This is a genomic window from Pseudomonas sp. So3.2b, assembly GCF_019464415.1.
Lineage (GTDB): Bacteria > Pseudomonadota > Gammaproteobacteria > Pseudomonadales > Pseudomonadaceae > Aquipseudomonas > Aquipseudomonas shahriarae.
The window spans coordinates 340,548-398,218 of sequence record NZ_CP080494.1 but is presented as its reverse complement, the minus strand read 5'-3'; the positions used below and the strand labels follow the sequence as shown (position 1 = coordinate 398,218).

The window sequence follows — 57,671 nt, the reverse complement described above, 5'->3', positions numbered from 1 at the left end:
ATCGAACGATTCATCGCGTTGCAGCGTGAGGGAGCAAGCGTCGACAGCGCCTTGGCACAGATCACCATTGATCCTGCGGTAGAGCGCTTTGTGCGGCACACCCTGGACGTCGCCTTGAACGCACCGACCCATTGTGTCGCCGCGACCTTCCTGCATGGCCGCGAAAGTGTCATCCCGGCGATGTTCAAGCGCCTCCTGGAAGGCTGCGATGTCGCTCATCGGCAAGCCCCCAGCTTGTGCTATTACCTGCAGCGGCACATCGAGCTGGACGCCCAGGGTCATGAACCGGCCGCAGAACACCTGCTACAGCGGCTGATCCAGGCAGATCCCCTGCGCGAACAACAGGCCTGGAATGCTGCCATCAGCGCCGTAGAGAGCCGCATCGCCCTGTGGGACGGCCTGCGCCGGCACGCAGGATGCCAGGAGGTGAGCCTGTGACCGCTGCCGACTACCGCTCATTCGCGACCGACTGGGAGCAGCAGGCGACCATCCGTACTCGCCCGCGTCGCCTGCTGGAAGATGACGACAAGTTGATCTATCCCCTATGTCGTCAACCGTTGGTGCTCAGTGCAGGCTTTCTGGAGCATTGTCCGCAGTGGCGCGAGTTTGTCCTGGTGCAGACGTTCTACAAATTCATCAACGACGTGGTGATCTTTGAAACCGAGATCGTCGATAAAACCGCGAGGAGCATCGCCAAGAATCGCTTTTCAATCCCCTTCCCTGTGGCCTGCCGCTACGCCGCCATGACCGTGGTGGTCGATGAGGATTACCACGCCCTCGTTGCCCTGGACTTCATGCAGCAAACGCAGGAGAAGACGGGTATTGCGCCGCTGGCGCTACCTGCGGCCATCGAGTTGAGCCGTGCCATACCCAGCGCGCAGGCCCGCGTACCGGCACATCTGCGTGATGCCGTGGAGCTGATCGGCGTGGCGATTGCCGAGAACACAGTCACCCATGACGTGGCGGCGTTTGCCAAGGATGACAGCGTCAAACAGTCGGTAAGGGGGTTGATGGCCGACCATCTGGCTGATGAGGGCCGCCACGCCAGCTTCTGGACCGGCCTGGTGCGGCTCTACTGGCAAACGGCAAGCGAAGCAGACCGCCACTGTCTCGCCCAGATGCTGCCGATCTTCCTGCAGCACTATTTGACCAATGACCTGCAAAGGGACTTCGACCTGCTGTTGATCGACCATCTGGATATCAGTCCCTCCGTCCGCGAAGCTTTGCGGGTCGAGGTAAATGCCCTGGCCTTTCCCATCACCCGCCAGCACCCGCTGATCAGCAACATCATGGGTTTCCTGCGCCGCAGCGGTCTGCTGCAAACACCCTGCGTCGCCCAGGCGATGAGCGCGTATCTGCCCGTATCCGGGAGCCCGTCATGAGACGCCTAGGGATTAGGCCGGTCGGTACCAGTACGGCCTTGCACGAGCTGACGCAGGCACTGGAACCCTATGGTCATGACCTTGGTGCGCAGGAGCCGGCCATCGACTTGCTGATTGAAGACGGCACTCAGCCCGTCGCCCAGGATTCGCCCGGCATGGTCGTGATGAGCCTGCGCCTGGCCATCGGCCCCTTGAGCGAGTGCGGCCTGCCGGCCCTGCAAATACGCTGCTATGACCGCGTATCGCAACTGCTGGCCGTGCTGGATGTAGCACCGCCAGCCTGCGGCAACGGTCAACAACTGCGACGCCAGGCGGTGACACAGTTGGTCGAGTGGATTGTGCGGCAGGTCAGCGGCTTCGCGCGCAACCCCGGACATTTTGCCCAACGTGCGAGCGCCTCCCCCCTTCCAGAGCAAAGCCTGCAAGGCCTGGAGGGGCTGGCCTACCTGCATCGCCTTAACCGGACCGATGAGCCGGCGCTGCTGCAAAAAGCCCGGACGCCGCTGGTCAAACAGTTGGAGCACAGCTTGCGGGTCTTCGCCGATAGGCCGGCCCTGGAGATCGCCGGCCTCAGCCTGAGTTATCGACGCCTGTTGCGGCACAGCCTGGCGATCCAGCAGGTTTTGCGGCCGTTGCTCGGGCCTGGGCAGGTGCCCGTGGTCGGTATTTGCCTGGGCAAGTCGGTTGAGTTGTATGCCAGCATTCTGGCGATTCTTGGCTGCGGCGCAGTCTATCTGCCATTGGAGCCGGGCCATCCGCTGCCGCGCCAGCGGGCCATGCTGGAGAATGCAGGGGCCACGGTGTTGCTCGATGACGGCCAACATCCGTTGCGCGAGCATTTCACTGGGGTGGATGTCAGCGGCATAGACAGCCGGCACATGGACGAGCGCTGCCCCCTGGCCCTGACGTTACCCTCGATTGATAGCGCCAGCATGGTGCTCTACACCTCCGGCACCACCGGCCAGCCCAAGGGCGTTTTGCTCAGCCAGCAGAACCTGGCCCATTTCTCGGCGTGGTACAGCCAGTATGTCGAGCTCAGTGAGCACAGCCGCGTACTGCAATTTTCTTCCTTGAGTTTTGACTCTTCACTGATCGACCTTTTTCCGGCCCTGAGCCAGGGCGCGACCCTGATTGTTCCCAGCGAAGAACAGCGTCGCGACCCTCGCCAGTTGGTGGAACTGATCCGGCAACGGCGCATCACCCATGCCTTCCTGCCACCTGCGCTGTTGAGCCTGCTGCCGATGGATCGGCCGCTGGGCCTGGAGCACCTGCTGACCGGCGGTGATATCTGTGAGCCCCATGTCATTGAGCAAATGGCCGGGCAATGCGCCCTGCACAACCTGTATGGCCCGACAGAGGCCACGGTGCTGGTCAGCTGCCGGCGGATGCGGGCTGACGACAGCAATCTCAACCTCGGCATGCCCATCGCCAACAGTCAGGTGCTGATCCTCGACGAGCAGCGCCGACCGGTTGAGGATCAGGTGGTTGGCGAGCTGTACATCGCAGGCCCTGGAGTAAGCCTTGGGTATGTGAACCAGCCACGGCAGACCGCCGAGCACTTTGTGCACCTTGCGCTGCCTGATGGCCGAACCCTGCGCACCTATCGCACGGGAGACATGGCGAAATGGACTGCAGAGGGCATCGAACTGGTCGGGCGCCAGGACCAGCAGGTGAAGATCCGCGGTTTTCGGGTCGAACCCCAGGAGATTGAGCAGTGTTTGCGCGCCAGCCAGTTGTTTCGCCAGGTGGCGGTGGTGATTAACCGTGAGCGAAGAATTCTCGTGTTCGTGGCACACGCTGATCCCAGCTATTCGGGCGCGGCCCTGGCAGCGCTCAAGCAACACGCCAGGCAAACGCTGCCGGACTATATGCAGCCGACCGTATTCACTGAGTTGACGAGCCTGCCCTATGGCAGCAATGGCAAAGTTGATCGCCAGGCATTACAGGCACTGGTCGTGCAGGCCGTCTCGGATAACCCCCATTGCCTCCCCCAAACGCCGGTGGAAGCGCAATTGCTGGACCTGTGGAGTGAGCTGCTGGGGTTGCCGGTCAACGAGATCTCGACTGACGACAGTTTTTTCCATCTCGGCGGTCACTCCATTCTGCTTTCGACCATGCTCCTGCGGATTCGCGAGTTGTACGGACGCAGCCTGCCCCTCAACCGGTTTATCGAAGCGCCAACGGTGCAGACACTCGCGGCGTTGATGGGCGACAGCGCGCCGGGGACGGCGCCCACCGCCCGGGCGATAAGCGATGCACTACGCCCGCTGGATATCCCCGTGCTGCCAGGGGCGCGTGCCGGTGATCGCCACAAGGCTATCGTGACCGGCGCCAACAGCTTTTTGGGTATACATATCGTCGAAGCCTTGCTGGTGGCCGGAGCGACAGAAGTCGCCTGCCTGGTTCGCGAAAACCCAGGACAATCGGCCGCCATACGGTTTGCCGACGCCATGCGTGAATACCGCCTGGAACACCTGGACCTGAGCCGCGTACGGGTATACACCGCTGACCTGCGCCAACCTCGTTTAGGCCTGGAGGCACAGGTCTATGAACGCCTCGCCCGCCAGTTCGGGGTGCTGGTACACAGCGCGGCCCACGTCAATCACGTCATGGACTACGCATCGCTGGCCAAGGACAACGTGGAGCCGGTCATTGAATGCCTGCGCCTGTGCGAAACCCATTGCAAGAAAGTGCTCAATTTCGTCTCCACACTATCCGCGTCGAGTAGCGTTGGGGCCGACGGGCAAGTGCTTGAAGCGCCGGCGGCAAGCACCCCACCGCTGTACATCAAGAACGGCTACAACCTGTCCAAATGGGTGGCCGAACGTCTATTGGGGCGTGCCGCCGGACAAGGTGCCTGGATCAATATCTATCGACCCGGGAACATCAGTTTCAATAGCCACAACGGTGTCTGCCAACCCCACAAGAACCGCCTGCTGCTGATGCTCAAGGGATCGCTGCAGCTGGGCCGGGTGCCACGCCTGGGCTTGAACTTCGACCTGATGCCGGTGGATTTCCTGGCACGGTTCATTGCCTTCCACAGTGGCAACTACGTTGCCGAGCGTAGCGTCTTCAACCTGCACAATCCGCAGCCCCTGAGGTGGGAAACCTACGTGGAGTCGTTTCGCCAGGCAGGTCATGCGTTCGAGTTGGTGAGCGTCGCGGATTGGCAGCACCATCTGCGCGAAGTAGGTCGCGAGAATGCCCTTTTCGGTGTGCTCGGGTTCTACCTCAATGGGCTGGGAGAAGACATCGGCGATATTTCGATGATTCGCCATGAGAACGCACGCCATGGCGTCGAACAAATGGGTGTGCAGTATCCCGAAAAAGCACCCGAGTTATTACGCAGAGGATGCCAATACCTCAATGCCATCGGCTTTCTGTGACCCCCGCCTTCAGGAAATACTTATGAGACAGCTGCAACCCGATACGTTGATCAAAAACCCCCTGGGCAGGCCTGTGGTGTCATCTGTGGTGATTGCCTGCAGCGCCGATGAGCTATGGGCGGTCGTGGGGCGTTTCGAGGGATTTGACGCGTTCATTCCTGCCCTCGCCCGTATCAGCATGACGGGCAGCGGGGTGGGATCGCTACGCAAGAAATGGTTCCACGATGGCAATATCGTCGTGGAACAGCTCAACAGCCACGATGCGCGGACGATGCACATGACGTGGACGACGATCTATAACACCTTGGGCGTGGCCCGACTGTGGGCGGCAATGGCTGTTGAGTCGCTTGAGGGGCAACAAGCGCGGGCGACCTGGACCATCATCGCCGAGCCCGTTGATGCCCGCGATAAAAAGGGGTTTGAACAGTTTATTCAGGACTTCGCCGACAGTGCACTGGATAACGTACGCCGGTTGCTTGGCTGAAAAAAATGGCGCAGTGCACTGCTGCACTGCGCCATATTTACCCCGTGGTGATCAGATCTTGAAACTGTCGACCAACTGCTTCAAGCGATTGGCTTGTTGTGACAGCGCGTCACAGTCTTTCAAGGTCTCATTGAGGTTGGCCACACCTTGCTGGTTCAGCAGGTTGATCTGGTTGATATCAACATTGAGGGTTTCCACCACGGCAGTCTGTTCCTCAGTGGCTGCCGCCACCGATTGGTTCATGCCATCAATCTCGACGATTCGCTGGGTCACGCTGATCAAGCGCTCACCGGCCTGGTTGGCAACCTCGACACTTTCTTCGCTGGACACCTGACTGGCGTTCATTGTGGTGACCGCTTCGCGTGAACCGATCTGCAACGAGGTGATCATCTTGTGGATCTCCTCCGCCGATTCCTGGGTACGGTGAGCCAGGTTGCGCACCTCGTCGGCGACCACGGCAAAGCCACGGCCGGCTTCACCGGCACGGGCCGCTTCAATGGCGGCATTGAGGGCCAGCAGGTTGGTTTGCTGAGAGATGCCTTTGATCACATCAAGAATGTGGCCAATGTTGTCGGTACTGGCATTCAAGGTTTCGATCTGCGTGCAGGACAAGCTGATCTTCTGCGACAGCTCGGACATCGCCAGGATGGTTTTCTCTACCACCTGGCGACCGTCATCGGCTTGCTCGCTGGCGCCACTGGCGTGTTGCGAGGCGTCAGCGGCGTTACGGGCGATTTCCTGGGTGGCGGCACCCAGTTCGTTAATGGCCGCAGCAACGCTGTTGGTACGGGCGCTCTGTTCGTCGGAGCCGATGATCGAGGCGTTGGACGATGCCATCACGCGCTGGGAAAGATCGTGTACATGCCTGGTCGCCGAGGACACTTCGCTGATCGAGGCATGGATACGCTCGACAAACTGGTTGAACGCACTACCCAGCTCGCCGAATTCATCTTTGCTTTCCACGACCAGGCGGCGGGTCAGGTCACCCTCGCCTTGAGCAATGTCCTGCATCGCGCGGCCCATGGTGGTCAGTGGGCGCATCAGCACCTGGATCAACAGGCTCAGCAACACGGCAATCGCTGTGACGGCAATAAACATCGCGATCAAAGCGGAGGTGCGGAATTTACCCAGGGGGGCGTAGGCTTTGTCTTTGTCGATCGACAGGCCTATGTACCAATCTGCACCCGGCAAGCCGCTGATCGGGGTGAAGGACAGGATGCGGTCCTGACCATTGAGGACGACATCCTGATTAACCTTCTCAATCCGGACACCGCTGCCTGGATAGATATCCTTGAGGTTTTTCATTACCTGCTCTTGGTCAGGGCTGACGATTACCTGCCCATCGCCGCTGACCAGGAACGCGTGGCCAATCCCGCCGAAGTCCACCGAGTTGATGATTTTCACCAGGGTTTGCAGGCTCAAGTCACCACCCACTACACCCAGCAGCTCACCATTTTTCTTGACCGGCATCGCGATGGTGACGATCAAACCACCGACGGCGGCCATATAAGGCGGCGTCAGCATGGGTTTGTCGGCAGCGACCGCTTGCTTGTACCACGGGCGCTGACGCGGATCGTAGCCTTCAGGCATTTTCGCGTCAGGACGCTGAGTGAAGACACCGTTGGTTGAGCCAACGTAGGTGAACTGGAAGTTCGAGGTGAACGCCGGTTGATCAACCAGGCCGGGGAGGTCGGCGTTGGCGCCTTGATGAGCAACGTTCTGCGCGAGATTCTCCAGGACCAGTATCCGGCCACTGAGCCAGTTCTGCACACTGCTGGCAGTCAGGTCACCCGACTGCTCAATAGATGACTCCAGATTTTGCCTGATGGTGTTGCGCTGCAGGTAGTCGTTGTACAACGTAAACAGCGCGAAGGCCAAAACCACAACGCCTGACGCGGCCAACAGAATTTTATGACTGAACTTGAGATTCATTTCATCGACTTCTTTTTGCCAAAAGGGGGTGAGCGTGCCGAATGCAACGTTCCATGTACGGTATAGGCGGACTCTACGACCGCTCTATTTCGGTGCACGCATGGCTCATCAGGCTTTCGGCCAAGGTTGGATAAATCTTAGGAATTTGTGGGATACATCTTCTTTTTATGCAGGAAACTGACAGGCGGTCAGCAGAGGACACATAAGCCCCCAAAACGACAAAACCCCCGTCTGCGTTAACAGACGGGGGTTTCGGAATTTGATCTTGACGATGACCTACTCTCACATGGGGAAACCCCACACTACCATCGGCGATGCATCGTTTCACTGCTGAGTTCGGGATGGGATCAGGTGGTTCCAATGCTCTATGGTCGTCAAGAAATTCTGTGTACCAGAGCGTTGCACTAGCAACGGTCCGGTGAAATTCATGGACTTCTACATAAACAAAACCCCTGTTTGCGTTAGCAAACAGGGGTTTTGGAATTTAATCTTGACGATGACCTACTCTCACATGGGGAAACCCCACACTACCATCGGCGATGCATCGTTTCACTACTGAGTTCGGGATGGGATCAGGTGGTTCCAATGCTCTATGGTCGTCAAGAAATTCGGGTACTGAGTCGTGACCAAATGGTCTCGCTTCAGCAAATTGGGTATGTGATAGCTTTCGGTGTTTTGTGAGATTCGAACTTTCGGTTCATTTCGTCTTCACACACCGCAATCTGATGCTTTTGCTTGTTTCCAAGTCAAGAGTAGTCAAATTGCTTGGGTGTTATATGGTCAAGCCTCACGGGCAATTAGTATTGGTTAGCTCAACGCCTCACAGCGCTTACACACCCAACCTATCAACGTCGTAGTCTTCGACGGCCCTTCAGGGAACTCAAGGTTCCAGTGAGATCTCATCTTGAGGCTAGTTTCCCGCTTAGATGCTTTCAGCGGTTATCTATTCCGAACATAGCTACCCGGCAATGCCACTGGCGTGACAACCGGAACACCAGAGGTTCGTCCACTCCGGTCCTCTCGTACTAGGAGCAGCCCCTCTCAAATCTCAAACGTCCACGGCAGATAGGGACCGAACTGTCTCACGACGTTCTAAACCCAGCTCGCGTACCACTTTAAATGGCGAACAGCCATACCCTTGGGACCGGCTTCAGCCCCAGGATGTGATGAGCCGACATCGAGGTGCCAAACACCGCCGTCGATATGAACTCTTGGGCGGTATCAGCCTGTTATCCCCGGAGTACCTTTTATCCGTTGAGCGATGGCCCTTCCATACAGAACCACCGGATCACTAAGACCTACTTTCGTACCTGCTCGACGTGTCTGTCTCGCAGTCAAGCGCGCTTTTGCCTTTATACTCTACGACCGATTTCCGACCGGTCTGAGCGCACCTTCGTACTCCTCCGTTACTCTTTAGGAGGAGACCGCCCCAGTCAAACTACCCACCATACACTGTCCTCGATCCGGATAACGGACCTGAGTTAGAACCTCAAAGTTGCCAGGGTGGTATTTCAAGGTTGGCTCCACGCGAACTGGCGTCCACGCTTCAAAGCCTCCCACCTATCCTACACAAGCAAATTCAAAGTCCAGTGCAAAGCTATAGTAAAGGTTCACGGGGTCTTTCCGTCTAGCCGCGGATACACTGCATCTTCACAGCGATTTCAATTTCACTGAGTCTCGGGTGGAGACAGCGCCGCCATCGTTACGCCATTCGTGCAGGTCGGAACTTACCCGACAAGGAATTTCGCTACCTTAGGACCGTTATAGTTACGGCCGCCGTTTACCGGGGCTTCGATCAAGAGCTTCGCGTTAGCTAACCCCATCAATTAACCTTCCGGCACCGGGCAGGCGTCACACCCTATACGTCCACTTTCGTGTTTGCAGAGTGCTGTGTTTTTAATAAACAGTCGCAGCGGCCTGGTATCTTCGACCGGCATGAGCTTACGGAGCAAGTCCTTCACCCTCACCGGCGCACCTTCTCCCGAAGTTACGGTGCCATTTTGCCTAGTTCCTTCACCCGAGTTCTCTCAAGCGCCTTGGTATTCTCTACCCAACCACCTGTGTCGGTTTGGGGTACGGTTCCTGGTTACCTGAAGCTTAGAAGCTTTTCTTGGAAGCATGGCATCAACCACTTCGTCATCTAAAAGATGACTCGTCATCAGCTCTCGGCCTTAGAATCCCGGATTTACCTAAGATTCCAGCCTACCACCTTAAACTTGGACAACCAACGCCAAGCTGGCCTAGCCTTCTCCGTCCCTCCATCGCAATAACCAGAAGTACAGGAATATTAACCTGTTTTCCATCGACTACGCTTTTCAGCCTCGCCTTAGGGACCGACTAACCCTGCGTCGATTAACGTTGCGCAGGAAACCTTGGTCTTTCGGCGTGGGTGTTTTTCACACCCATTGTCGTTACTCATGTCAGCATTCGCACTTCTGATACCTCCAGCAAGCTTCTCAACTCACCTTCACAGGCTTACAGAACGCTCCTCTACCGCATCATCCGAAGATGATACCCGTAGCTTCGGTGTATGGTTTGAGCCCCGTTACATCTTCCGCGCAGGCCGACTCGACTAGTGAGCTATTACGCTTTCTTTAAAGGGTGGCTGCTTCTAAGCCAACCTCCTAGCTGTCTAAGCCTTCCCACATCGTTTCCCACTTAACCATAACTTTGGGACCTTAGCTGACGGTCTGGGTTGTTTCCCTTTTCACGACGGACGTTAGCACCCGCCGTGTGTCTCCCATGCTCGGCACTTGTAGGTATTCGGAGTTTGCATCGGTTTGGTAAGTCGGGATGACCCCCTAGCCGAAACAGTGCTCTACCCCCTACAGTGATACATGAGGCGCTACCTAAATAGCTTTCGAGGAGAACCAGCTATCTCCGAGCTTGATTAGCCTTTCACTCCGATCCACAGGTCATCCGCTAACTTTTCAACGGTAGTCGGTTCGGTCCTCCAGTTAGTGTTACCCAACCTTCAACCTGCCCATGGATAGATCGCCCGGTTTCGGGTCTATTCCCAGCGACTAGACGCCCTATTAAGACTCGCTTTCGCTACGCCTCCCCTATTCGGTTAAGCTCGCCACTGAAAATAAGTCGCTGACCCATTATACAAAAGGTACGCAGTCACCCAACAAAGTGGGCTCCCACTGCTTGTACGCATACGGTTTCAGGATCTATTTCACTCCCCTCTCCGGGGTTCTTTTCGCCTTTCCCTCACGGTACTAGTTCACTATCGGTCAGTCAGTAGTATTTAGCCTTGGAGGATGGTCCCCCCATATTCAGACAAAGTTTCTCGTGCTCCGTCCTACTCGATTTCATGACTAAGAGATTTTCGCGTACAGGGCTATCACCCACTATGGCCGCACTTTCCAGAGCGTTCCGCTAATCTCAAAGCCACTTAAGGGCTAGTCCCCGTTCGCTCGCCACTACTAAGGGAATCTCGGTTGATTTCTTTTCCTCAGGGTACTTAGATGTTTCAGTTCCCCTGGTTCGCCTCTTAAGCCTATGTATTCAGCTTAAGATAACCATCTTATGATGGCTGGGTTCCCCCATTCAGACATCTCCGGATCAAAGTCTGTTTGCCGACTCCCCGAAGCTTTTCGCAGGCTACCACGTCTTTCATCGCCTCTGACTGCCAAGGCATCCACCGTATGCGCTTCTTCACTTGACCATATAACCCCAAGCAATCTGGTTATACTGTGAAGACGACATTCGCCGAAAATTCGATAATACTCAATTTGAGTAACTCACAAATTTTACCTTAGCCTGATCCGTTACCAGTGAAAGTAACGTTCAGTCTATCTTTCTATCACATACCCAAATTTTTAAAGAACGAACTAGTCAAAGACTAGAAATCAACATTCACCATCGCATTGATGGAATGCTCATTTCTAAGCTTTATACAGACAGAAGCAGTAGTGGTGGAGCCAAACGGGATCGAACCGTTGACCTCCTGCGTGCAAGGCAGGCGCTCTCCCAGCTGAGCTATGGCCCCGTATTTCTACAGGCGTTTCCCACACAAAATTGGTGGGTCTGGGCAGATTCGAACTGCCGACCTCACCCTTATCAGGGGTGCGCTCTAACCAACTGAGCTACAGACCCAATTTCGGGCTGCTTCTTTCGTCTTCTTCAATGAATCAAGCAATTCGTGTGGGAACTTATGGAGCAGCTGATGTCGTCGATTAAGGAGGTGATCCAGCCGCAGGTTCCCCTACGGCTACCTTGTTACGACTTCACCCCAGTCATGAATCACACCGTGGTAACCGTCCTCCCGAAGGTTAGACTAGCTACTTCTGGTGCAACCCACTCCCATGGTGTGACGGGCGGTGTGTACAAGGCCCGGGAACGTATTCACCGCGACATTCTGATTCGCGATTACTAGCGATTCCGACTTCACGCAGTCGAGTTGCAGACTGCGATCCGGACTACGATCGGTTTTGTGGGATTAGCTCCACCTCGCGGCTTGGCAACCCTCTGTACCGACCATTGTAGCACGTGTGTAGCCCAGGCCGTAAGGGCCATGATGACTTGACGTCATCCCCACCTTCCTCCGGTTTGTCACCGGCAGTCTCCTTAGAGTGCCCACCATTACGTGCTGGTAACTAAGGACAAGGGTTGCGCTCGTTACGGGACTTAACCCAACATCTCACGACACGAGCTGACGACAGCCATGCAGCACCTGTCTCAATGTTCCCGAAGGCACCAATCTATCTCTAGAAAGTTCATTGGATGTCAAGGCCTGGTAAGGTTCTTCGCGTTGCTTCGAATTAAACCACATGCTCCACCGCTTGTGCGGGCCCCCGTCAATTCATTTGAGTTTTAACCTTGCGGCCGTACTCCCCAGGCGGTCAACTTAATGCGTTAGCTGCGCCACTAAGAGCTCAAGGCTCCCAACGGCTAGTTGACATCGTTTACGGCGTGGACTACCAGGGTATCTAATCCTGTTTGCTCCCCACGCTTTCGCACCTCAGTGTCAGTATCAGTCCAGGTGGTCGCCTTCGCCACTGGTGTTCCTTCCTATATCTACGCATTTCACCGCTACACAGGAAATTCCACCACCCTCTACCATACTCTAGTCAGTCAGTTTTGAATGCAGTTCCCAGGTTGAGCCCGGGGATTTCACATCCAACTTAACTAACCACCTACGCGCGCTTTACGCCCAGTAATTCCGATTAACGCTTGCACCCTCTGTATTACCGCGGCTGCTGGCACAGAGTTAGCCGGTGCTTATTCTGTCGGTAACGTCAAAATTGCAGAGTATTAATCTACAACCCTTCCTCCCAACTTAAAGTGCTTTACAATCCGAAGACCTTCTTCACACACGCGGCATGGCTGGATCAGGCTTTCGCCCATTGTCCAATATTCCCCACTGCTGCCTCCCGTAGGAGTCTGGACCGTGTCTCAGTTCCAGTGTGACTGATCATCCTCTCAGACCAGTTACGGATCGTCGCCTTGGTGAGCCATTACCCCACCAACTAGCTAATCCGACCTAGGCTCATCTGATAGCGCAAGGCCCGAAGGTCCCCTGCTTTCTCCCGTAGGACGTATGCGGTATTAGCGTCCGTTTCCGAACGTTATCCCCCACTACCAGGCAGATTCCTAGGCATTACTCACCCGTCCGCCGCTCTCAAGAGAAGCAAGCTTCTCTCTACCGCTCGACTTGCATGTGTTAGGCCTGCCGCCAGCGTTCAATCTGAGCCATGATCAAACTCTTCAGTTCAAACATCTTTGGGTTTTTAAGAAACCCTAAACTTGGCTCAGCAATCGTTGGTTACATCTTTGATTTCTCGCGGAGTAACTTGTGATGCTGATAATCTTGTTGACTATCAGTCTGACTCCACAAGCACCCACACGAATTGCTTGATTCAGTTGTTAAAGAGCGGTTGGTTAAGATCTTTCGTCTCAACCGAGGCGCGCATTCTACAGCAGCCTCATTTGCTGTCAAGTGATTATTTTCAGAAGTTTTCGAGGATTTCCTCAACAACTTCAACCACTTGCGCTTCCGATCTCTCGTTAGCGGGAGGCGAATTCTACAGCGTTACACGCTGCTGTCAACACCTCTTTTTCTCCGCTTTCGACCGAGAGGATCGAAACGTTAATAGAGCCAAACAACACTGCTCTACCAACTCCTTCTGGGCTTCGATGAACTGAAGCAACTCGCTGTCGAATTCTGCGTAACTCTTTGTTTACCAAGGAGTTTTCCGTTTCGACTGCGCCGGAAGTGGGGCGAATTATAGACTTCCAGAATCTGCCGTCAACCCTTAATTTTGCTTTTCTATCAATTAGTTACGATCGTTTAAAAAACAACCAGCCTTTCTATATAGAAACCCCCTCTATATAGAAGAAACACCTCAAATGACCCCCGCTTCCTTTAAAGCCGCCACATGGGCCGCCCCCAATCCCAGCACCTGGCTTAGCACCTGAGCCGTATGTTCGCCCAGCAGAGGCGGCGCACTGCGATACTCCACCGGCGTCTTGGACAGCCGCATAGGGCTCCCCACCTGCGGCACCTTGCCTGCCAGCGGATGCGGCAACTCGATAGCCAACCCGCGCGCCTGCACTTGAGGATCGGCAAACACCTGCGCCAGATCATTGATCGGCCCACAGGGCACACCGACCTGCTCCAGCTGGCTCACCCACTCGGCGGTGGTCTTGAACACTGTGGCCTGGCGAATCAATGGAATGAGCACCGCCCGATTGGCCACCCGCAGCTTATTAGTAGCAAACCGCGGATCATCAGCCCACTGTGGCTGCCCGGCAACCTGGGCAAACTTGCGAAACTGACTGTCGTTACCCACGGTCAGGATGAAATCGCCGTCAGCGGTGGGAAAGTCCTGATACGGCACGATATTCGGATGTGCATTGCCCAGCCGCTTGGGCGATACACCCGTCGTCAGGTAATTCATCGCCTGATTAGCCAGGCAAGCCACCTGGACATCCAGCAACGCCATATCAATATGCTGGCCGCCACCATCATGGTCGCGGTGCGCCAAAGCCGCCAGAATCGCCACCGTAGAGTAGAGCCCGGTCAAAATGTCAGTCAGTGCCACACCCACCTTGACCGGACCTTCGCCCTCATCACCCTCGGGACGCCCCGTCAGACTCATCAGCCCGCCCAACCCCTGGATCATAAAGTCATAGCCCGCGCGCGCCGCATACGGCCCGGTCTGGCCAAACCCTGTGATAGAGCAGTAGATCAGCTCCGGGTTGAGCTCCTTGAGCGACTCATAGTCCAGGCCATACGCCGCCAAACCGCCAACCTTGAAATTCTCGATCAAGATATCCGACTTCGCCGCGAGGTCCCGGACCAGCTTCTGCCCCTCCGGTCGGGTGAAGTCGATAGTCACCGACTCCTTATTACGGTTGGCCGATAAGTAGTAGGACGCCTCAGTGGTGTTCTCACCATAAGCGTCCTTAAGGAACGGCGGCCCCCAGGCGCGCGTATCGTCGCCACTGCCAGGTCGCTCGACCTTGATCACCTCGGCCCCGAGATCCGCAAGAATCTGCCCGGCCCAGGGCCCTGCCAGCACCCGTGACAAATCCAGTACCCGCAGATGCGATAGCGCGCCCATGGTCACACTCCTATTAATAGAACGCCTGGATACCAGTCTGTGCACGTCCGAGGATCAGCGCATGGACGTCATGCGTGCCTTCGTAGGTATTCACCACTTCCAGGTTGACCAGGTGCCGGGCGATCCCGAACTCATCGGAGATACCGTTGCCACCCAGCATGTCACGAGCCATACGGGCGATATCCAGGGATTTGCCGCAGGAGTTACGCTTCATGATCGAAGTGATCTCCACCGCCGCCGTTCCTTCATCCTTCATCCGCCCCAGACGCAGGCAACCCTGCAGGGCGAGAGTGATCTCGGTCTGCATATCAGCGAGCTTTTTCTGGATCAATTGTGTGGCAGCCAATGGACGCCCGAACTGCTGGCGATCAAGGGTGTACTGGCGCGCCGTGTGCCAGCAGAACTCCGCTGCCCCCAACGCGCCCCAGGAGATGCCGTAGCGCGCCGAGTTCAAGCAGGTGAACGGCCCTTTCAAGCCGCGCACATCGGGGAAGATGTTTTCTTCGGGAACGAACACGTTATCCATGACGATTTCGCCGGTGATCGAAGCGCGCAGGCCGACCTTGCCGTGAATCGCCGGGGCACTCAGGCCTTTCCAGCCCTTCTCCAGGACAAAACCACGGATATCGCCGGCGTCGTCCTTGCCCCAGACCACAAACACATCGGCAATCGGGCTGTTGGTGATCCACATCTTGCTGCCGGTAAGGCTGTAGCCGCCATCCACCTTGCGCGCACGGGTAATCATCGCGCCCGGGTCCGAACCGTGGTTGGGCTCGGTCAGGCCGAAACAACCAATCCACTCACCCGAGGCCAGCTTGGGCAGGTACTTCTGTTTTTGCGCCTCAGTACCGAACTCATTGATCGGCACCATGACGAGGGACGACTGCACGCTCATCATCGAGCGGTAGCCGGAGTCGACACGCTCCACTTCACGGGCAATCAAGCCGTAGCTGACGTAGTTCAAGCCACTGCCACCGTACTGCTCGGGGATCATCGCGCCGAGCAGGCCGGTCTCGCCCATTTCACGGAAAATTGCAGGATCGGTCTTTTCATGACGGAAGGCTTCCAGCACACGCGGTGCCAGCTTGTCCTGGGCAAATTGCTCAGCGCTGTCGCGCACCATGCGCTCTTCTTCTGTGAGCTGTTGATCCAGCAGCAGTGGATCGATCCAGTTGAAGCTTGCCTTACCGCCCATGAGTGAGTCCTCGCGAAGTAAATCAAAAGTCGTGCATGGAGCCTAGGCCGGACAGGCGAGGAGGGCAAACGAGGTTTTTGCATAGGCTTGTGCTAATTTCTCACTTCGTAATGATTGAAAAGGGCAAAACTGCTCTTTATTAGTGAGGCGACGGTACATGCGCAGGAAGATCCCCAGCACCACGGCCCTGGTCAGTTTTGAAGCGGCAGCCCGCCACGAGAGCTTTACCAAGGCCGCGCAGGAGCTATCCATTACCCAGGGCGCAATCTGCCGACAGATCGCCAGCCTCGAGGAGTTTTTGAGTGTCGAACTGTTTCGACGCTCGCGACGTGGTGTAAAGCTCACGGAAGCCGGGCTTTCCTATAGCCGGCGGGTCGCGACGCAACTAGATGCCGTGGAGCGCGACACTCTCTCAGTGATGGGCCAGCAGGGCGCCAATGTCATCGAGCTGGCAGTAGTGCCCACGTTCGGCACGCAGTGGCTGATCCCGCGCCTCAAGGACTTCCAGCAGCAACACCCCGAAGTCACGGTGAACCTGACCAACCGCACCCGCCCATTCCTGTTTGCCGATACGCAATTCGATGCCGCGGTCTATTTCGGCGATGCCGACTGGTCCGGGACCGAATCCCACCGACTGATGGGCGAAAACCCGGTTCCCGTTTGTAGCCCGCGATTGCTGGAGAACCGCTCGCACTTCAGCGCAGAGGAAATCGCCGAACTGCCGCTGCTACAGCAAACCACACGGCCCTACGCCTGGCGCCAGTGGTTCAACGCCCAGCAACTGAATATCCCCCGGGACATGACAGGCCCGCGTTACGAACTATTCTCCATGCTGTCCCAGGCGGCCATGCATGACATGGGCATTGCGCTGATCCCACCGTTCCTTATTCAACGCGAACTGGGCGAGAAGCAATTGGTGATCGCCAACCCGCAGGCGCTGACCAGCAGCAAGGCTTATTACTTGATGATTCCCGAGAGAAAGGTCGAATCCGCGTCGCTGCGCGCCTTTCGAGACTGGCTGGTTGATCAGGCACAACGCTACAGCCACCAGTTCTAGACGCCCGTGATATTTACTGACCTTGTAGTCAGATAATTTGTAGCACTACAGATATAAATATATGTCGCTTTTAGACAGACTGTACCGATCAATGCAAAAATGACCTGAAAGCCAATAGCTATCAGCGCTACAGGGGTTATTCACCCCCCATGACCCGCTATTCATGACGACAATTGCAAAAATTGTCTTTTTTCGCCCGAAGCCTTTAAACACCTGTATTCAAAGAGGTTATTTCGGCACGTTGCGACAATCAGTCACAGGGTGACTTGTAGTTAATTTTTCGTCACCCGTCATAATCCCTTGAAGGCCGTAAAGTTCGCCTGCAAAATGCCGCGCCCTGCTGTCATTTCAGCGGGGTCGTGCTGATCGGCCGCCCCAGTTGCGCCACTCGCGGTGCACTGGCCTTTTTACAAAAATCAAAAGCAAAAAGATCATGCAGGAGATTTGACGTGCACATTGGTGTTCCTCTCGAAACCCAGACCGGTGAAACGCGGGTTGCTGCAACCCCGGAAACCATCAAGAAGCTGATCGGCCAGGGCCATAAGGTCACTGTACAAAGCGGCGCAGGCATCAATGCCAGCGTCGTCGACAGTGCCTATGAAGCGGCAGGCGCAACCATTGGCAGTGCCAGCGACGCGTTTGGCGCCGAGCTGATTCTCAAGGTGGTCGCCCCCAGCGACAGCGAACTGACGCTGATTAAAAGCGGCACCGTGTTGGTGGGCATGCTCAATCCGTTCAGCAACGAAACCATCACCCGCCTGGCCGAACATGGCATCACTGCCTTCGCCCTGGAGGCCGCCCCGCGCACCTCCCGTGCGCAGAGCCTGGATGTGCTGTCGTCCCAGGCCAACATTGCCGGCTACAAGGCGGTGTTGCTCGCGGCCCATCACTACCCGCGCTTCATGCCGATGCTGATGACTGCCGCCGGTACGGTGAAAGCCGCCCGTGTGCTGATCCTCGGTGCTGGTGTGGCCGGCCTGCAGGCCATCGCTACGGCGAAACGCCTGGGTGCCGTCATCGAAGCGTCCGACGTCCGTCCGGCCGTGAAGGAACAGATCGAATCCCTCGGCGCCAAGTTCGTCGACGTGCCCTACGAGACCGATGAAGAGCGCGAATGCGCCGTCGGTGTCGGCGGCTACGCACGCCCCATGCCCACCAGTTGGATGCAGCGTCAGGCCCTGGCCGTGCATGAGCGCGCCAAGCAAGCCGACATCGTCATCACCACCGCCCTGATCCCGGGTCGCAAGGCCCCGACGTTGCTGAGCGCCGAAACCGTCGCCCAGATGAAGCCAGGCTCCGTGGTGATCGACCTGGCCGCCGCCCAAGGTGGCAACTGCCCACTGACCGTCGCCGACCAGGTGGTGGTGGAGAACGGCGTGACCATTTGCGGCCCGACCAACCTTGCCGGTGCCGTCGCTGCCGACGCTTCAGCCCTTTATGCGCGCAACCTGCTGGACTTCCTGAAGCTGGTCTTCACCAAGGAAGGGCAGTTTGAAATCAACCTCGAAGACGACATCGTCGCCGCGTGCCTGATGTGCCGCGACGGCCAAGTCATCCGCAAAAACGCCTAAGCAGGGATTCAGACGATGGAAGAGCTTATCTCCCCCGGTATCTACAACCTGATCATCTTCGTGCTGGCGATTTATGTCGGTTACCACGTGGTCTGGAACGTCACCCCCGCGCTGCATACGCCGTTGATGGCCGTGACCAATGCGATCTCGGCGATTGTGATCGTCGGCGCGATGCTCGCCGCCGCACTCACCGTCACGCCACTGGGCAAGACCATGGGCACCCTGGCCGTGGCCCTGGCTGCCGTTAACGTGTTCGGCGGTTTCCTGGTTACCCGTAGGATGCTTGAGATGTTCAAGAAGAAAGCGCCCAAGGCTAAAGAAGAGGTGCAGAAGTAATGAGCATGAACCTCGTCACGACGCTCTACCTGATCGCGTCGATCTGCTTCATCCAGGCCCTCAAAGGCCTGTCGCACCCAACCACGTCCCGACGCGGCAACCTGTTCGGCATGCTGGGCATGGCGCTGGCGGTACTCACCACCGTTGGCCTCATCTATAAGCTCGGTGCAGAACTTGCCACTGCCGGCATCGGCTACGTGATTGTCGGCCTGCTGGTCGGCGGTACCGCCGGCTCGATCATGGCCAAGCGCGTAGAAATGACCAAGATGCCGGAACTGGTCGCCTTCATGCACAGCATGATCGGCCTGGCAGCGGTGTTTATTGCGATCGCCGCAGTGGTCGAGCCGCAATCCCTGGGGATCGTCAAGCAACTGGGCGATGCGATTCCTGCGGGCAACCGCCTGGAGCTGTTCCTCGGTGCCGCTATCGGTGCCATTACCTTCTCCGGTTCGGTGATTGCCTTCGGCAAGCTGTCGGGCAAGTACAAGTTCCGTCTGTTCCAGGGCGCACCGGTACAGTTCGGTGGCCAGCATAAATTGAACCTGGTGTTGGGCCTGACCACCCTGGGTCTGGGCCTGGTGTTTATGTTCACCGGCAACCTCAGCGCCTTTGCCCTGATGCTGGCCCTGGCCTTCGTGCTGGGCGTGCTGATCATCATTCCGATTGGCGGCGCGGATATGCCGGTAGTCGTGTCGATGCTCAACAGCTACTCCGGCTGGGCTGCGGCGGGTATCGGCTTCTCGCTGAACAATTCGATGCTGATCATTGCCGGCTCCCTGGTAGGTTCGAGCGGCGCGATCCTCTCGTACATCATGTGCAAGGCGATGAACCGCTCGTTCTTCAACGTGCTGCTCGGCGGTTTCGGCAATACGCCGGATGCGGCAGGGCCGGCCGGTTCGAAAGAGGCGCGCCCGGTGAAGTCCGGTTCGGCTGACGACGCCACCTTCCTGCTGACCAACGCCGACACCGTGATCATCGTCCCAGGCTATGGCCTGGCGGTAGCGCGGGCGCAGCATGCACTTAAAGAACTGACCGAGAAGCTGACCCATCGCGGCGTCACCGTGAAATACGCGATCCACCCGGTCGCCGGGCGCATGCCTGGTCACATGAACGTGCTGCTGGCCGAGGCCGAAGTGCCGTATGACCAGGTGTTCGAGATGGAAGACATCAACTCCGAGTTCGGCCAGGCCGACGTGGTGCTGGTGCTCGGCGCCAACGACGTGGTCAACCCGGCCGCCAAGAACGATCCGAAATCGCCGATCGCCGGCATGCCGATTCTCGAAGCCTTCAAGGCCAAGACGATCATCGTCAACAAGCGCTCGATGGCCAGTGGTTATGCCGGCCTGGATAACGAACTGTTCTACCTGGACAAGACCATGATGGTCTTCGGCGACGCGAAGAAGGTCATTGAAGACATGGTCAAGGCTGTCGAATAAACACTGCTCCAGCGCAATACCCAAAACCCCGGCCTCCCGTAGGCTGGGGTTTTTTATTAACGGGAAAAACCCGACCAAAGGCTCTAAATCGCCACCTGGCATTCGACCATGGTAGCGGGACGAACGCCTTTGAAATCACTAGACTGCCCACCTTGCCTCCGTTGCCCGAGATAACAATCCATGTACCGTGATCGTATTCGCTTGCCTTCGCTGTTGAACAAGGTCATGAGCGCCGCCGATGCTGCCGCCCTGATCGAGGACGGTATGACCGTCGGCATGAGCGGCTTTACCCGCGCCGGTGAAGCCAAGGCTGTGCCCCACGCCCTGGCAGAACGCGCCAAGACCTCGCCCCTGAAAATCACCCTGATGACCGGCGCCAGCCTGGGCAACGACCTGGACAAGCAACTTACCGAAGCCGGCGTGCTGTCGCGCCGCATGCCGTTCCAGGTCGATAGCACGCTGCGCAAGGCGATCAATGCCGGCGAAGTAATGTTTATCGACCAGCATCTGTCGGAAACCGTCGAACAACTGCGTAACAACCAGCTCAAGCTGCCGGACATCGCAGTGATTGAAGCCGTGGCCATCACCGAGCAAGGCCATATCGTGCCCACCACCTCCGTGGGCAACTCGGCCAGTTTCGCGATTTTTGCCAAGCAGGTGATCATCGAGATCAACCTGGCGCACAATCCGAACCTCGAAGGCCTGCACGACATCTATATCCCGACCTACCGCCCGACCCGCACCCCGATCCCGCTGGTCAAGGTGGATGATCGCATCGGCAGCACCGCGATCCCGATCCCGCCAGAGAAGATCGTCGCCATCGTCATCACCAACCAGGCCGATTCCGCCTCCACGGTCACGCCGCCCGACAGCGACACCCAGTGGATCGCCAATCACCTGATCAACTTCCTCAAGCAGGAAGTGGACGCCGGGCGCATGACCAACAAGCTCGGCCCACTGCAGGCCGGTATCGGCAATATCGCCAACGCGGTGATGTGCGGCCTGATCGAATCGCCGTTCGAAGACCTGACTATGTACTCCGAAGTCCTCCAGGACTCGACCTTCGACCTGATTGACGCCGGCAAGCTGAGCTTTGCCTCCGGCAGTTCGATCACCTTGTCAGAGCGGCGCAATGCCGACGTGTTCGGCAACCTGGAGCGCTACAAAGACAAGCTGGTGCTGCGCCCGCAGGAAATCTCCAACCACCCGGAAGTGGTGCGGCGCCTGGGCATAATCGGCATCAACACGGCGCTGGAGTTCGACATCTACGGCAACGTCAACTCCACCCACATCTGCGGCACGCGGATGATGAACGGCATTGGCGGCTCGGGGGATTTCGCCCGCAACGCGCACCTGGCGATCTTTGTTACCAAATCCATTGCCAAGGGCGGGGCGATTTCCAGCGTGGTGCCGATGGTCAGCCATGTCGACCATACCGAGCATGACGTCGATATCCTCGTGACCGAGATCGGCCTGGCTGACCTGCGTGGCCTGGCGCCACGGGAGCGGGCACGGGTGATCATCGATAACTGCGTGCACCCGGACTACCGTGACGCCCTCAATAACTACTTCAACGCCGCCTGCGCCATCGGCGGGCATACCCCGCACATCCTGCGCGAAGCCTTGAGCTGGCACATCAACCTGGAAGAAACCGGGCACATGCTCAAAGGTTGATCAATACAGATCCGGGCGGATGCAAACACAGTTGCATTCGCTCGGAACTGAGCGCGGCATCTTTTAAAAAACTGTACTACTGTACCGGTCATTTCCTACCGAAAAACCCTACGCCCTCTCTCCAAAATGCCTAAAACGCACCAAATAAGTGCCGACAGGTACAGTTGCCCCATTTCCGTACAGTACAGCCGCTATAAACAGTTAACTGGCCCCTCACAATACAGGTGAACTGTATCTAGAGAGTCTTGCGCCGGAGGAGGATCATTGGCATCAGTTAAACCACTACCTAATCCCGCCACAAGCGGAAGGATGTCATCATGGAACGTACACTCAGTTCCGAACTGTTCTTCGAAGATAAAGCTGTAAACACCCAGGCTTCCCTGCCTCTGCGCGTTATCGCCAACCTGATGTTGTGGCAGCGCCGCATCTCCAGCCGCCATCAACTGGCTCGTCTGGACTCGCGTCTGCTGGCCGATGCCGGGATCAGCGAAGCTCAACGCTACGAAGAGCTGAGCAAGCCGTTCTGGCGCTGATTTAGCGCCCGCTGGCCCTGACCTAACAGGCCCACAGCCAGCAACCCGAATTGTTGTAGCAGAACCCGCCCCGGGTAACCGGAGGCGGGTTTTGTGGTTTCTGGGAGGCTGAAAAATCAGCGCTCAGCCTCGCAACAAGTACAGTTTCATTGATTTAGGAATCGACCAGTACAATTTTATAACGATCGTTTTGTACTACCCCAATAGCCTTTCCGGGCAACGACTTCTCACTGCGTACTACCCGAACAGATAGGCGCCCGCTACTATCGCGTCATTAGTTCGTCCCATACACAGGAGTCACCCCATGTCCCGTCTTCGTTTGCTGAGCGCTGCAGCCCTGCTTGCCGTCGCCGCCAATGCCAGCGCCACCAGCCTGATTGTGACCACCGACTCGATTGTGGGCGCGCTTAAAGCCACGTCCGACGCCAGCTCCGATGCCACATCGTCCCTGCGCGACAACAAGGTCGTACGTGCTGCCCGTGACGATGCCGCCAGCTTCGTCGCCAGTGAAGGCGCGATCCGTGGCGTGAAGCTGGAAAGCGCCCTGGCGCAGATCCGCCAACAGGCGCCACAACTCAATGCGGCCACGGATGTGCAACTGGCCCAGGCGATCCTGGCCATCTGAGCCGGAGCTGTTTTGTAGGAGCCGGCAAGCCAGCTCCTACATAGAGGTGCCCGCGCTGGCTCTCGCCCGGGCATTACGCTAGCCTTGGCGCTCGTTTTCAGTTGTCGAGTCCCATGGCTTTTTCATACCGTTTGTTGATTGTTCCCACAGTGCTTGCCGTGTGCGGGGCCGGGCCTGCCCAGGCCTTTGATGTGTCCACGCAAGGCCTCGTCGCCAGTGCCTATGCCACCAGCAAAGTGACCTCGGCGCCGTTCGACCGTAAATTGCTACTGGCCGCCCAGGATGACGCTGCCGCGTTTATTGCCACTGACGGCCAATGGCGAGGCGCCCGGCTGGAAAGTGCACTGGATTATCTGCGTCGCACCCAACCAAAACTTAAGTCCAGTGACTTTGAACTGGCCCAGGCAATTCTCGTCCAATAATCACCCTTTCTCTTTGGAGTCATTCCATGCGTCGCCCGTTGATCGCTGCTGTTCTCGGCCTGTTCCTGCTGGCCGATATCGCCCAGGCTCAAACCCTCGTGGCTACCAGTAACATCATTGTTCGTGCCTTCGGCCGCACCATTGATTTCACCTCGGACACAACCACCTCCATCCGTGACTCCAAAGTCGTGCGCGAAGCCCACGACGATGCCGCCAGCTTTGTCGCCAGCAATGGCGATATCCGTGGCGCGCAACTGGAAGCCGCCTTCGACACCCTGCGCACCCGCGTGCCAGAAGCCCGCGACGCCAGCGACCAGGTCCTCGCCGAAGCCATCCTCGCATTGTGAGGCGCTTCACCGCCTGGCTATTGGCTGCGACGGTACTGCTGGCAGGCAGCGCCGCCCAGGCCAGCCTGCAACTACGGCTCAAGACCGACGGCTTGAGCCCAGCCCAACAGCAGGCCAGCCAGGCATTGCTTGATGAAGCCATGCAGGCGCTGCCGCCGCGCTTCATCGAGCAACTGGACCGGCGCATCGACGTCGGCTGGACCGACGAGATGCCCGCCAATGCCTATGGCCAGGCGTCACTGGTCTCGGAACTGGACCTCAACCGCAAGCTGCTGGCCAGCCTCACGGACGGCACCGCCGCCACCCAGCAGACTCTGCGCCCCCATGGCACCGTGCGCCGGGAACTGCTCGCCACTGTGCTACATGAGCTGACCCACATCTATGACCGTGCGCGCCTGTGGCCCAAGGACCAGCGCTCGCTGATCCAGCGCTGCAGCCGCCAGAACAACATCACCGGCCTGATTGGCCTGCCCGATCAATGCCGTGGCCAGAATGACCGCCGTTTCACCCTCAGCGACGACCCGCGCTTGCTCGACCTGGCCGGCTGGCCGCAATACGTCGGCCGCCGTGGCGAGCGCGAGCAACACAATCGGCAAGTGGCCCGTAGTCCGGACCTGTACGAAATCACCAACCCCAAGGAGTTCGTCGCGGTCAACATGGAGTACTTCCTCCTCGACCCGAGCTACGCCTGCCGCCGTCCTGCGCTGTATCGCTACTACCAGGCACACTTCGGCTGGGCCCCGCCGGCCAAGGACACCTGCGCCAACACTTTCGCCTTCCTCAATGCCGGTAACGATTTTGCCAAGACGCCCTTGGGCCAGGTCGATCCCGAGCGCGTGTACGCCATCGACTACCTGCTGGCCGAGGCCAACCAGAACCTGGTGAGCCGCTGGGGCCACAGCATGCTGCGCCTGGTGATCTGCGCCCCGGGCCGCCCCCGTGGCCCGGATTGCCGCCTGGACCTGGACCAGCACTTGGTGTTGTCCTACCGCGCATTCGTGGGCGACGTGCAGCTATCGAGTTGGGACGGACTGGTAGGCAAGTACCCCTCACGTCTGTTTGTACTGCCCCTGGCCCAGGTGATCGACGAATACACCAAGACCGAACTGCGCGGCCTGGCGTCGGTGCCCTTGATCCTCACGCGCCAGGAGATCAACGACACCGTCGAACACGCCGCCGAAATGCACTGGAGCTACGACGGCAATTACTACTTCCTCTCCAACAACTGCGCGGTCGAAGGCCTGAAACTGCTGCGCAGCGGCAGCGCCAACCCGCAACTGACCACCCTGGACAACATCACCCCCAACGGTTTGCTCGAAGTGCTCAAGGCCCGTGGGCTGGCCGACACCAGCGTGCTGGATGACCGCCGCGAAGCCTTGCGCCTGGGCTATCACTTCGACTCCTTCCGCGAGCGCTACCAGGCGATGTTCGAGGTGCTGAAGAAACACCTGCCGATCCCGCAGACCCAGGTCGAAGACTGGCTGGCCTTGAGCGCCGAGCAACGCAGGACCTGGTTCGACAAGGCTGACCTGCGCACCAGCGCCGCCTTGCTGCTGCTGGAACAGGCCAGCTTTCGCAAACAGCTGATGCTCGCCCAGGACGAGGTCAAGCAACGCTACCTCGGTGCCCGTGAGCTGAAGAACGGCGGCATGGCCAAGGCCGATGCCACCTTGCAGCAGATCCTCGCCAACAGCGGCTTCCTCAGCCGCCCGGCGGAGCTGCTCGGCAGCGGCGGCTATGGATTGCCCCAACCCAAGGAGTGGCAACGCCTGGAGTCGGAAAGCGCATCACGCCAGAAACAGCTGCAATCGTTGACCGGCGACCTGGACAAAGAGGTGAGGGCACTGCTGGAGCCTTCGCGGGCTGCAGAGATTGCCGCCTGCGAGGCCAATCTCAAGCAGGTGGGCGAACATCTGCGGGCCTTGCACAAGGCGGCCGGTGGCCTGCAACTGCCTTAAGGTCAACAGCATCGCGGGCAAGCCCGCGATAGCGCCCTTACAGACATCAAAACCAGACCAATCCCACGAAGCATCTGTTCATCGCCTGTTTACCCAGCGAAAGCTGGCTGAAAGCTTTCGCGATTAGGATCGCCCTCACTACCGGCAATAGACCGGTTGGCCAACCTGAGCTTTTCTACGCCCAGGGGCCCAATTAACAACAACAATGGTGATTCTGATGTCCGCTCCTACCCGCCTGTTTTTCCCGACTCCCCCCGTACGCCTCGCGCTTTTCGTTCTGCGCTGACCCCAACCCGGTTCGCCATTCCCTAGCCGCGCTACGCCTGGAGTATTCCTATGCTGACTTTCCTTGGCTTTGCCATGGTCATCACGTTCATGTTCCTGATCATGACCAAGCGCCTGTCGGCGCTGATCGCCCTGATCATCGTGCCGATCCTGTTCGCGCTGTTCGGTGGCTTTGCGCCAAAGATCGGCCCGATGATGCTCGAAGGCATCACCAAGCTCGCGCCCACCGGCGTGATGCTGATGTTTGCCATCCTCTACTTTGCCTTGATGATCGACTCTGGCCTGTTTGACCCGGCCGTGCGCAAGATCCTCAAGCTGGTCAAGGGCGACCCGCTTAAAGTCGCCGTCGGTACTGCCGTACTGGCACTGGTGGTGTCCCTGGATGGCGACGGTGCCACCACTTACATGATCTGCGTGGCCGCCATGCTGCCGCTGTACAAGCGCATTGGCATGAGCCCGCGGATCATGGCCGGCCTGATCATCCTCGCCGGTGGCGTGATGAACATGACGCCCTGGGGCGGCCCGACCGCCCGCGCCGCCAGTGCGCTGCACGTGGACCCCTCGGATATTTTCGTACCGATGATCCCGGCCATGGCCGCCGGCGTGGTCGCCATTCTGGTAATCGCCTATATGTACGGCCTGCGCGAGCGTGCTCGTCTGGGTGTGCTGCACTTGCAAGGCGATGAAGTCGACCATAGCGAAATCAGCGTCTCGCAGTTCCCCGATGCCCGTCGCCCGAAACTGATCTGGTTCAACGGCGCCCTGACCCTGGCCCTGATGTGCACCCTGATCGCCGGCCTGTTGCCGCTGCCTGTGCTGTTCATGGTGGCCTTCAGTATCGCGATGATCGTCAACTACCCGTGCCTGCAGCAGCAGAAAGACCGCGTTGCCGCCCACTCGGGCAGCGTGCTGGCAGTGGTCGGCCTGATCTTCGCCGCGGGTATCTTCACCGGCATCCTGTCGGGCACTGGCATGGTCGACGCCATGTCCAAGAGCCTGCTGGCGGTCATCCCTGAGGCTCTGGGCCCGTACCTGGCGGTGATCACCGCGCTGGTGAGCATGCCGTTCACCTTCTTCATGTCCAACGATGCGTTCTACTACGGCGTACTGCCGGTATTGGCCGAAGCCGCCAGCCACTACGGAATCACCGCCGCAGAAATGGGCCGTGCCTCAATCGTTGGCCAGCCGGTACACTTGCTCAGCCCGCTGGTGCCCTCGACTTACCTGTTGGTCGCCCTGGCCGGTATCGAATTTGGCGATCACCAACGCTTCACCCTGAAGTGGGCAGTACTGGTATGCCTGTGCATAATGTTCGCTGCATTGTTGTTGGGCACATTCCCGCTGTTCAGCACTCTATAATCGTAACAACCCACTGCGCCGGTCCTACTGCCGGCGCGGTCTAACACTCGCGCAAAGGAACACATATGGAATGGCTGACCAATCCGGAGATCTGGATTGCCTTCTTCACCTTGACGGCTCTCGAGATCGTCCTGGGCATCGATAACATCATCATGATTTCGATCCTGGTCAGCCGTATGCCCAAGCATATGCAGGCGCGCACCCGGATCTTCGGCCTGGCCCTGGCCATGGTCACGCGGATCCTGTTGCTGCTGTCGATCACCTGGGTCATGCAATTGACCGCCGACTTGTTCACCATTGCAGGCCAGGGTATTTCCGGTCGCGACCTGATCCTGTTCTTCGGCGGCCTGTTCCTCCTGTGGAAAAGCTCCCAGGAGATGTACCACGCCCTGGAAGGTGAAGACGAAACCCACGAAGAGCCGAAAGGCAAGGGTGGCAAGTTCATCTACACCATCATCCAGATCGCGATCATCGACATCGTGTTCTCCCTGGATTCGGTGATTACCGCCGTGGGTATGGTTTCCCACGTTCCGGTCATGGTCGCGGCGATCATCGTAGCGGTACTGGTGATGATGCTGGCAGCTGGCACCATCAGTGAGTTCATCGACAAGCACCCGTCGCTGAAAATGCTCGCGCTGTCGTTCCTGTTGATCGTGGGTACCGTGCTGATCGCTGAATCCTTCGACGTCCACGTGCCAAAAGGCTACGTGTACTTCGCCATGGCGTTCTCCCTGGCGGTAGAAGCGGTCAACATCAAGATGCGTAGCGCCATCGCGAAGAAGAAAAAGCAGCAGGATCCAGTGAAACTGCGCAAGGACATTCCGGGCCAGTAAACCTGCGATGACCGAATGAGGGGCCCCATGCGGGCCCCTTTTTTTCGCCTGCAAAAAGCTGATTTCATGACAGTTTTGTTTCAAAGCCGACTTTAGCTATGCGATGCTGGCGCACAGGCCGTTCGCCAACTACAGCTTAAGTACACAACCCAAAACGGCACGCGGCACTTTTTGCTCCACTTCGAGCACGACTCAATACAGGGGGCCGAGCATGCTGACCCTGCTCAATCTTCTTTCTGCGGTAACCCTGCTGATCTGGGGCACGCATATCGTCCGTACTGGCATCCTGCGGGTCTACGGTTCCAACCTGCGCCAAGTCATCGGGCAGAACATGGCCAGGCGCTGGCTGGCGTTCATTGCCGGGATCCTGGTGACCGCCATGGTGCAAAGCAGCAACGCCACGGCGATGCTGGTGACCTCGTTTGTCGGCCAGGGCCTGATGGGCCTGACCCCCGCCCTGGCGACCATGCTCGGTGCCGACGTCGGTACCGCATTGATGGCGCGGGTGCTGACCCTGGATCTGTCGTGGCTGTCGCCGCTGCTGATCTTTCTCGGGGTGATCTTCTTCCTGTCGCGCAAGCAGACACGCGCCGGGCAGATGGGGCGGGTGGGGATCGGCCTGGGCCTGATCATTCTCGCCCTGCAACTGATCGTTGAAGCCGCCGGGCCGATTACCCAGGCCCAAGGCGTCAAAGTGCTGTTCGCCTCGCTGACCGGCGACATTCTGCTCGATGCCCTGGTGGGCGCGCTGTTTGCGATGATTTCCTACTCCAGCCTGGCCGCCGTGCTGCTGACCGCGACCCTGGCCGGCGCCGGGGTGATTGGCCTGCATGTGGCCATCGGCCTGGTGATCGGCGCCAATATCGGCAGCGGCGTGCTGGCCTTCCTCAGCACCAGCATGCAAAACGCCGCCGGCCGCCAAGTGGCCCTGGGCAGCCTGCTGTACAAGCTGATCGGCCTGTTGCTGATCATTCCCGTGCTTGACCCGCTGGTGCAGTGGATGGACACCCTGGACTACAGCGCCCAGGGCATGGTCATCACCTTTCACCTGCTCTACAACGTCACCCGCTGCCTGATCCTGCTGCCGACTATCGGCCCCATGGCACGCCTGTGTGCCTGGCTGCTGCCGGAGCGCCCAGAGGCCAATGGCCTGGCCAAACCCCGCCATCTCGACCCCACGGCGTTGTCCACGCCGAGCCTGGCCCTGGCCAATGCCGCGCGGGAAACCCTGCGCCTAGGCGACCTGATCGACAACATGCTGACCGCCATGCTGGAAGTGCTGCGCGGCAAACAAACCGCGATCACCCAGGAAATGCGCAGCCTCAGCGATGATGTCGAGGCGCTCTACAGCGCGATCAAGCTGTACCTGGCGCAAATGCCCCGGGAGGACCTCAGCGAGCACGACAGCCGGCGCTGGGCCGAAATCATCGAGCTGTCGATCAACCTGAAGCTGGCCGGCGACTTGATCGAGCGCATGCTGCGCAAGGTCCAGCAGCAGAAAACCTCCCAGCGTCGCTCGTTTTCCGAAGTCGGGCTGGAGGAACTGGCCGACCTGCACAGCCAGTTGATCTCCAACCTGCGCCTGGGCCTGTCGGTATTCCTCAGCGCCGACCCGGAAAGCGCCCGCCAATTACTGCGCGAGAAGCGCCGCTTTCGCGCCCAGGAACGGCGCCTGGCCCACGCCCACGTCAGCCGCCTGCAACGCAAGATCGTGCAAAGTATCGAGACCAGCTCCCTGCACCTGGAGCTGATTGCCGACATGAAACGCCTGAACTCGTTGTTTTGCAGCAGTGCTTATGTAGTGTTGGAAACCTCCGAGACCGGCGCGCTGGCAGCGGACAATATTGCCGACATCACCCATTCGCCCTGAACGAACCGCACGCCCGGGGAGTCAGTTAAAAACACCGCCCAACCAATGTGGGAGCGGGCTTGCCCGCGATAGCGGTGTGTCAGCAGAAAAATGCATGCCTGACACACTGGCTGCTCCCAAAGTCATCACCCGCCAGGAACCCCGTTATGCGTCGCCTGTTATTCGCCTGCCTGCTCATAGGCTCGGCCCACGCCTTTGCCTTTGACCGCTTGCAGGTCGAAGGCTATCTGTTGCCCAACGGCCTGCAGTTGCTGCTCAAGCCGGGCACCGAACGTGGGCACGTGGCGATCCGCCTGGTGGTCGGTGTAGGCCTGGACGACTTCAGTTGCGCGGACAAGGAACTGCCGCACCTGCTGGAGCACCTGCTATTCAGCGGCATCAATGGCGGCGGCGAGGGCGAACTGGAAGAACAGATGCAGGCCCTGGGCGGGGAGTGGAACGCCTACACCAGCAATGCCGACACCACCTTCGTCATCGAAGCCCCGGCGCGCAACCAGCGCAAGGTGCTGGACCTGCTGATGGCAATCGTGACCCGTACCGAGCTGAGCGACGCCGCAATCAACGCGGCCAAACAGGTGGTGGAGCGCGAAGACGGCGGCCACTCTTCGCACCTGCAACGCCTGCTGGATCGCCAGGACCTGGGCCACAACGCCAGCAATCAACTGGCGGTGGAACTGGGCCTCAAATGCGCCGAGCGTGCCGAAGTCGAGCACCTGACCCGCGCCCAGTTGGAAAAGGTACGCCAGGACTGGTACGCCCCCAACAACATGACCCTGATCATCGTCGGCGACCTCGACAAACTGCTCCCGGCCTATCTGGAACGCACCTATGGCCAGCTCGAGCCGGTAGACCCCAGTGAACACCGGGCCTTACCGCAAACCCTTGAGGCCGCAGCGACCCAGCGTGACCTGGTCCGTGGCTGGGTCGGCGATGGCGCCAAGCTGCACTGGCTGTTTCCCGAGCCGATACTGGACGACCAGCACGACGCGACCTACGACCTGCTCAAGGACTATCTGGATTGGACGTTGTATCGCCAGTTGCGCCTGCAGCATGGCCTGTCCTACGGCCCGCGGAGCGAGCGCGAAGTGCTGGGCGGCGTGGGGTTCATAAGCCTGAACGCCGACCTGGACCGCGACAACCTGCCTGAAGCCGAACACGTCCTCGAAAACCTCAAGGCCAAGCTGCTTGAGGATGGCCTCGACCGAGTCACCTTTAGCCGCCTGCAACAAGCTGCCATCGACCGCCAGGCATGGGCCGTGCAGGGCAACAGTGGCCTGGCCGACTATTACTGGGGCGCCTTGGCCGACTACGCCGATGGCCGCTTCAGCGACCCGGCCAAGCGCATCAAGGCCGTAAGCCTGGCGCAAACCAACCAGGCTATGCGCCAGTTGCTCAACCAGCCCGGCTACTGGCGCATCGAAAAGCCGTTGCTCAGTTACGACGCCCTGGGCTGGATCGCCGCAGGCGTGCTGGGGCTGATTGCCATTGGGCTGATTGGCGTGCTCCGTTATCGCAAAGCAGTTGCGTAATCGCACGCCACTCAGAGGGCTAAGACGTTATTCTGTCTGGGATTTTTTCCTACAAAGACTGCGAACCGCCGAATGCCAAACCTGACCCATCTCATCCAGCGCATCCTCGAACTGATGAAGCGCTACCCAGGGGTGATCGCACTCGGCGGTTTTATCTCGGGGGTGGGCAGCTTTATCCTGGTGGACCGCCAGCAAGGCATGGCCAGCTGGATCGCGATCATCATGCTGGTGAGCTGGCTGTGGCTGATGCTGGAGAACAGCTTCACCCAGTTGTTCAGCAAGGTCTTCAAGCGGGAAATCCCCGAGCCGCTGCTGCGCTACGCCACGCAAATGATCCACCAGGAAAGCCTGTTTTTTGTCCTGCCATTCTTTTTTGTCACCACCACCTGGAACAGCAGCCAGGCAATCTTCACCGGTTTGCTGGGCGCCGCCGCACTCGTCTCGATCACCGACCCGCTGTACTACAAATGGCTGGCACCCAAGCGCTCGCTGTTTCTGGCGCTGCACACCCTGACCCTATTTGCCGCCTTGCTCACCGCGTTGCCGATCATCCTGCACCTGACCACCGCCGAAAGTTACAAACTGGCCCTGGGCGTAGCGATGGCCTTGTCGATCCCCAGCCTGGCAGTAAGCCTGCCACTGCGCAGCGTCAAGGGGTGGCTGATGCTGCTGGGCGTGACGGCGGCGATCGGTTGCGCGGGCTGGTTCCTGCGCAGTTGGGTGCCGCCGGCGACCCTGTGGATGAGCGAAGTGGCAATCAGCACCCAATTGCAGGACCGTACCCCCGGCGATGACCTCAAGGAAGTCAGCGCCAGCCAACTGCGCAGCAGCGGCCTGTACGCCTACACCGCGATCAACGCACCGCGCGGCCTGGACGAGCGCATCTACCATGTGTGGCAGTTCAACGGCAAAGAGGTCGACCGCATTGCCCTGGACATCCATGGCGGGCGCAAGGAAGGCTATCGGGCCTGGACGCACAAGCAGAACTTCCCGGCGAATGCCGCGGGCCGCTGGCAAGTGCGGGTGCTGACCGAAGATGGCCAGGTGATCGGCGTGTTGCGCTTTAAAGTCACGGACACAGCACCAACGGACACGCCAAAGTAGGATGGATCGTGCTATTACATAGCAATTGTGGAATAGCCAAACAAGCTCGGAGCTTATGACCAGTAGCACAACGGCAGGCAATGCCCACCTGGACGCGTCCACCCAACCGCCCCAACTCAGGGTCACCGGGGACTGGACGCTGGCCCACTACAGCGCCCTCAAGCGGTTGTCGGCGAGCCTCGACGGCCAGTACGACGCCAGCACCCGCGTCGACCTCAACGGCCTGGGCGCGCTAGACACTGCCGGCGCCTCGCTGCTCGTGGAACTGTTGGGGCCCGAGCGCATCGAGCACTCCGCCGAACAGTCCGACTGCAGTCTGCCCGCCGCCGACCGCGCGCTGCTCAAGACCGTCTACCGCTCCCTGAATGATTTCTGTGTGCCCGTCAAAGAGCCGCAGGAAAGCGCCGGCATCCAACTGCTGGCGCGCATCGGCGGCGCGGTGGATACCGTCTGGCAAGATGCCATGAAGCTGCTCGGCTTTATCGGCCTGATCCTCGAAACCCTCGCCCGTGGCGTGTTCCGGCCCAAGCGCTGGCGCCTGACGCCGATGGTGGCGCATATCGAACAGACCGGGCTCGACGCCGCGCCTATCGTCGCCTTGCTGACCTTTCTGGTGGGCGCCGTGGTTGCGTTTCTCGGCGCCACGGTGCTGGAAAGTTTCGGCGCAAGTATTTTCACCGTGGACCTGGTGGCGTTCTCCTTCCTGCGGGAGTTTGGCGTCCTTCTCACGGCAATCCTGATGGCCGGCCGTACCGCCAGTGCCTTCACCGCGCAGATCGGCTCGATGAAGGCCAACGAAGAAATCGACGCCATCCGCACACTGGGCCTGGACCCCATGGAGTTGCTGGTGCTGCCCCGCGTTCTCGCGTTGCTGGTGGCGCTGCCGATGCTGACCTTCCTCGCCATGATCTCCGGAATTATCGGCGGCGGCGTGGTGTGCGCCGTGGCCCTGGATATTTCGCCGGCGATGTTCCTCTCGCTGCTGCAATCGGATATTGGCGTCCAGCATTTGCTGGTGGGCCTGGTCAAAGCGCCGTTCTTCGCCTTCCTGATCGCCGCCATTGGCTGCCTGGAAGGCTTCAAGGTCAGCGGCAGCGCCGAATCGGTCGGTGCCCACACCACCTCTGCGGTGGTGCAATCAATTTTTGTGGTGATCGTGCTCGACGCGGTGGCCGCATTGTTCTTTATGGAGATGGGCTGGTGAGCCGTTTACAGCGTGCGCCCAGCGAGGCGGTGATCGAAGTCCGTGGCCTGTGCAACCGCTTTGGCCCGCAAAGCGTGCATGAAAACCTCGACCTGGACCTGTACAAGGGCGAAATCCTCGCCGTGGTCGGCGGCTCGGGCAGCGGCAAGTCGGTGCTGTTGCGCAGCATCGTCGGCCTGCGCCAGCCCAGTGAAGGCCAGGTGCGGGTCTTCGGGCAGAACCTGCCGAGCCTGGCGGAGCACGAGCGTTCCCTGGTGGAGCGGCGTTTCGGTGTGCTGTTCCAGAAGGGCGCGCTGTTTTCTTCGCTGACGGTCACGGAGAACGTCGCCCTGCCATTGATCGAACACGCCGGTCTCAGCCGTGCCGATGCCGAGCACCTGGCAGCGGTGAAGCTGGCCCTGGCCGGGCTGCCGTTGTCGGCGGCCGACAAATACCCGTCGTCACTCTCGGGCGGGATGATCAAGCGTGCGGCCCTGGCCCGCGCCCTGGCCCTGGACCCGGACATTCTGTTTCTCGATGAACCGACTGCCGGCCTCGACCCCATTGGCGCAGCAGCCTTCGACCAGTTGATCCTGACCCTGCGCGATGCCTTGGGCCTGAGTGTGCTGCTGATCACCCATGACCTGGACACGCTCTACACCATCACCGACCGCGTGGCGGTGCTGGCGCAGAAAAAGGTATTGGTGGCCGGAGCCATAGATGTTGTTTCGGAAACGGACGACGCCTGGATTCACGAATACTTTCATGGCCCACGGGGCCGTGCGGCACTGGATGCCGCTCAACAGCTTAACGAGGTATGACATGGAAACCCGAGCCCATCATGTGATGATCGGTCTGTTCAGCGTGATCGTTGTGGTCGGCGCCATGCTGTTCGGCTTGTGGCTGGCCAAGTCCAGCGTCGATAGCGCGTTCCAGGATTACGAAGTGATCTTCAACGAAGCGGTCAGCGGCCTGTCCCAGGGCAGTGCGGTGCAGTACAGCGGGATCAAGGTCGGTGATGTCACCAGCCTGCGCCTGGACCCGAAAGACCCACGTCGCGTCCTGGCACGCATCCGCCTGGCCGGGCAGACGCCGATCAAGGAAGACACCCAGGCCAAGCTGGCGCTGACTGGCATCACCGGCACCTCGATCATTCAACTGAGCGGCGGCACCCCGCAAAGCCCCGAACTCAAGGGCAAGAACGGCAACCTGCCGCAGATCACCGCCTCGCCATCGCCCATCGCCCGGCTGCTGAACAACAGCAATGACCTGATGACCAGCATCAACCTGCTGCTGCACAACGCCAACCGCATGTTCTCGCCCGCCAACGTCGATCGCCTGAGCGGCACCCTGGCACACCTGGAGCAGACCACCGGGGCCATCGCCGAGCAACGGGGCGATATCAAGGTGGTGATGCAGCAACTGGCCCAGGTCAGCAAACAGGCCGGTGCCACCCTGGAGCAGACCACCGCGCTGATGCGCAACGCCAACGGCCTGCTCAACGACCAGGGCAAACAGATGTTCGGCAGCGCCGAAGGGGCCATGCGCTCCCTGGAGCAAAGCACCGCGACCATCAACACTTTGTTGAGCGACAACAAAGAGTCCCTGAACAGCGGCATGCAGGGCCTCAATGAACTGGCGCCGGCCGTGCGCGAACTGCGCGATACCCTCGGCTCCCTGCGGGCCATTTCCCGTCGCCTGGAAGCCAACCCCAGCGGGTACCTGCTGGGCAGTGACAAGAACAAGGAGTTCACGCCATGAAGCGTGCTTACCAAATGATCCTGCCAGTGGCCCTGGCCCTGGTCAGCGCCTGCTCGATCCTGCCCAAGGCCGATCCATCCAACGTCTATCGGCTACCGGCAGCCCAGGCCTCAGCCCATGGCAACCCGGGCACCTGGTCATTGCGCCTGGCCAAGCCGCAGGCCAGTGAATTCCTCGACAGCCCGCGCATTGCCGTGGTCCCCGAGGGCAACTTGATCAGCAGCTATGCCCAGTCGCGCTGGAGCGATCCGGCGCCGGTGTTGTTGCGCAACCGTCTGTTGGACGGTTTCCAGCGCGATGGCCGGGTGGCGTTCCTGAGCACCGATGACACCAACCTGCAGGCGGACTTCGAACTGGGCGGGCAGTTACAGGCCTTCCAGAGCGAGTACCGGGGCGGGGCAGTGGAGGTGGTGATACGCCTGGACGCACGACTGGTGCGCGGCAGTGACCAGCGGATCGTGGCGGCCAAGCGCTTTGAAGTGCGCCAGCCAGTGAGTGATACCCAGGTGCCAGCGGTGGTGGCCGGGTTTGGGTTGGCGGGGGATCAGTTGAACAAGCAGGTGGTGGATTGGGTGGTGGCGCAGGGCAATGCAGCGCCGAAACGCTGAGGGCCTCATCGCAGGCAAGCCAGCGCCCACATTCTGATCTGTGAACACCGTCAGATGTGGGAGCTGGCTTGCCTGCGATAGCGATCTAAGCCTTAGCCAAAGAACCAGTAGCAAACGGTAATCGCCGCCACCACACCGGCCAACTCCGCCAGCAACGCACACCCCACCGCATGCCGCGCCCGCTGGATACCCACCGAGCCAAAGTACACCGCCAGCACATAGAAGGTGGTCTCGGTACTGCCCTGGATCGTCGCCGCCACCAGCGCCGCGAAGCTGTCCACCCCTTGGGTCTGCATGGTCTCGATCAGCATCGCCCGCGCCGCGCTGCCGGAGAAGGGCTTGACCATCGCCGTAGGCAAGGCGTCGACAAAACGCGTGTCCAGGCCGGTCCAGGCCACCAGATGGCGAATGCCTTCCAGGCCAAACTCCAGCGCCCCGGAAGCGCGCAGCACGCCGACTGCACACAGCATCGCCACCAGGTACGGCAGCAGGTTCTTGGCAACGTCGAAGCCCTCTTTGGCACCTTCGACAAACGCTTCGTAGACCTTGACCTTGCGCAGCGCGCCGATCAGCAAGAACAGCATGATCAGGCCAAACAGCGTGAGGTTGCCGAGGATCGAGGACAAGCCTGCCAGGGCCGTCGCCGACATCGTGGCCAGCAAGGCCATAAAGCCACCCAGCACCAGCGCACCGGGGATCAGGTACGCCAGCACCACCGGGTCCCACAGGCGCAGGCGTTGCATCAGTGCTACCGACAGCAGGCCCACCAGGGTCGAGGCGCTGGTGGCCAGCAGGATCGGCAGGAACACCAGGGTCGGGTCGGGCGCGCCTTGCTGGGCGCGGTACATGAAGATCGTCACCGGCAGCAGGGTCAGGGAGGACGCGTTGAGCACCAGGAACAGGATCTGCGCGTTGGTCGCGGTGTTGGGGATCGGGTTGAGCTCTTGCAGCGCCTTCATGGCCTTGAGGCCGATCGGCGTCGCCGCGTTATCCAGGCCCAGGCCGTTGGCGGCAAAGTTGAGGGTGATCAGGCCGATGGCCGGGTGACCGGCCGGCACTTCCGGCATCAGCCGCAGGAACAGCGGGCCCAGAGCCTTGGCCAGCCACTCGACGATCCCGGCCTTCTCGGCGATGCGCAGAAAGCCCAGCCAGAGGGTCAGGGTACCGAACAGCAGCACCATCACTTCGACCGACAGCTTGGCCATGGCGAAGATACTCTCCACCATCGCCGCAAAGATCCCGGCGTTGCCGCCCACCAGCCATTGCGCCAGCGCCGATACCATTGCCACGACAAAGAAGCCAAGCCACAGGCCATTAAGCATCAGTCACACCCCTTTAAATATGTGGCGAATGATAGCGGGGCTGGCAGAAACGACAAACCCCGGATTTACCGGGGTTTGTGCGAATCAAGCAGGGATCAGCCGTGGCTGGTCTCGCCAGCCGGCAGCGCGGTCTTGGTCCGCCAGTGTGGCAGGGAGTTCCAGTAGCGCTCGCCCTTGGCATCGTCGTACATGCCTTCCCAACGCGCGATGACCAACACGGCCAGGGCGTTGCCGATCACGTTCAGGGCGGTACGCGCCATGTCCATGATGCGGTCGACACCGGCGATGAACGCCAGGCCTTCCAATGGAATGCCCACACTGCCCAGGGTTGCCAGCAGTACCACGAAGGACACGCCCGGCACACCGGCGATGCCTTTGGAGGTGACCATCAGGGTCAGTACCAGCATCAGTTGCTGGCCAACCGACAGGTCGATGCCATACAGCTGGGCAATGAAGATTGCCGCGATGCTCTGGTACAGGGTCGAACCGTCGAGGTTAAACGAGTAACCGGTGGGTACCACAAAGCTGCAAATGGCTTTCGGCGCACCGTAGGCTTCCATCTTCTCGATCACGCGCGGCAGCACGGTCTCGGAGCTGGCGGTGGAGTAGGCCAGTACCAGCTCATCTTTGAAGATGCGCATCAGCTTGATCACCGAGAAGCCAAACAGGCGAGCGATCAGGCCAAGAATCACAAAGGCAAAGAACAGGATGGCGACGTAAACCAGGATCACCAGCTTGGCCAATGGCAGCAGCGAGGCGAAGCCGAAGTTGGCCACGGTCACCGCGATCAGGGCGAATACACCGATAGGGGCGTACTTCATGATCATGTGGGTGACTTTGAACATGCTCTCGGACACGCCCTGGAACATGGTCACCAGGGGCTCGCGCAGGTCTGGCTTGAGGCTCGACAAGCCCAGGCCGAATAGCACGGAGAAGAAGATGATCGGCAGCATCTCGCCACGGGCTACGGCGGCAAAGATGTTAGACGGAATCAGGTTGAGGATGGTCTCGATGAACGCATGTTCATGCTGCACCTCGGCGGCGGTCGCCTGGTACTTGGAGATATCCACGGTACCCAGGGTACTCATGTCGATCCCGGCACCGGGGTGGAACAGGTTGGCCAGCAGCAGACCGACCACAATCGCAATGGTAGTGACCACTTCGAAGTAAACGATGGTCTTCACACCGATCCGACCGAGCTTTTTCGCATCCCCTACACCGGCGATTCCGACAATCAGCGACGAAATCACGATCGGGATCACGATCATCTTGATCAGGCGGATAAAGATATCGCCCGCCGGCTGCAACACGTTGCTGATCCACCAGGCTTTTTCGGCACTGAAGTGGTTGAGTACAGCACCGATTGCAATCCCTAGCACCAGACCGATGAGGATCTGCCAGGCGAGGCTTAGTTTTGCCTTCTTCATGTCATTACCCTTGTTTCAAGTGGACTCAGGCAGATGCGCCAGCTGGAACGCCCGGGAGCGAAAAAGTGTGAGCATCAGCCTCCGTAGAAGGTCACCGCAGATGGCCGATATGGCTTACTGGCAAGCGAAAAAAGGCGCAACTATTCCGATGCGGGGGGGCATAGTCTAATGCCGTAAACGCCTACCCTATGCCGAATCGGCATGGGTTTTTGCAAATAAAACTGTCTGTTTGGTCAGTTCGAATGCGACATTCTGTCAGGCATACATGCCGTGAACCGGCCATTTCAGGCTCGCTCAGGGATTTTCGGTTTTTTTGCCGGGAGGGAAAAACTCTTGAAAATTCCTACGCATACCATCGAAAAACCAGTCTGGCCGAGTCCAAACTTTCTCGATAGATGGTCGCGCAGTAACACTATGAAATGGTTGTGATGTAGCAGAAGGGAATTTTACAGCTATGGGCGGCATAAGCGCCTAGCGATCACTCTCAAGCCCGCCGCAAGTCCATCAGGCCATAACGGCCTGCGGACCTGCGTCGCAGCTTTTCTCCTGACCCGGCCCTTGCGCAGGCACTCCCTGTACCCGTAGGTCACGCCGATCCACCTTGATCAGAGCAACCCGGCCCCCTGGTCATGCATCGCCGTCAGGTGGCGGTGCAAACGGAAACAGGCAGTTGGCCGGTTTCCATGTTGGTGAGGCCCGCAGACGGACCTAGTACCAATTCGGATCTTTCTTCAGTTGCTCCATCAGCAACTTCTGCATGCCTTCATTCGGCTTGCCAAGAAAACGGTAGTCCGCATGCCGTGTCGGTGACTTGTCTGCCGGAAGCCCCGCAGGCACTTCGACCAACATCGCGTAGGCATCGTCCTTATCCATGCTGAAAGCCACGATCAGACGTTTATTCAGGCAGGTATCGGCCGTTTCACACAGCGGCCCGACCAAATAACCATCACCGTCTTCCGTCACCGCATTCATTTGCTCGGCGGTGCCCGAAAGATTGATCACCCATTCAGGCAAACGCTCTTCCTGCTTGACCACGCCCTGCCAGGTTTCGCGATATTGCGGGTCGGTATTGAGCAGGTCATTGGCCCGCGCCTGGCCGTCATTAGCGGCCATGGCCAAGCCACTGCCGCCCAACAGCAGGGCGGCAGCCAGGGTTTTAAAAGACAAGTTGGCCATGTTCAGCCTCGACCGCGACGGCCAAAGAAGAAGGAAGCGATGAACATCACCAGGAAAACGACAAAGAGAATCTTGGCGATACCCGTGGCGGTGCCCGCGATACCACCGAAGCCCAGGACTGCAGCCACAATGGCAATGATCAGGAATGTGATTGCCCAACTCAACATGGTGATTCTCCTTTTGCGTCTATAGAAGTGACTGCTGTGTAGCCATCCTGTCGCGACCCAACGGGGCGGCAGGTTCGTGCCTAGAACACCCAGCGTTCCTGGACAGGTTCGTCGTACAGGGCGATGTCCTGTTCAACGGCCATCATGCGTGGGGTTGTCACGTCGGCGCTGTGGCTGCCAACGGAACGGAAATGGGGCTGCGTCATGGGTACGCGTTCGAACTGCGGGGTGGACGCCTGGCTCTGCTGCCAATGCTGTAACTGCTGGCCACCGATCAAGGTCACCATCAACGCAAGGCTGGCGAACAGACCCTGTTGAAGGCGCAGCGGCGATACACGCAATGGCTTGAGGCTTTGGCGAGTCATCCTGAATCTCTCCCGCATTTGTTTTGTTCGTTAATCACGCTTGTAAGAGAGATATTGCAGAGTGCGTGCCAGTTTTTTCGCCGAATAAAAACCAATAAAATCAGTAGCTTATAAGATCATTGGTTTTCTTATCAGCAGCATCCTGCACGATGCGCCTATCCTCACCGTGCGAAATGCACGATGGTCGTTGGTCGGATCAAGGGATCAGAACGGGCTGTGGGGCTGCCGAAGCATCAAGAAGGGTCAAAACCCACTGCCCAGGCATATAAGTAGGAAGGGTCTTAGATAGCTGCGCGATAGGGCCTTGAATCAATCAGAATAAACCATGCAACTTGCCCGATTATTCCGGGACTAACCAAGATCAATCATTCTTAATTTAAGGAGCGCGGGACAGATGGAATCAGCCAAGGAACTTCAAGGCCGCATTCTTTTAGTGGACGACGAGTCCGCGATCCTCCGCACCTTCCGCTACTGCCTGGAAGATGAAGGCTATACCGTCGCCACCGCCAACAGCGCGGCCCAGGCCGATGCCTTGTTGCAGCGCCAGGTGTTCGACCTGTGCTTCCTGGACCTGCGCCTGGGCGAAGACAACGGCCTGGATGTGCTGGCGCAAATGCGGATCCAGGCGCCCTGGATGCGCGTGGTGATCGTCACCGCCCACTCAGCCGTCGATACTGCCGTGGATGCGATCCAGGCGGGCGCGGCCGATTACCTGGTCAAGCCGTGCAGCCCGGACCAATTGCGCCTGGCCACCGCCAAGCAACTGGAAGTGCGCCAGCTGTCGGCACGCCTCGAAGCGCTGGAAGGCGAAGTACGCCAGCCCAAGGATGGCCTCGACTCCCATAGCCCGTCGATGATGGTGGTGCTCGAAACCGCCCGCCAAGTGGCCGGCACCGATGCCAATATCCTGATCCTCGGTGAATCCGGTACGGGTAAAGGTGAGCTGGCCAGGGCCATTCATGGCTGGAGTAAAAGGGCGAAAAAATCCTGCGTCACGATCAACTGCCCATCCCTGACCGCCGAACTGATGGAAAGCGAGCTGTTCGGCCACAGTCGCGGGGCCTTTACCGGCGCCAGCGAAAGCACCTTGGGGCGGGTCAATCAGGCGGACGGCGGTACGCTGTTTCTCGACGAGATCGGCGACTTTCCCCTGACGTTGCAACCCAAGTTGCTGCGTTTCATCCAGGACAAGGAATATGAACGGGTCGGCGACCCAGTCACTCGGCGCGCCGATGTGCGCATCCTGGCAGCGACCAACCTGAACCTGGAAGACATGGTGCGCGACGGGCGTTTTCGCGAAGACTTACTGTATCGGCTGAACGTCATCACCTTGCATCTGCCGCCCCTGCGCGAGCGCAGCGAAGATATCCTCGCCCTTGCCGACCGCTTCCTGGCGCGCTTCGTCAAAGAGTATGCGCGGCCGGCTCGCGGCTTCAGCGATGAGGCCCGTGAAGCCCTGCTCAACTACCGTTGGCCGGGCAATATCCGCGAACTGCGCAACGTCGTAGAGCGCGCGAGCATCATCTGCGCCCAGGAGAAAGTCGAAATCAGCCATCTGGGGATGGCCGAGCAACCGACCAACAATTCCCCGCGTATTGGTGCGGCGTTGAGCCTGGATGAATTGGAAAAGGCCCACATCGGCGCCGTCCTGGCCACCAGCGATACCCTGGACCAGGCGGCCAAGACCCTGGGCATTGATGCATCGACGCTGTATCGCAAACGCAAGCAATACAACCTGTGAGCTGCACCTTATGAAGTTGGCGATGAAACTGCGCACGCGGCTGTTCCTGAGTATCTCTGCGCTGATCACCGTGGCCCTGCTTGGGTTGCTGCTGGGGCTGGTGAGTGTCATGCAAATGGCCAAGACCCAGGAGTCCCTGATCCGCAGCAACTTCATTACCCTGGACCTTGGACTCAAGCTGCGCCAGACCCTGGGCGACCAGTTGATCCTGATGCTCAACGACACCCCGGACCCGGTCGCGCTGAATACATCCAAGCAGGAGTATTTCAAGCTGCTGGACCAAGGCATCGCCCATGAGAGAAGTGTGGACCGGATCGGCGGTCTCACTCAGGCCAAGGCCGATTACCTGAGGTTTATCGAAGCCTTCGACGAAAATGAAAGTACGCCGCCGTCCCTGCGCAATAACGCAAAACTTACCGCCAGCTTCAACGCCTTGCGCAATGGGCTGATCAGCGAACACAAAACCGCGCTGGAAAACATCAGCGAAACCGTGCGGCAATCGCGTGAGCGAGCCTTGTGGATCGCCGGCCTGCTCGGGCTGGTGGGGCTGGCAGTGCTGATCATCGGGTTCATCACCGCCCATGGCATCGCCCGGCGCTTTGGCGGGCCGATCGAGGCGCTGGCCAAGGCTGCCGATAAAATCGGCCAAGGCAATTTCGATGTCACGCTGCCTATTTCTTCAGCTGCAGAAATGAACCTGTTGACCCGGCGCTTTGGCATCATGGCCGAAGCCCTGCGTCAGCATCAGGCCACGAACGTCGATGAACTGCTCGCCGGCCAGCAACGCTTGCAGGCCGTGCTCGACAGCATCGACGACGGTTTGCTGATGATCGACCGCCAAGGCCGTCTTGAACACCTCAACCCGGTCGCCCAGCGCCAGTTGGGTTGGGACGAGACCCGCCTGGGAGAGGGCTTGGGCGAAGCGTTACAGCGCCCGGAACTGGATGAGCAACTGCATCTGGTGCTGCGCGGCGGCAACCTGGAGCGCGCGCCTGACGACCTGGAAGTGGAAGTCGAAGGCGAATCACGCCTGCTGACCTACAGCATGACGCCGGTCAGCCACCACCAGGGGCACATCCTCGGCGCGGTGATGGTGTTGCATGACGTGACCGAGCAGCGGGCCTTCGAGCGTGTGCGTAGCGAATTCGTGCTGCGCGCCTCCCATGAACTGCGCACGCCGGTCACCGGTATGCACATGGCATTCGGGCTGTTCCAGGAACGGGCGAAGTTCCCCGCCGAGTCGCGCGAAGCCGACCTGCTGAATACGGTCAATGAAGAAATGCAGCGCTTGATGCAACTGATCAACGACTTGCTTAACTTTTCCCGCTATCAGAACGGCCTGCAAAAACTCACCCTGGCGCCCTGCGACACCAACGATCTGCTCGAACATGCCCGCGCGCGTTTTGCCGAACTGGCGAATGCGCAAAACATCGACCTGGTGATAGAGGCACAGGCGCAACTACCCAGGCTACACGCCGACCGGGCGCAATTGGAGCGAGTCCTCGACAATCTGCTGGGCAATGCCCTGCGCCATACCAGCGAAGGCGGGCAGATTCGCCTGCAAGCGCGGCGCCATGGCGAACGGCTGATCATCAGCGTGGAGGACAACGGCGAAGGCATCGCCTATGGCCAGCAGGGCAGGATTTTCGAACCTTTTGTTCAGGTAGGCCGCAAGAAAGGCGGCGCCGGCCTGGGGCTGGCGCTGTGCAAGGAGATCGTGCAGCTGCACGGCGGCAGGATGGGGGTCTATTCCCGGCCGGGGCAGGGCACGCAGTTCTATATGGCGTTGCCGCTGTAACTATCAGTCAGCGCGCTACTCAAAGGCTGCAACGATCAAAGGAGGGAGCTCGACGACTCCCACATCAATTGCGCGCAGCGCTTAAAGACCTTAGCGGTGGTTCAGTGCCCGCAGGATCGCTGCACTTTGCGCATCCGGCGTACCGTCGAACAACGCCGGCCGGAAGCGCATCTGGAAGGCGGCCAGTACACGCCGTGTCGCCACATCCAATTCACCGGTTTGCGGCGTGGCATACCCCAAGCGTGCCAACTCTTCCTGGAACCAGGTAATGCTCGGCAACTGCCCGGCGTACTCGGCCTGATACCGCGCAACCGCCTGGGCCTCGGGCCAGATCCCCAGACCTTCATCAGCCAGGCGCTTCCAGGGGAACAACGGACCCGGATCGAGTTTGCGGCCAGGCGCGATATCGCTATGACCAATAATGAATCGCGGGTTGATCCGGTTGCGCTGGCTGATGTCCTTGAGCAAGGTCACCAGGGACTGGACCTGCGCCTCGGAGTACGGATACCAGACCCGACCTGTTGGCGTGTCGCGATAACCCGGATTGACGATCTCGATGCCAATGGAGCTGGAGTTGAGCCAGGTACGCCCCATCCACTCGCTCTCTCCGGCGTGCCAGGAGCGCTTGTCTTCATCCACCAGCTTATAGATGGTTGCGCGGGCATCATCGCCAATCAGGTAATGGCTGCTGACCTGGCCTTTGGTCAATAGCGCCAACGAGCTTTGAAGGTTGGTAGCGGTGTAGTGCAGGACGACGAACTGGATACGATGATCGAAGTTCACCGATGGGTGGCTGGTATCCAGCCGCGGGCCACTCGCACAACCGGCGAGGGTGAGGAACAGCAGAGCAGTAACTAGAAATTTCATGGCAACGGGCATTACGCTAAAGACGATAATGCAACAGTGTAACGTACGGTTTGCCGGCCAGCGGCCGGCAATACAAAATGGAACAAATTTTCAGGCCGCCTGCACCTGGTTGCGTCCCGCCGCCTTGGCCCGATACAACGCCTCGTCAGCGCGCTTGAGTGCCAGGTCGCTGCGCTCGCCGGGCTGGAACTGCGCCATGCCGATGGACATCGTAATGGTCACCCGCTCGCCCTTGAAGTGAAACGGGCACGCCTCGATGGCCGCCCGCAGGCGTTCGCCGAGTTCCAGCGCACCGCCCAACGCCGAATCCGGCATCAGCAGCACAAACTCCTCACCGCCAAACCGTGCGATAAAGTCCGTCGGGCGCAGGTGCTTGCTCAATACAGTGGCGATGATTTTCAGCACCTTGTCGCCCGCCAGATGGCCGTAGCTGTCATTGATGCGCTTGAAGTGGTCGAGGTCGAGCATCGCGAGTGACAGGCTGTTGCCCTGTTGATGCCAGGTATTGACCTCGTACTCCAGGCGCTCGCTCCAGGCCGCACGGTTGGGCAATCCAGTGAGCGGGTCGATCAAGGCTTTCTGGCGCTGCACCTCAAGGTGGTCCCGATAGCCCTGGGCCTCCTGCTCCATGCTCGCCACCCGCTCGGCCAAACCCTGCAACCGCGCGGCGACTTCATGTTCACGCTGGTCACGCTGCCTTTGATGCTCATCCATGGCACCCAACAGCCCCTCAAGATGACTTTCCAGCACTTGCTTGAGGTCATCGAGGTCGGCCGCTTCCTGGACACTGCTTTGCAAGCCATCCATCTGTTCACGGATTTGCGTGTCCATCTCGCGCGCGGCGCTGCGGCTGTCGGCGTGCCCGTCGCTGGCCGCCTGCAGGTTGCTCTGGAAGGCTTCCAGCCGCTCGTTGAGATGCTTGAGGTAGGCCTCGAACTCATGCTGGCCGCTATCGGTGATGGCCAGCATCAATACCGCCAGGTCATCGAGGATCGGTAGCAGTTCGTACCAATTCAGCCCCTGGGCCAGGCGTTCGCGCATGGCTTGCGCCTGGGGCCTGTGCCGCTCGGGCAGAGCGAGGTCGCCCAGCAGGCCGAGCAGGGTGTCTTCGATATGTTTGGCGACAGAGCTGTAGGACGGCTCGGGCGAATCGGGCAAGGCGTACAGCGCCTCAGGATCAACTTCAGCCGATTCGTCGTCCAGCACAGGCGGCAATGACAGACTGCCGATCTCGGTCGGTTGCGGCACCAGGGGCAGGACCTCGGGCGCAACTACCACCGCAGCGACAGCCCGTTCAGGCAGCGGGGCAAGGCTCACTTCGACAGGTCGGGGCGGTTCCGGGGTTTCGATGGCGACCGCGAGCGTCTCGACGGGTGATAAGCGAGGAGCGCCAACCTCAGGCACTGATGCCACACACTCATCCACATCAACCCGAGGCGCCACAGGCTGAGGTGCAGGCGCAGGCGCAACTTCAAGTACCGGCTGCTGCGGGGCCTGGGCTTGTGGCGCGAAGGCACGCAGGGCCTGGGCCAGCTCGGGCGCATCCTCAACCACCGGGGTGGCCGGGCTTGCTGCTACCGCAGGGGGTTGCCGGGAAGGCGGAGAAACAGCGGGCTCAACCGGCGCAACCTCTGTACCCGCCTCCTTGCCACCAAACAGGCGCTGCAACAAACCTGGACGAGCAGGTTCGTCATCCGACTCAAGATTACTCAGGGCCTGCCCTTGCAGACCGCTCAACTCACTGAGCAGCAGGGGAATTTCCCGCGCCTGGCCGACTCGGCTATCCAACTGCTTGGCAAAGCTCTTCAGCGGGCGACTGACTTCCCGGGGCAAGGGCAAGGCCTGTAATTGCGAGACCAAGGCGGTCAGCGCCGTACTGATCTGATCCACCCGCGTTTCACGGCGTTGCTCGGAGTCCAGCACGGCCTTTTCCAGGCGTGGCAACAAGGCAGCGAGCGCGGCGTCCATGTCATCGGTGCGCACCACATCGCGCATCTCTTTCATACACTGGTCCACGGCCCGATCCGTGCCTTCGGCCGCCAGCGTGCTGCGCACCAGCCCACGACGCAGCAAGTCGAGGCGCGCAGCCCAACGACGTTCGAGCTTTTCTTGTTGCTCGATGCTTAACAGGTATTTTTCTTTCCAGCGCTGGGCGTCGTCGCTCATGCAAGGGGTCCGCGAGGGCCGGGGCTCAACGCGGGTAATGCATCAGCCGTGAGCGAACCCGGCAGACGAATCTCTACCGCGACCGGCAGGTGATCGGAAATGGGCTGCGCCAGCACCTGCACGCGTTCCAGCGTCAGGGTCGGGCTTAACAGAATGTGATCTAGACAGCGTTGCGGACGCCAACTGGGGAACGTGGCTTCGACCTGCGGCGCCAGCAGCCCGAGGTCGCGCAGCGGAGAATTCTGCAACAGGTCGCTGGCGTGGGTGTTCATGTCCCCCATTAGCACCTGGTGTTTGTAATCGCCAATCAGCTCACGGATGTAGGCCAACTGCAGGGTCCGGGTACGTGCCCCCAGCGCCAGGTGCATCATGACCACCACCAGCGCCTCGGGCCCTTCGCCGAAGCGCACCAGAATCGCCCCACGCCCTTTCGGGCCCGGCAGTGGATGGTCTTCGATCACCGAGGGCTTCAACCGGCTGAGCACGCCATTGCTGTGCTGGCCCAGTCGGCCGAGGTTGCGATTGAGTTGTTGGTACCAGTAGGGGAAAGCACCGAGCTGGGCCAGGTGTTCGACCTGATTGACGTAGCCTGAACGCAGGCTGCCACCGTCGGCCTCCTGCAGGGCCACCAGGTCGAAATCGCCCAGCAGGTCGCCAATCTTCTGCAGATTGCCGGCCCGACCGTTGTGGGGCAGCAGATGCTGCCAGCCCCGGGTCAGGTAGTGGCGGTACTTTTCGGTACTGATGCCTACCTGGATATTGAAGCTCAGTAAGCGCAGCCGGCTATCCGCCGGCAGGCCGGTGGACGTCAGGTGGTGTTCGTTGACCTGCGGATCATGCAGGCCAACCACTCGTTCAGTACCCCAGCGACGCATGGCGAGCCCCTTACTTGGCTGCGCGCTCTTTGGCGATCAACTGGTCGGCAACGTTCAGGGTCGCTTCAGGACCACCTGTGGAGCCCAGGTCAAAGCGGTACTTGCCGTTGACGATCAGGGTTGGAACGCCTTGCACGCCGTACTTCTGCGCAAGATCCTTGGCCTGTTTGATCTGGCCCTTGATGGCAAAGGAATTAAAGGTGGTCAGGAACTTGTCCTTGTCCACGCCCTGGGTGGCGAGGAAGTCAGCCATTTCCTCAGGCTTGGTCAGGCGCTTGCCTTGTTTCTGGATTGCCTCGAACACCGCGTTGTGGACCTTATGCTCCACACCCATGGCTTCCAGGGTCAGGAACATCTGGCCGTGGGCATCCCAAGGGCCGCCGAACATGGCCGGGAGGCGCTTGAAGTTCACGTCCGAAGGCAGCTTCTCGGCCCAAGGGTTGATGGTCGGCTCAAAAGAGTAGCAATGCGGGCAGCCATACCAGAACAGCTCTACGACTTCGATCTTGCCCGGCACGGAAACCGGCACCGGATTGGCCAATTCAACATAAGTCTTGCCCGCTTCAAGCGGCACATCGGCGGCTTGGGCGGTCATGCCGAACAGGCTGGCAGTGACGAGAGCGGCGCTGAGGATCAATTTACGCATGCTTTACTCCTGGACAAATAAAGTCGCCTCGCGCGACCTTTTTTATGACAGGTCTACACGGGCATGAGTTCGTTAGTGTAACGGTAGCGGCCACAAAAAAGGGCGGCCTCAGCCACCCTTTTTATGCTTGCATCGACGGATTAATCGAGCGTTAACGTTACCGCTGATGTACCCCCGGTCTTGCGCACCTTACTTGTGCAGGCCCTGGATGTAGCTGGCTACCGCTGCAATGTCTTCGTCACTCAGTTTGCGCGCAATCGTACGCATGGTCATTGCATCGCCATCGTTGGCACGGCCGGCTTCTTCCTTGCGGAAATCAGTCAGTTGCTTGGCAATGTACTGGGCGTGCTGGCCACCCAGGTGCGGGAAGCCTGCTGCGGCGTTACCCGAGCCATCCGGGGAGTGGCAGCCGGTACAGGCCGGCAGGCCTTTGTCGAGGTCGCCGCCACGGAACAGCTTTTCACCACGCTCGACCAGTTTTGGATCCGCCGCCCCCACACTGCCTGCCTGGCTGGCGAAATACGCCGCGATATCCGACAGGTCCTGATCGTTGAGATTGGTCAGCATGCCGGTCATTTCCAATACCGTTCGCTTGCCGTCCTTGATGTCGTGCATCTGCTTGGTCAGGTATTTCTCACCCTGGCCCGCCAGTTTTGGAAAGTTGGGTAACGGACTGTTGCCATCCGCTCCATGGCAGGCACCACATACAGCGGCCTTTGTCTGGCCAGCAGTAGCGTCACCTGCAGCATGGGCAACACCAGTGATGCCCAAGGTCAACAGCAGACTCACGATCAATTTGTTCATCAGCTAATCCAATTACGGCTAAAGGTTATAGAGTTATGGACCGGGTCTACTCGCTCATCAAAACAATGATGGCCTGGTAATCCTCGGCACGGCATTCCATGCACAAACCACGCGGCGGCATCGCCTTGAAACCCTGGGTCACATGCTGCACCAGCGTATCCATGCCTTGCGCCAGTCTCGGCGCCCAGGCTGCCTGGTCACCCCGCTTGGGGGCCATTGGCAACTGCCCGGCATGACAAGCCGCACAAACGCGGTTGTACACAGCTTCCGGATCCTGTGTAGCCTGCGCACTGTAAAGTGGTATCAGGACACCGACAGCTAGCAGCCACTGGGTCATACGTCGACCTTTTCAGGGTTTGGAAGCGTTTTGCGTTCTAATGCGCAATAAAGGTCTATCGCTCCCGTGAACTTCATCCTTCGCTGGGACAAAGCACACACAAAATCTGCGGCATTATATACTGGCGCCACTGAAACGGGAACGACACTACTTGCCGCACCCATTCCCGGCACCGCCCACATCGGAAATCCCATGCAACTCAAGAACCCCATCCTCGGTCTGTGCCAACAGTCCACGTTCATGCTCAGCGCCGCCAAAGTCGACCAATGCCCCGACGACGAAGGCTTTGAAGTGGCCTTCGCCGGGCGCTCCAACGCCGGTAAGTCCAGCGCGCTCAACACCCTGACCCATGCCAGCCTGGCTCGCACCTCGAAAACCCCGGGCCGCACACAGCTGCTCAACTTCTTCAAGCTAGACGATGATCGGCGTCTGGTCGACCTGCCGGGCTACGGTTACGCAAAAGTACCTATCCCATTGAAGCTGCACTGGCAGCGTCACCTGGAAGCCTATCTGGGTGGCCGCGAAAGTCTGAAAGGGCTGATCCTGATGATGGATATCCGTCATCCAATGACCGATTTCGACCTGTTGATGCTCGATTGGGCGGTCGCCAGTGGCATGCCAATGCATATTTTGCTGACCAAGGCCGACAAATTGACCTACGGCGCAGCCAAGAACACCTTGCTCAAAGTGCAGGCCGAAATCCGTAAGGGTTGGGGTGATGCGATCACTATCCAGCTGTTCTCGGCGCCCAAGCGCATGGGCCTGGAAGACGCCTATACCGTGCTGGCAGGCTGGATGGAGCTGGCGGACAAGGGCGCGGAAATCGCCGAGTAACTTTTCTGCAGGCAAAAAAAACCCCGGACTTCGTATGGGGAGGGGAAGTTCGGGGTCCAAGTTCCGGACCGCTAGGGCGGGGTCCAGATATCTGCCAACACTTAACACAACATAGGAGCATTGAAGGGCTTCACCACCCATTCAGTAACTCTGAGTGACTTTTCATGGGTTAAGTTCCGGCGCCCGGAAAAACTATTGGAAATAACCCTCGGAGCTTTCCGATCTATAGGCAGTGCTGCGACGTCATGCCGCAGCACTGCCAGATGATCAGTGCGCCTGGTCCCAGTTATCGCCCACCCCGACTTCCACCAGCAGCGGCACATCCAGGCTCGCCGCACCGCTCATGTGCTCGCGAATCTTCTCGCTGACCTCAGCCACCAGGTCTTCGCGGACCTCCAGTACCAATTCATCGTGTACCTGCAGGATGACCTTGGCGTCCAACCCCGACTCCGTCAGCCAGTTGTCGACCTTGACCATGGCTTTCTTGATGATATCGGCGGCAGTGCCCTGCATCGGCGCGTTGATCGCGGTACGCTCTGCGCCCGCGCGCTCCTGGGGCTTGTTGGAGTGGATATCCGGCAGATACAGGCGGCGCCCGAACAGGGTTTCCACATAGCCCTGGTCGGATGCCTGGGCACGGGTGCGCTCCATGTACTCGCGCACCCCTGGGTAGCGGGCAAAGTACACATCGATGTAGGCCTTGGCCGTCTTGGTATCGACGCCAATATCCTTGCCCAGCTTCTGCGCGCCCATGCCGTAGATCAGGCCGAAGTTGATCGCCTTGGCGCTACGGCGCTGGTCGGACGTGACCTCACCCAGCTCGACCTTGAACACCTCGGCCGCCGTGGCCGTGTGTACATCCAGGTTGTCGCGGAAGGCGTTGAGCAAGCCCTCGTCCTTGGACAGGTGCGCCATGATCCGCAGCTCGATCTGCGAGTAGTCCGCCGCCAGCAGCTTGTAGCCCTTGGGCGCAACGAACGCCTGGCGGATCCGCCGGCCTTCGGCGGTGCGCACCGGGATGTTCTGCAGGTTCGGATCACTGGACGACAAACGCCCGGTAGCGGCCACGGCCTGATGATAAGAGGTGTGGATCCGCCCCGTGCGCGGGTTGATCTGCTCGGGCAAACGGTCGGTGTAGGTGCTTTTGAGTTTGCTCATGCTGCGGTACTGCATCAGCACCTTAGGCAATGGATAGTCATCTTCGGCCAGCTTGGCCAGCACTTCCTCGGCGGTAGAGGCCTGGCCCTTGCCAGTCTTCTTCAACACCGGCAGCCCGAGTTTTTCGTAGAGGATTGCCCCCAATTGCTTGGGCGAACCCAGGTTGAACTCCTCGCCGGCGATTTCATACGCCTGACGCTCCAGTTCCACCATCTTGTTGCCCAACTCGATGCTCTGCACGCCGAGCAGCGCGGCATCTACCAGGGCACCCTGGCGCTCGATCCGCGCCAGTACCGGCACCAATGGCATCTCGATATCCGTCAGCACACTGGCCAGGCTCGGCAGGGCGCAGAGTTGTTCGTACAGGGCCAGGTGCAGGCGCAGGGTCACATCGGCATCTTCAGCAGCGTAGGGGCCGGCCTGCTCCAGGGCAATCTGGTCGAAGGTCAGCTGTTTGGCGCCTTTGCCGGCGATGTCCTGGAAGCTGACGGTGTCATGCTCCAAGTACTTCTTCGCCAGGCTGTCCATGTCGTGCCGGGTCGCGGTGGAGTTCAGCACGTAGGATTCGAGCATGGTGTCGAAGGCGATGCCGCGCACGGTGATGCCGTGCGCCGGGTCGCCGCCAATGGCGCAATTGGCCAGGATATTCATGTCGAACTTGGCGTGCTGACCGACCTTGAGCTTGTTCGGGTCTTCCAGCAGCGGCTTGAGAGCCAACAACACCGTATCGCGGTCCAGTTGCTCGGGCACGCCGATGTAGGAATGGGTGAGCGGGATGTAGGCCGCTTCATTGGCCTGCACCGCAAATGAAACCCCCACCAGTTGCGCCTGCTGGGCGTCGACACCGGTGGTTTCGGTATCAAAGGCAAACAACTTCGCGTCATTGAGTTTTTTCAGCCAGACGTCAAAGCGAGCCTGGTCGAGGATGGTCTCGTACTGCGCTTCGACCGGGGCCACAGGCGCTTGGGCCGCAACTGCAACCTGAGCCGGTGCAACGTCAGCGGCAGCCTTGAGCTCGACCCGCTTGGCATCACGCTGAATCTCATCGATCCAGCTCTTGAACTCCAGCAGGGTGTACAGCTCAAGCAGCTTCTCGCGATCCGGCTCGATCAGGTGCAAGTCTTCCAGGCCAACATCCAGGGGCACATCGACCTTGATGGTCGCCAACTGGTAGGACAGGAACGCCATCTCTTTGTGCTCTTCCAGCTTGGCCGGCAGGGTCTTGGCCCCACGGATCGGCAAGCTCGGGACAATATCGAGCTGCTCGTAAAGCTCTTTCAATCCGCCGTTCACACCGACCAGCAGTCCCGAAGCGGTCTTAGGACCGATACCGGGAACACCCGGGATGTTGTCGGAGGAATCGCCCATCAGCGCCAGATAATCGATGATCTGCTCGGGAGCGACACCAAATTTCTCCTTTACGCCGTCCACATCCATGGCACTACCGGTCATGGTGTTGACCAAGGTAATGTGCCCATCGACCAACTGCGCCATGTCCTTGTCACCCGTGGAGATCACCACCGGGCGGTCGGCAGCCGCACTGCTGCGGGCCAGGGTGCCGATCACGTCGTCGGCCTCGACACCTTCGACACACAGCAGCGGGAAGCCCAGGGCGATCACGCTCTGGTGCAGCGGCTCGATCTGCACGCGCATGTCATCGGGCATGCTCGGGCGGTTGGCCTTGTATTCGGCGTACATGTCATCGCGAAATGTCCCGCCCTTGGCGTCGAACACTACCGCGAACGGACTGTCCGGGTACTGCTTGCGCAGGCTTTTGAGCATGTTCAACACGCCCTTGACCGCACCGGTCGGCAGGCCTTTGGACGTAGTCAGCGGCGGCAGCGCGTGGAAGGCGCGGTACAGATATGAAGAACCGTCCACCAGGACGAGGGGGGCTTGGCTCATGAGCAGGATCAACCTTTTCGGCGGGTCTGGCGCTAGAATAGCCGGACCATTGACAACAAAGGGACAAGGTTATCATGCGCACATTCAATCGCCTGCTGTTGACCGGCCTGATTGCACTCGCTCCGATGGCTGCCATAGCGGCAGACGATGCTCCTTCGGGCGATCCGGAAGTCACCATTCGCACGGAAGGCGACAAGACCATCCAGGAATACCGCCAAAACGGCTTCCTGTACGCAATCAAGGTAACGCCCAAGGGCGGCAAACCGTATTTTCTGGTGCGCGCGGACGGAACCGATGCGAACTTCATCCGCTCGGACCAGCCGGATATGCTGATCCCGTCATGGAAGATCTTCGAATGGAAATGATTTCTTAATTTTAATCGGCGCTGCGGCCCGCGGCGCCCGTACTGGCAGTTTTAACCATGTCTGTGTTCACCCCCCTGGCTCGGCCCGAGCTGGAAACCTTTCTCGCCCCTTACGGGCTCGGCCGCCTGCTCGATTTCCAGGGGATTGCCGCTGGTAGCGAAAACACCAACTTCTTTATCAGCCTGGAACAGGGCGAATTTGTCCTGACCCTGGTTGAACGCGGCCCCGTGGACGAAATGCCGTTCTTCATTGAACTGCTCGACGTACTCCACGACGCCGACCTGCCCGTGCCTTACGCCCTGCGCACCACCGACGGCGTGGCCCTGCGCGAATTGGCAGGCAAGCCGGCGCTGCTGCAACCGCGCCTGGCGGGCAAGCACATCCAGGACGCCAACGCCCAGCATTGCGTGCAAGTAGGCGAGTTGCTTGGCCATTTGCACCTGGCCACCCAGGGCGACAAGGTGCTGGAGCGCAAGACCGATCGTGGGTTGGATTGGATGCTCGAGGAGGGCGCGCAGCTGATTTCGCACCTCGACGCCCACCAGCAGCAGCTGTTGCAAACGGCACTGGATGAAATCCAGCAACACAAGGAACAGATCCTCACGCTGCCCCGCGCCAACCTCCACGCCGACCTGTTTCGCGACAACGCGATGTTCGAAGGCACCCACCTGACCGGGTTGATCGACTTCTACAACGCGTGCTCCGGGCCGATGCTGTACGACGTGGCAATTGCCCTGAATGACTGGTGCTCGGACGCCGCCGGGGTGATCGACGGCCATCGCGCCCGCGCACTGCTGGGCGCCTACGCGGCACTGCGGCCGTTCAGCGCCAAGGAAGCCGAGCTGTGGCCGACCATGTTGCGCGTGGCGTGTGTGCGGTTTTGGCTGTCACGGCTGATTGCTGCCGAGTCGTTTGCCGGGCAGGACGTGCTGATTCACGATCCAGTGGAGTTCCAGCAACGACTGGAGCAGCGCCAGCAGGCCACTCTCCAACTGCCGTTCGCCCTCTGACGCTGTGGGAGCGGGCTTGCCCGCGATGAGGGCGTGTCAGTCGCCTATCAGCGCCTGATACACCGCTATCGCGGGCAAGCCCGCTCCCACACAAGCCTGCTCCCACAGGGGTTCTATGTCGTCGGTTACAACGACTCCAGACACCCTGCCAAATCAGTACCCAATTTTTCCAGCAACTGCTCATACCCCTGGCCCGTGGCCGGGGTGTAGCCGCCCAAGGCATCCAATTCCGCCAGTTTCACCGGCAGGCCAGCCACCAGGGTCTCGGCCAGGCGGGGGCGCAAGGGTGGCTCGCTGAACACGCAGGTCTTGCCCACTTCCTGCAGGCGCGTGCGCATCGCCGCCACATGCTGGGCACCGGGTTGTACCTCGGCGGCCACGCTGAACACGCCGGTGTGCTTGAGGCCGTAGGCATCTTCAAAGTAATCGAAGGCTTCGTGGAAGACGAAGTAAGGCTTGCCGGCGATCCCCGTCAGGCGCGCTTTCAAACGCAGGTCCAAGGCATCCAGGCGCCCGTTGAACGCTTGCAGGTTGCTCTGGTAGCGCTCTGCGTTGGCGGGGTCAGCCGCGCTCAAGTCCGCCGCCATCCTGGCCGCAATCACCCGCGCATTCACCGGCGACAACCACAAGTGGGCATCCAGGCTGCCGGGGCGATGATCGTGATCATGATCGTCGGCTTCTTCGCCATGGGAGTGATGATCTTCGGCGAAATGCCGCAGCTTCAGACCCGGCAGTTCCTGCACGGCCACTGTGGGCAAGTTGCGACCCTTGAGGACCCGTGGCAGGAAGCCTTCCATGTCCGGACCGATCCAATACAGCAGATCCACCGATTGCACACGCCGTACGTCGGATGGGCGCAATGCGTAGTTATGCGGCGAGGCTCCCGGAGGCAGCAACACCTCTGGAACCGCCACGCCGTCCTGCACAGCGGCGGCAATCAGCTGTAAGGGTTTGATGCTGGTGAGCACCCGAACCTCGGCCTGGGCAGCCCCGGCAATCAATAAACTGGTGACAAATACGACAAAAACGGCAAAAAGTCGGGACACGATAAGCACTCAAGTCAGCAGGAACGGGTAACATAATAACGTCTCTCACAAATATCTGTCGCCGCTCATGCCTAAAACACCGCTTGCCAGCCGTCCCCACGACCACTCTCACTGCGTGCACAACGCACTGTCGGAGGCCGATGCCCTGTGCGCACGCCAAGGCCTGCGCCTGACCGCCCTGCGTCGGCGGGTGCTGGAACTGGTGTGGCAGAGCCACAAGCCACTGGGTGCCTACGACATTCTCGGCGTGCTCAGCGAGCAGGACGGCCGCCGCGCCGCGCCGCCCACGGTGTACCGTGCGCTGGACTTCCTGCTGGAAAATGGCCTGGTGCACCGCATCGCCTCGTTGAACGCGTTTGTCGGCTGCAACCACCCGGAACACGCGCATCAGGGCCAGTTCCTGATCTGCCGCGAATGCCACGCCGCCATCGAGCTTGAACAAAAAAGCATCAGCGACGCGATTATCAAGAGTGCCGGCGATGTCGGCTTCCGAGTCGAAGGGCAGACCGTCGAAGTGGTTGGCATCTGCTCGGGCTGCCAGGGGGCTTGATGAGCACTGCGCTGATCCGCCTGGAACAGGTCGGCGTCACGTTCGCCGACCAGAACGTGCTGGACAACATTGACCTGAGCGTCGAGCCGGGGCAGATCGTCACCCTGATCGGCCCCAACGGCGCCGGCAAGACCACCCTCGTACGCGCGGTACTGGGGCTGCTCAAGCCCGATAGCGGCAGTGTCTGGCGCAAGCCCAAGCTGCGCATCGGCTACATGCCGCAAAAACTGCACGTCGATCCGACCTTGCCGCTCTCGGTGCTGCGTTTCCTGCGCCTGGTACCGGGCGTGGACCGCACTCGCGCCCAGGCTGCGCTCAAGGAAGTGGGTGCCGAGCAGGTCATCGACAGCCCGGTCCAAAGCATCTCCGGCGGCGAAATGCAGCGCGTGCTGCTGGCCCGCGCCCTGCTGCGCGAACCCGAACTGCTGGTGCTCGATGAACCGGTGCAAGGCGTCGACGTCGCCGGCCAGGCCGAGCTCTACAGCCTGATCACCCGCCTGCGCGACCGGCATGGCTGCGGCGTGCTGATGGTGTCCCATGACCTGCACCTGGTGATGAGCACCACCGACCAGGTGGTCTGCCTCAATCGCCACGTCTGCTGCTCCGGCCACCCGGAGCAGGTCAGCGGCGACCCGGCCTTCGTCGAGCTGTTCGGCAAGAACGCCCAGAGC

Annotated in this window: 46 protein-coding genes, 2 tRNA genes and 4 rRNA genes (2 of these 52 cut by a window edge); 30 read left to right on the top strand and 22 right to left on the bottom strand. The window is 59.6% G+C overall.

The annotated features are described in order from the left end of the window. The 4 genes in view from K1X80_RS01830 to K1X80_RS01815 are tightly spaced (at most 22 nt apart) and all read left to right on the top strand, a layout consistent with a single transcriptional unit that may run on beyond the window. Nucleotides 1–438, top strand: partial view of a DUF3050 domain-containing protein gene (locus K1X80_RS01830; protein ID WP_169990645.1) — the 3' portion only. The gene continues 333 nt to the left of window position 1, outside the view; the window shows 438 of its 771 coding nt (coding positions 334–771); its start codon lies beyond the left edge, outside the window; the stop codon is at nt 436–438. Beyond that, nucleotides 435–1,382, top strand: coding sequence for a diiron oxygenase (locus K1X80_RS01825; protein WP_115127104.1), 948 nt, complete (start codon nt 435–437; stop codon nt 1,380–1,382). The genes K1X80_RS01830 and K1X80_RS01825 overlap by 4 nt, the downstream gene beginning before the upstream one ends. Beyond that, complete coding sequence (locus K1X80_RS01820; protein WP_186626322.1) at nt 1,379–4,768, top strand: amino acid adenylation domain-containing protein; 3,390 nt, start codon at nt 1,379–1,381, stop codon at nt 4,766–4,768. Before K1X80_RS01825 ends, K1X80_RS01820 begins: the two co-directional genes overlap by 4 nt. A 22-nt stretch (nt 4,769–4,790) precedes the next feature. After that, nucleotides 4,791–5,252: an SRPBCC family protein gene (locus K1X80_RS01815; protein ID WP_057957926.1), complete on the top strand. Its 462-nt coding sequence runs from the start codon at nt 4,791–4,793 to the stop codon at nt 5,250–5,252. A 51-nt stretch (nt 5,253–5,303) separates the two neighbouring features. Here the strand turns inward: K1X80_RS01815 and K1X80_RS01810 are convergent, their stop codons facing one another. From K1X80_RS01810 to K1X80_RS01770, 9 genes are all read right to left on the bottom strand, one after another. Then, nucleotides 5,304–7,184, bottom strand: a complete 1,881-nt coding sequence (locus tag K1X80_RS01810; RefSeq protein WP_057441336.1) for a methyl-accepting chemotaxis protein — start codon at nt 7,182–7,184, stop codon at nt 5,304–5,306. Nucleotides 7,185–7,447: 263 nt separating this feature from the next. Next, nucleotides 7,448–7,563: ribosomal RNA gene (gene rrf / locus K1X80_RS01805) — 5S ribosomal RNA — on the bottom strand. A gap of 109 nt (nt 7,564–7,672) precedes the next feature. Next, nucleotides 7,673–7,788: ribosomal RNA gene (gene rrf / locus K1X80_RS01800) — 5S ribosomal RNA — on the bottom strand. A 172-nt stretch (nt 7,789–7,960) separates the two neighbouring features. Beyond that, nucleotides 7,961–10,854: ribosomal RNA gene (locus K1X80_RS01795) — 23S ribosomal RNA — on the bottom strand. Nucleotides 10,855–11,102: 248 nt separating this feature from the next. After that, nucleotides 11,103–11,178: transfer RNA gene (locus K1X80_RS01790), tRNA-Ala, on the bottom strand. A 30-nt stretch (nt 11,179–11,208) separates the two neighbouring features. Next, nucleotides 11,209–11,285 (bottom strand) — tRNA-Ile (locus tag K1X80_RS01785). Between the two features lie 81 nt (nt 11,286–11,366). Continuing rightward, a 16S ribosomal RNA gene (locus K1X80_RS01780) occupies nt 11,367–12,903 on the bottom strand. The 16S, 23S and 5S rRNA genes sit together here with 2 tRNA genes alongside, the layout of an rRNA operon. A gap of 631 nt (nt 12,904–13,534) precedes the next feature. Continuing rightward, a complete protein-coding gene (locus tag K1X80_RS01775; protein WP_169960476.1) occupies nt 13,535–14,755 on the bottom strand; it encodes a CaiB/BaiF CoA-transferase family protein in 1,221 nt (406 codons plus the stop codon). A 13-nt stretch (nt 14,756–14,768) separates the two neighbouring features. Continuing rightward, entirely contained in the window at nt 14,769–15,950 is a 1,182-nt protein-coding gene (locus K1X80_RS01770) for an acyl-CoA dehydrogenase (RefSeq protein WP_029290432.1), read from the bottom strand. Between the two features lie 157 nt (nt 15,951–16,107). On the opposite strand from K1X80_RS01770, the gene K1X80_RS01765 reads away from it, so the two are divergent. From K1X80_RS01765 to K1X80_RS01675, 19 genes are all read left to right on the top strand, one after another. Continuing rightward, entirely contained in the window at nt 16,108–17,007 is a 900-nt protein-coding gene (locus K1X80_RS01765) for a LysR family transcriptional regulator (RefSeq protein ID WP_057442148.1), read from the top strand. 449 nt (nt 17,008–17,456) lie between these two features. Next, nucleotides 17,457–18,578, top strand: coding sequence for a Re/Si-specific NAD(P)(+) transhydrogenase subunit alpha (locus tag K1X80_RS01760; RefSeq protein ID WP_057957923.1), 1,122 nt, complete (start codon nt 17,457–17,459; stop codon nt 18,576–18,578). Nucleotides 18,579–18,593: 15 nt separating this feature from the next. Continuing rightward, the gene (locus K1X80_RS01755; protein ID WP_003233786.1) at nt 18,594–18,914 is read left to right on the top strand and encodes an NAD(P) transhydrogenase subunit alpha; all 321 of its coding nucleotides are present in this window, start codon (nt 18,594–18,596) and stop codon (nt 18,912–18,914) included. Beyond that, complete coding sequence (locus K1X80_RS01750; RefSeq protein WP_057957922.1) at nt 18,914–20,350, top strand: NAD(P)(+) transhydrogenase (Re/Si-specific) subunit beta; 1,437 nt, start codon at nt 18,914–18,916, stop codon at nt 20,348–20,350. Before K1X80_RS01755 ends, K1X80_RS01750 begins: the two co-directional genes overlap by 1 nt. Nucleotides 20,351–20,530: 180 nt before the next feature. Then, nucleotides 20,531–22,024: an acetyl-CoA hydrolase/transferase family protein gene (locus K1X80_RS01745; RefSeq protein WP_057957921.1), complete on the top strand. Its 1,494-nt coding sequence runs from the start codon at nt 20,531–20,533 to the stop codon at nt 22,022–22,024. Nucleotides 22,025–22,341: 317 nt separating this feature from the next. Next, on the top strand, nt 22,342–22,557 hold the full coding sequence (locus tag K1X80_RS01740) for a DUF1127 domain-containing protein (RefSeq protein WP_007911656.1): 216 nt from the start codon (nt 22,342–22,344) through the stop codon (nt 22,555–22,557). Nucleotides 22,558–22,861: 304 nt separating this feature from the next. Further along, nucleotides 22,862–23,182, top strand: a complete 321-nt coding sequence (locus K1X80_RS01735) for a DUF2388 domain-containing protein (RefSeq protein ID WP_057442142.1) — start codon at nt 22,862–22,864, stop codon at nt 23,180–23,182. Between the two features lie 113 nt (nt 23,183–23,295). Continuing rightward, a complete protein-coding gene (locus tag K1X80_RS01730; protein ID WP_057957920.1) occupies nt 23,296–23,604 on the top strand; it encodes a DUF2388 domain-containing protein in 309 nt (102 codons plus the stop codon). Between the two features lie 26 nt (nt 23,605–23,630). Beyond that, nucleotides 23,631–23,951, top strand: coding sequence for a DUF2388 domain-containing protein (locus K1X80_RS01725; protein ID WP_057442137.1), 321 nt, complete (start codon nt 23,631–23,633; stop codon nt 23,949–23,951). After that, complete coding sequence (locus K1X80_RS01720; RefSeq protein ID WP_198791841.1) at nt 23,948–25,909, top strand: DUF4105 domain-containing protein; 1,962 nt, start codon at nt 23,948–23,950, stop codon at nt 25,907–25,909. The genes K1X80_RS01725 and K1X80_RS01720 overlap by 4 nt, the downstream gene beginning before the upstream one ends. Before the next feature lie 336 nt (nt 25,910–26,245). Then, nucleotides 26,246–27,553: a CitMHS family transporter gene (locus tag K1X80_RS01715; protein ID WP_057442133.1), complete on the top strand. Its 1,308-nt coding sequence runs from the start codon at nt 26,246–26,248 to the stop codon at nt 27,551–27,553. Nucleotides 27,554–27,618: 65 nt separating this feature from the next. Then, the gene (locus K1X80_RS01710) at nt 27,619–28,386 is read left to right on the top strand and encodes a TerC family protein (protein WP_057442131.1); all 768 of its coding nucleotides are present in this window, start codon (nt 27,619–27,621) and stop codon (nt 28,384–28,386) included. A 211-nt stretch (nt 28,387–28,597) separates the two neighbouring features. Next, nucleotides 28,598–30,256: a Na/Pi cotransporter family protein gene (locus K1X80_RS01705; protein ID WP_057957918.1), complete on the top strand. Its 1,659-nt coding sequence runs from the start codon at nt 28,598–28,600 to the stop codon at nt 30,254–30,256. 146 nt (nt 30,257–30,402) lie between these two features. Next, nucleotides 30,403–31,785, top strand: coding sequence for a pitrilysin family protein (locus K1X80_RS01700; protein WP_198791842.1), 1,383 nt, complete (start codon nt 30,403–30,405; stop codon nt 31,783–31,785). 72 nt (nt 31,786–31,857) lie between these two features. Continuing rightward, nucleotides 31,858–32,889: a DUF5924 family protein gene (locus K1X80_RS01695; protein WP_169989900.1), complete on the top strand. Its 1,032-nt coding sequence runs from the start codon at nt 31,858–31,860 to the stop codon at nt 32,887–32,889. Between the two features lie 55 nt (nt 32,890–32,944). Continuing rightward, nucleotides 32,945–34,093, top strand: coding sequence for an ABC transporter permease (locus K1X80_RS01690; RefSeq protein ID WP_057957915.1), 1,149 nt, complete (start codon nt 32,945–32,947; stop codon nt 34,091–34,093). Continuing rightward, nucleotides 34,090–34,893, top strand: a complete 804-nt coding sequence (locus K1X80_RS01685) for an ABC transporter ATP-binding protein (RefSeq protein ID WP_057439238.1) — start codon at nt 34,090–34,092, stop codon at nt 34,891–34,893. Before K1X80_RS01690 ends, K1X80_RS01685 begins: the two co-directional genes overlap by 4 nt. Nucleotide 34,894: 1 nt before the next feature. Beyond that, complete coding sequence (locus K1X80_RS01680) at nt 34,895–35,833, top strand: MlaD family protein (protein WP_057439239.1); 939 nt, start codon at nt 34,895–34,897, stop codon at nt 35,831–35,833. Further along, nucleotides 35,830–36,441, top strand: a complete 612-nt coding sequence (locus K1X80_RS01675; RefSeq protein WP_198791843.1) for an ABC-type transport auxiliary lipoprotein family protein — start codon at nt 35,830–35,832, stop codon at nt 36,439–36,441. Before K1X80_RS01680 ends, K1X80_RS01675 begins: the two co-directional genes overlap by 4 nt. 92 nt (nt 36,442–36,533) lie before the next feature. On the opposite strand, the gene K1X80_RS01670 is transcribed toward K1X80_RS01675, so the two are convergent. The 5 genes from K1X80_RS01670 to K1X80_RS01650 form a co-directional block, all read right to left on the bottom strand. Continuing rightward, the gene (locus tag K1X80_RS01670; protein ID WP_115127098.1) at nt 36,534–37,763 is read right to left on the bottom strand and encodes a nucleoside recognition domain-containing protein; all 1,230 of its coding nucleotides are present in this window, start codon (nt 37,761–37,763) and stop codon (nt 36,534–36,536) included. A gap of 95 nt (nt 37,764–37,858) precedes the next feature. Next, nucleotides 37,859–39,190 carry a glutamate/aspartate:proton symporter GltP gene (gltP, locus tag K1X80_RS01665; RefSeq protein WP_057957911.1) on the bottom strand — a complete coding sequence of 444 codons (1,332 nt, stop codon included), beginning with the start codon at nt 39,188–39,190 and terminating at the stop codon, nt 37,859–37,861. 708 nt (nt 39,191–39,898) lie between these two features. Beyond that, on the bottom strand, nt 39,899–40,366 hold the full coding sequence (locus tag K1X80_RS01660) for an inhibitor of vertebrate lysozyme family protein (RefSeq protein WP_120731152.1): 468 nt from the start codon (nt 40,364–40,366) through the stop codon (nt 39,899–39,901). Nucleotides 40,367–40,368: 2 nt separating this feature from the next. Beyond that, the gene (locus K1X80_RS01655) at nt 40,369–40,533 is read right to left on the bottom strand and encodes a DUF1328 domain-containing protein (RefSeq protein ID WP_003170804.1); all 165 of its coding nucleotides are present in this window, start codon (nt 40,531–40,533) and stop codon (nt 40,369–40,371) included. Nucleotides 40,534–40,613: 80 nt separating this feature from the next. Next, nucleotides 40,614–40,898, bottom strand: a complete 285-nt coding sequence (locus tag K1X80_RS01650; protein WP_057957909.1) for a hypothetical protein — start codon at nt 40,896–40,898, stop codon at nt 40,614–40,616. A 394-nt stretch (nt 40,899–41,292) separates the two neighbouring features. On the opposite strand from K1X80_RS01650, the gene algB reads away from it, so the two are divergent. Both algB and K1X80_RS01640 read left to right on the top strand, forming a co-directional pair. Next, nucleotides 41,293–42,639 carry a sigma-54-dependent response regulator transcription factor AlgB gene (gene algB / locus K1X80_RS01645; protein WP_032862658.1) on the top strand — a complete coding sequence of 449 codons (1,347 nt, stop codon included), beginning with the start codon at nt 41,293–41,295 and terminating at the stop codon, nt 42,637–42,639. Nucleotides 42,640–42,649: 10 nt separating this feature from the next. Continuing rightward, the gene (locus K1X80_RS01640) at nt 42,650–44,437 is read left to right on the top strand and encodes a KinB sensor domain-containing domain (RefSeq protein WP_057957908.1); all 1,788 of its coding nucleotides are present in this window, start codon (nt 42,650–42,652) and stop codon (nt 44,435–44,437) included. A 90-nt stretch (nt 44,438–44,527) separates the two neighbouring features. Here the strand turns inward: K1X80_RS01640 and K1X80_RS01635 are convergent, their stop codons facing one another. The 6 genes from K1X80_RS01635 to K1X80_RS01610 form a co-directional block, all read right to left on the bottom strand. Continuing rightward, nucleotides 44,528–45,304 carry an N-acetylmuramoyl-L-alanine amidase gene (locus K1X80_RS01635; protein WP_057957907.1) on the bottom strand — a complete coding sequence of 259 codons (777 nt, stop codon included), beginning with the start codon at nt 45,302–45,304 and terminating at the stop codon, nt 44,528–44,530. A gap of 90 nt (nt 45,305–45,394) precedes the next feature. After that, the gene (locus tag K1X80_RS01630; RefSeq protein ID WP_057957906.1) at nt 45,395–47,470 is read right to left on the bottom strand and encodes a diguanylate cyclase; all 2,076 of its coding nucleotides are present in this window, start codon (nt 47,468–47,470) and stop codon (nt 45,395–45,397) included. After that, entirely contained in the window at nt 47,467–48,345 is an 879-nt protein-coding gene (locus tag K1X80_RS01625; protein ID WP_057439246.1) for an endonuclease/exonuclease/phosphatase family protein, read from the bottom strand. The genes K1X80_RS01630 and K1X80_RS01625 overlap by 4 nt, the downstream gene beginning before the upstream one ends. 10 nt (nt 48,346–48,355) lie before the next feature. Beyond that, nucleotides 48,356–48,991 carry a thiol:disulfide interchange protein DsbA gene (dsbA, locus tag K1X80_RS01620; RefSeq protein WP_057439247.1) on the bottom strand — a complete coding sequence of 212 codons (636 nt, stop codon included), beginning with the start codon at nt 48,989–48,991 and terminating at the stop codon, nt 48,356–48,358. A 189-nt stretch (nt 48,992–49,180) separates the two neighbouring features. Then, entirely contained in the window at nt 49,181–49,795 is a 615-nt protein-coding gene (locus tag K1X80_RS01615; protein ID WP_057439248.1) for a cytochrome c4, read from the bottom strand. A gap of 46 nt (nt 49,796–49,841) precedes the next feature. Further along, on the bottom strand, nt 49,842–50,132 hold the full coding sequence (locus K1X80_RS01610; protein ID WP_057439249.1) for a cytochrome c5 family protein: 291 nt from the start codon (nt 50,130–50,132) through the stop codon (nt 49,842–49,844). A 192-nt stretch (nt 50,133–50,324) separates the two neighbouring features. Between K1X80_RS01610 and yihA the strand changes: the two genes are divergently transcribed. Next, nucleotides 50,325–50,966: a ribosome biogenesis GTP-binding protein YihA/YsxC gene (gene yihA, locus K1X80_RS01605; RefSeq protein WP_032862650.1), complete on the top strand. Its 642-nt coding sequence runs from the start codon at nt 50,325–50,327 to the stop codon at nt 50,964–50,966. Between the two features lie 267 nt (nt 50,967–51,233). On the opposite strand, the gene polA is transcribed toward yihA, so the two are convergent. Then, entirely contained in the window at nt 51,234–54,029 is a 2,796-nt protein-coding gene (gene polA, locus K1X80_RS01600; RefSeq protein WP_057957905.1) for a DNA polymerase I, read from the bottom strand. Nucleotides 54,030–54,103: 74 nt separating this feature from the next. Here polA and K1X80_RS01595 point away from each other — a divergent pair, with 74 nt between their 5' ends. Then, entirely contained in the window at nt 54,104–54,394 is a 291-nt protein-coding gene (locus K1X80_RS01595; protein ID WP_057444840.1) for a DUF2782 domain-containing protein, read from the top strand. Nucleotides 54,395–54,450: 56 nt separating this feature from the next. Continuing rightward, a complete protein-coding gene (locus K1X80_RS01590; RefSeq protein ID WP_057439250.1) occupies nt 54,451–55,404 on the top strand; it encodes a homoserine kinase in 954 nt (317 codons plus the stop codon). A gap of 125 nt (nt 55,405–55,529) precedes the next feature. On the opposite strand, the gene K1X80_RS01585 is transcribed toward K1X80_RS01590, so the two are convergent. Next, complete coding sequence (locus tag K1X80_RS01585) at nt 55,530–56,459, bottom strand: zinc ABC transporter substrate-binding protein ZnuA (RefSeq protein WP_057957904.1); 930 nt, start codon at nt 56,457–56,459, stop codon at nt 55,530–55,532. Between the two features lie 58 nt (nt 56,460–56,517). Between K1X80_RS01585 and zur the strand changes: the two genes are divergently transcribed. Beyond that, the gene (gene zur, locus K1X80_RS01580; protein WP_029290345.1) at nt 56,518–57,000 is read left to right on the top strand and encodes a zinc uptake transcriptional repressor Zur; all 483 of its coding nucleotides are present in this window, start codon (nt 56,518–56,520) and stop codon (nt 56,998–57,000) included. Beyond that, on the top strand, nt 57,000–57,671 hold the 5' portion of the coding sequence (znuC, locus tag K1X80_RS01575) for a zinc ABC transporter ATP-binding protein ZnuC (RefSeq protein ID WP_057444838.1). The gene runs 114 nt beyond the window's last position; 672 of the gene's 786 nt are visible here — the first part of the coding sequence; it begins with the start codon at nt 57,000–57,002; the stop codon falls past the right edge of the window. Before zur ends, znuC begins: the two co-directional genes overlap by 1 nt.

Excerpts from the sequence above, each read along its gene's own strand:
- K1X80_RS01820 (WP_186626322.1), top strand. The coding sequence starts at position 1,379 with ATGAGACGCCTAGGGATTAGGCCGGTCGGTACCAGTACGGCCTTGCAC.
- K1X80_RS01815 (WP_057957926.1), top strand. The coding sequence starts at position 4,791 with ATGAGACAGCTGCAACCCGATACGTTGATCAAAAACCCCCTGGGCAGG.
- K1X80_RS01810 (WP_057441336.1), bottom strand. The coding sequence starts at position 7,184 with ATGAATCTCAAGTTCAGTCATAAAATTCTGTTGGCCGCGTCAGGCGTT.
- K1X80_RS01775 (WP_169960476.1), bottom strand. The coding sequence starts at position 14,755 with ATGGGCGCGCTATCGCATCTGCGGGTACTGGATTTGTCACGGGTGCTG.
- K1X80_RS01770 (WP_029290432.1), bottom strand. The coding sequence starts at position 15,950 with ATGGGCGGTAAGGCAAGCTTCAACTGGATCGATCCACTGCTGCTGGAT.
- K1X80_RS01765 (WP_057442148.1), top strand. The coding sequence starts at position 16,108 with ATGCGCAGGAAGATCCCCAGCACCACGGCCCTGGTCAGTTTTGAAGCG.
- K1X80_RS01755 (WP_003233786.1), top strand. The coding sequence starts at position 18,594 with ATGGAAGAGCTTATCTCCCCCGGTATCTACAACCTGATCATCTTCGTG.
- K1X80_RS01750 (WP_057957922.1), top strand. The coding sequence starts at position 18,914 with ATGAGCATGAACCTCGTCACGACGCTCTACCTGATCGCGTCGATCTGC.
- K1X80_RS01745 (WP_057957921.1), top strand. The coding sequence starts at position 20,531 with ATGTACCGTGATCGTATTCGCTTGCCTTCGCTGTTGAACAAGGTCATG.
- K1X80_RS01740 (WP_007911656.1), top strand. The coding sequence starts at position 22,342 with ATGGAACGTACACTCAGTTCCGAACTGTTCTTCGAAGATAAAGCTGTA.
- K1X80_RS01735 (WP_057442142.1), top strand. The coding sequence starts at position 22,862 with ATGTCCCGTCTTCGTTTGCTGAGCGCTGCAGCCCTGCTTGCCGTCGCC.
- K1X80_RS01730 (WP_057957920.1), top strand. The coding sequence starts at position 23,296 with ATGGCTTTTTCATACCGTTTGTTGATTGTTCCCACAGTGCTTGCCGTG.
- K1X80_RS01725 (WP_057442137.1), top strand. The coding sequence starts at position 23,631 with ATGCGTCGCCCGTTGATCGCTGCTGTTCTCGGCCTGTTCCTGCTGGCC.
- K1X80_RS01715 (WP_057442133.1), top strand. The coding sequence starts at position 26,246 with ATGCTGACTTTCCTTGGCTTTGCCATGGTCATCACGTTCATGTTCCTG.
- K1X80_RS01710 (WP_057442131.1), top strand. The coding sequence starts at position 27,619 with ATGGAATGGCTGACCAATCCGGAGATCTGGATTGCCTTCTTCACCTTG.
- K1X80_RS01705 (WP_057957918.1), top strand. The coding sequence starts at position 28,598 with ATGCTGACCCTGCTCAATCTTCTTTCTGCGGTAACCCTGCTGATCTGG.
- K1X80_RS01700 (WP_198791842.1), top strand. The coding sequence starts at position 30,403 with ATGCGTCGCCTGTTATTCGCCTGCCTGCTCATAGGCTCGGCCCACGCC.
- K1X80_RS01695 (WP_169989900.1), top strand. The coding sequence starts at position 31,858 with ATGCCAAACCTGACCCATCTCATCCAGCGCATCCTCGAACTGATGAAG.
- K1X80_RS01690 (WP_057957915.1), top strand. The coding sequence starts at position 32,945 with ATGACCAGTAGCACAACGGCAGGCAATGCCCACCTGGACGCGTCCACC.
- K1X80_RS01680 (WP_057439239.1), top strand. The coding sequence starts at position 34,895 with ATGGAAACCCGAGCCCATCATGTGATGATCGGTCTGTTCAGCGTGATC.
- K1X80_RS01675 (WP_198791843.1), top strand. The coding sequence starts at position 35,830 with ATGAAGCGTGCTTACCAAATGATCCTGCCAGTGGCCCTGGCCCTGGTC.
- K1X80_RS01670 (WP_115127098.1), bottom strand. The coding sequence starts at position 37,763 with ATGCTTAATGGCCTGTGGCTTGGCTTCTTTGTCGTGGCAATGGTATCG.
- gltP (WP_057957911.1), bottom strand. The coding sequence starts at position 39,190 with ATGAAGAAGGCAAAACTAAGCCTCGCCTGGCAGATCCTCATCGGTCTG.
- K1X80_RS01660 (WP_120731152.1), bottom strand. The coding sequence starts at position 40,366 with ATGGCCAACTTGTCTTTTAAAACCCTGGCTGCCGCCCTGCTGTTGGGC.
- K1X80_RS01655 (WP_003170804.1), bottom strand. The coding sequence starts at position 40,533 with ATGTTGAGTTGGGCAATCACATTCCTGATCATTGCCATTGTGGCTGCA.
- K1X80_RS01650 (WP_057957909.1), bottom strand. The coding sequence starts at position 40,898 with ATGACTCGCCAAAGCCTCAAGCCATTGCGTGTATCGCCGCTGCGCCTT.
- algB (WP_032862658.1), top strand. The coding sequence starts at position 41,293 with ATGGAATCAGCCAAGGAACTTCAAGGCCGCATTCTTTTAGTGGACGAC.
- K1X80_RS01640 (WP_057957908.1), top strand. The coding sequence starts at position 42,650 with ATGAAGTTGGCGATGAAACTGCGCACGCGGCTGTTCCTGAGTATCTCT.
- K1X80_RS01635 (WP_057957907.1), bottom strand. The coding sequence starts at position 45,304 with ATGAAATTTCTAGTTACTGCTCTGCTGTTCCTCACCCTCGCCGGTTGT.
- K1X80_RS01630 (WP_057957906.1), bottom strand. The coding sequence starts at position 47,470 with ATGAGCGACGACGCCCAGCGCTGGAAAGAAAAATACCTGTTAAGCATC.
- K1X80_RS01625 (WP_057439246.1), bottom strand. The coding sequence starts at position 48,345 with ATGCGTCGCTGGGGTACTGAACGAGTGGTTGGCCTGCATGATCCGCAG.
- dsbA (WP_057439247.1), bottom strand. The coding sequence starts at position 48,991 with ATGCGTAAATTGATCCTCAGCGCCGCTCTCGTCACTGCCAGCCTGTTC.
- K1X80_RS01615 (WP_057439248.1), bottom strand. The coding sequence starts at position 49,795 with ATGAACAAATTGATCGTGAGTCTGCTGTTGACCTTGGGCATCACTGGT.
- K1X80_RS01610 (WP_057439249.1), bottom strand. The coding sequence starts at position 50,132 with ATGACCCAGTGGCTGCTAGCTGTCGGTGTCCTGATACCACTTTACAGT.
- yihA (WP_032862650.1), top strand. The coding sequence starts at position 50,325 with ATGCAACTCAAGAACCCCATCCTCGGTCTGTGCCAACAGTCCACGTTC.
- polA (WP_057957905.1), bottom strand. The coding sequence starts at position 54,029 with ATGAGCCAAGCCCCCCTCGTCCTGGTGGACGGTTCTTCATATCTGTAC.
- K1X80_RS01595 (WP_057444840.1), top strand. The coding sequence starts at position 54,104 with ATGCGCACATTCAATCGCCTGCTGTTGACCGGCCTGATTGCACTCGCT.
- K1X80_RS01590 (WP_057439250.1), top strand. The coding sequence starts at position 54,451 with ATGTCTGTGTTCACCCCCCTGGCTCGGCCCGAGCTGGAAACCTTTCTC.
- zur (WP_029290345.1), top strand. The coding sequence starts at position 56,518 with ATGCCTAAAACACCGCTTGCCAGCCGTCCCCACGACCACTCTCACTGC.